The organism is Micromonospora sp. NPDC049559 (assembly GCF_040676675.1).
Lineage (GTDB): Bacteria > Actinomycetota > Actinomycetes > Mycobacteriales > Micromonosporaceae > JBFAPK01.
The window spans coordinates 400,533-457,623 of the sequence record NZ_JBFAPK010000002.1 but is presented as its reverse complement, the minus strand read 5'-3'; the positions used below and the strand labels follow the sequence as shown (position 1 = coordinate 457,623).

At 71.2% G+C, this 57,091-nt stretch carries 54 protein-coding genes (2 of these 54 only partly in view); 29 read left to right on the top strand and 25 right to left on the bottom strand.

Features of this window, described 5'->3' with window-relative positions:
• Positions 1–54 carry the end of a YafY family protein gene (locus AB0J86_RS04985; RefSeq protein WP_363852699.1) on the top strand. It extends 921 nt beyond the left edge of the window, so 54 of the gene's 975 nt are visible here — the last part of the coding sequence; its start codon lies beyond the left edge, outside the window; it ends in the stop codon at positions 52–54.
• Between the two features lie 123 nt (positions 55–177).
• Here the strand turns inward: AB0J86_RS04985 and AB0J86_RS04980 are convergent, their stop codons facing one another.
• The 6 genes from AB0J86_RS04980 to AB0J86_RS04955 are packed head-to-tail and all read right to left on the bottom strand — an operon-like array spanning position 178 to position 3,195.
• On the bottom strand, positions 178–693 hold the full coding sequence (locus AB0J86_RS04980) for an SUKH-4 family immunity protein (RefSeq protein ID WP_363852697.1): 516 nt from the start codon (positions 691–693) through the stop codon (positions 178–180).
• 48 nt (positions 694–741) lie between these two features.
• Positions 742–1,371 (bottom strand): hypothetical protein, encoded by a 630-nt coding sequence (locus tag AB0J86_RS04975; protein WP_363852694.1) that lies wholly within the window; start codon positions 1,369–1,371, stop codon positions 742–744.
• Positions 1,368–1,949, bottom strand: coding sequence for a hypothetical protein (locus AB0J86_RS04970; RefSeq protein WP_363852691.1), 582 nt, complete (start codon positions 1,947–1,949; stop codon positions 1,368–1,370). The genes AB0J86_RS04975 and AB0J86_RS04970 overlap by 4 nt, the downstream gene beginning before the upstream one ends.
• Positions 1,942–2,436: a hypothetical protein gene (locus tag AB0J86_RS04965; protein WP_363852689.1), complete on the bottom strand. Its 495-nt coding sequence runs from the start codon at positions 2,434–2,436 to the stop codon at positions 1,942–1,944. Before AB0J86_RS04965 ends, AB0J86_RS04970 begins: the two co-directional genes overlap by 8 nt.
• A 31-nt stretch (positions 2,437–2,467) precedes the next feature.
• Entirely contained in the window at positions 2,468–2,794 is a 327-nt protein-coding gene (locus AB0J86_RS04960) for a hypothetical protein (RefSeq protein ID WP_363852686.1), read from the bottom strand.
• Positions 2,795–2,796: 2 nt separating this feature from the next.
• Entirely contained in the window at positions 2,797–3,195 is a 399-nt protein-coding gene (locus AB0J86_RS04955) for a YbaB/EbfC family nucleoid-associated protein (RefSeq protein WP_363852683.1), read from the bottom strand.
• 560 nt (positions 3,196–3,755) lie between these two features.
• On the opposite strand from AB0J86_RS04955, the gene AB0J86_RS04950 reads away from it, so the two are divergent.
• The 5 genes from AB0J86_RS04950 (at position 3,756) to AB0J86_RS04930 (ending at position 6,999) form a co-directional block, all read left to right on the top strand.
• Complete coding sequence (locus AB0J86_RS04950) at positions 3,756–4,499, top strand: hypothetical protein (RefSeq protein ID WP_363852680.1); 744 nt, start codon at positions 3,756–3,758, stop codon at positions 4,497–4,499.
• A 105-nt stretch (positions 4,500–4,604) separates the two neighbouring features.
• Positions 4,605–4,922 (top strand): hypothetical protein, encoded by a 318-nt coding sequence (locus tag AB0J86_RS04945; RefSeq protein WP_363852678.1) that lies wholly within the window; start codon positions 4,605–4,607, stop codon positions 4,920–4,922.
• A complete protein-coding gene (locus AB0J86_RS04940) occupies positions 4,919–5,656 on the top strand; it encodes a hypothetical protein (protein ID WP_363852675.1) in 738 nt (245 codons plus the stop codon). Before AB0J86_RS04945 ends, AB0J86_RS04940 begins: the two co-directional genes overlap by 4 nt.
• A 145-nt stretch (positions 5,657–5,801) precedes the next feature.
• Complete coding sequence (locus AB0J86_RS04935) at positions 5,802–6,206, top strand: hypothetical protein (RefSeq protein WP_363852672.1); 405 nt, start codon at positions 5,802–5,804, stop codon at positions 6,204–6,206.
• A 106-nt stretch (positions 6,207–6,312) separates the two neighbouring features.
• Positions 6,313–6,999 carry a hypothetical protein gene (locus AB0J86_RS04930; protein WP_363852669.1) on the top strand — a complete coding sequence of 229 codons (687 nt, stop codon included), beginning with the start codon at positions 6,313–6,315 and terminating at the stop codon, positions 6,997–6,999.
• Between the two features lie 309 nt (positions 7,000–7,308).
• Here the strand turns inward: AB0J86_RS04930 and AB0J86_RS04925 are convergent, their stop codons facing one another.
• The gene (locus AB0J86_RS04925; RefSeq protein WP_363852666.1) at positions 7,309–8,598 is read right to left on the bottom strand and encodes an MFS transporter; all 1,290 of its coding nucleotides are present in this window, start codon (positions 8,596–8,598) and stop codon (positions 7,309–7,311) included.
• An 18-nt stretch (positions 8,599–8,616) separates the two neighbouring features.
• On the bottom strand, positions 8,617–9,513 hold the full coding sequence (locus tag AB0J86_RS04920) for an MBL fold metallo-hydrolase (RefSeq protein ID WP_363852663.1): 897 nt from the start codon (positions 9,511–9,513) through the stop codon (positions 8,617–8,619).
• A 130-nt stretch (positions 9,514–9,643) separates the two neighbouring features.
• On the opposite strand from AB0J86_RS04920, the gene AB0J86_RS04915 reads away from it, so the two are divergent.
• Positions 9,644–10,072, top strand: coding sequence for a MarR family transcriptional regulator (locus AB0J86_RS04915; RefSeq protein ID WP_363852660.1), 429 nt, complete (start codon positions 9,644–9,646; stop codon positions 10,070–10,072).
• 52 nt (positions 10,073–10,124) lie between these two features.
• Here AB0J86_RS04915 and AB0J86_RS04910 read toward each other — a convergent pair whose 3' ends face one another.
• The 3 genes from AB0J86_RS04910 to AB0J86_RS04900 form a co-directional block, all read right to left on the bottom strand.
• Complete coding sequence (locus AB0J86_RS04910) at positions 10,125–10,748, bottom strand: copper resistance CopC family protein (protein ID WP_363852657.1); 624 nt, start codon at positions 10,746–10,748, stop codon at positions 10,125–10,127.
• A 94-nt stretch (positions 10,749–10,842) separates the two neighbouring features.
• Positions 10,843–12,144, bottom strand: coding sequence for an MFS transporter (locus AB0J86_RS04905; protein WP_363852654.1), 1,302 nt, complete (start codon positions 12,142–12,144; stop codon positions 10,843–10,845).
• A gap of 14 nt (positions 12,145–12,158) precedes the next feature.
• Positions 12,159–13,208: an aldo/keto reductase gene (locus tag AB0J86_RS04900; protein ID WP_363852651.1), complete on the bottom strand. Its 1,050-nt coding sequence runs from the start codon at positions 13,206–13,208 to the stop codon at positions 12,159–12,161.
• 110 nt (positions 13,209–13,318) lie between these two features.
• Between AB0J86_RS04900 and AB0J86_RS04895 the strand changes: the two genes are divergently transcribed.
• The 5 genes from AB0J86_RS04895 to AB0J86_RS04875 all read left to right on the top strand — a co-directional run bounded on the left by AB0J86_RS04895 (position 13,319) and on the right by AB0J86_RS04875 (position 18,137).
• On the top strand, positions 13,319–13,777 hold the full coding sequence (locus tag AB0J86_RS04895) for a MerR family transcriptional regulator (protein WP_363852649.1): 459 nt from the start codon (positions 13,319–13,321) through the stop codon (positions 13,775–13,777).
• Positions 13,778–13,932: 155 nt separating this feature from the next.
• Positions 13,933–15,183, top strand: a complete 1,251-nt coding sequence (locus tag AB0J86_RS04890) for an MFS transporter (RefSeq protein WP_363852648.1) — start codon at positions 13,933–13,935, stop codon at positions 15,181–15,183.
• A 328-nt stretch (positions 15,184–15,511) separates the two neighbouring features.
• Entirely contained in the window at positions 15,512–16,276 is a 765-nt protein-coding gene (locus AB0J86_RS04885; protein WP_363852646.1) for a type II CAAX endopeptidase family protein, read from the top strand.
• A complete protein-coding gene (locus AB0J86_RS04880; protein ID WP_363852643.1) occupies positions 16,273–17,544 on the top strand; it encodes a sensor domain-containing protein in 1,272 nt (423 codons plus the stop codon). The genes AB0J86_RS04885 and AB0J86_RS04880 overlap by 4 nt, the downstream gene beginning before the upstream one ends.
• Positions 17,496–18,137, top strand: coding sequence for a response regulator transcription factor (locus tag AB0J86_RS04875; protein WP_363852640.1), 642 nt, complete (start codon positions 17,496–17,498; stop codon positions 18,135–18,137). The genes AB0J86_RS04880 and AB0J86_RS04875 overlap by 49 nt, the downstream gene beginning before the upstream one ends.
• 91 nt (positions 18,138–18,228) lie before the next feature.
• On the opposite strand, the gene AB0J86_RS04870 is transcribed toward AB0J86_RS04875, so the two are convergent.
• Positions 18,229–19,239, bottom strand: a complete 1,011-nt coding sequence (locus AB0J86_RS04870; protein WP_363852638.1) for a zinc-binding alcohol dehydrogenase family protein — start codon at positions 19,237–19,239, stop codon at positions 18,229–18,231.
• A 358-nt stretch (positions 19,240–19,597) separates the two neighbouring features.
• Here AB0J86_RS04870 and AB0J86_RS04865 point away from each other — a divergent pair, with 358 nt between their 5' ends.
• Positions 19,598–20,896, top strand: a complete 1,299-nt coding sequence (locus AB0J86_RS04865) for a PHB depolymerase family esterase (protein WP_363852635.1) — start codon at positions 19,598–19,600, stop codon at positions 20,894–20,896.
• Between the two features lie 136 nt (positions 20,897–21,032).
• On the opposite strand, the gene AB0J86_RS04860 is transcribed toward AB0J86_RS04865, so the two are convergent.
• From AB0J86_RS04860 to AB0J86_RS04815, 10 genes are all read right to left on the bottom strand, one after another.
• Positions 21,033–21,815: a MaoC/PaaZ C-terminal domain-containing protein gene (locus AB0J86_RS04860; protein WP_363852633.1), complete on the bottom strand. Its 783-nt coding sequence runs from the start codon at positions 21,813–21,815 to the stop codon at positions 21,033–21,035.
• The gene (locus AB0J86_RS04855; protein WP_363852630.1) at positions 21,815–22,993 is read right to left on the bottom strand and encodes a thiolase family protein; all 1,179 of its coding nucleotides are present in this window, start codon (positions 22,991–22,993) and stop codon (positions 21,815–21,817) included. The genes AB0J86_RS04860 and AB0J86_RS04855 overlap by 1 nt, the downstream gene beginning before the upstream one ends.
• The gene (locus AB0J86_RS04850; protein ID WP_363852627.1) at positions 22,990–23,475 is read right to left on the bottom strand and encodes a maleylpyruvate isomerase N-terminal domain-containing protein; all 486 of its coding nucleotides are present in this window, start codon (positions 23,473–23,475) and stop codon (positions 22,990–22,992) included. Before AB0J86_RS04850 ends, AB0J86_RS04855 begins: the two co-directional genes overlap by 4 nt.
• Positions 23,476–23,490: 15 nt before the next feature.
• Positions 23,491–24,321, bottom strand: coding sequence for an SDR family NAD(P)-dependent oxidoreductase (locus AB0J86_RS04845; RefSeq protein WP_363852624.1), 831 nt, complete (start codon positions 24,319–24,321; stop codon positions 23,491–23,493).
• A complete protein-coding gene (locus AB0J86_RS04840) occupies positions 24,318–25,928 on the bottom strand; it encodes a long-chain-fatty-acid--CoA ligase (RefSeq protein ID WP_363852622.1) in 1,611 nt (536 codons plus the stop codon). Before AB0J86_RS04840 ends, AB0J86_RS04845 begins: the two co-directional genes overlap by 4 nt.
• Positions 25,929–25,952: 24 nt before the next feature.
• Positions 25,953–26,363 (bottom strand): thioesterase family protein, encoded by a 411-nt coding sequence (locus tag AB0J86_RS04835; RefSeq protein WP_363852620.1) that lies wholly within the window; start codon positions 26,361–26,363, stop codon positions 25,953–25,955.
• Between the two features lie 9 nt (positions 26,364–26,372).
• Positions 26,373–27,596: an FAD-dependent oxidoreductase gene (locus AB0J86_RS04830; protein ID WP_363852618.1), complete on the bottom strand. Its 1,224-nt coding sequence runs from the start codon at positions 27,594–27,596 to the stop codon at positions 26,373–26,375.
• Positions 27,593–28,540, bottom strand: coding sequence for a fumarylacetoacetate hydrolase family protein (locus tag AB0J86_RS04825; protein ID WP_363852615.1), 948 nt, complete (start codon positions 28,538–28,540; stop codon positions 27,593–27,595). The genes AB0J86_RS04830 and AB0J86_RS04825 overlap by 4 nt, the downstream gene beginning before the upstream one ends.
• Positions 28,537–29,559 carry a cupin domain-containing protein gene (locus AB0J86_RS04820; protein WP_363852612.1) on the bottom strand — a complete coding sequence of 341 codons (1,023 nt, stop codon included), beginning with the start codon at positions 29,557–29,559 and terminating at the stop codon, positions 28,537–28,539. Before AB0J86_RS04820 ends, AB0J86_RS04825 begins: the two co-directional genes overlap by 4 nt.
• Before the next feature lie 226 nt (positions 29,560–29,785).
• Positions 29,786–30,700, bottom strand: a complete 915-nt coding sequence (locus AB0J86_RS04815; RefSeq protein WP_363852609.1) for a PaaX family transcriptional regulator C-terminal domain-containing protein — start codon at positions 30,698–30,700, stop codon at positions 29,786–29,788.
• Positions 30,701–30,898: 198 nt separating this feature from the next.
• Between AB0J86_RS04815 and AB0J86_RS04810 the strand changes: the two genes are divergently transcribed.
• From AB0J86_RS04810 to AB0J86_RS04770, 9 genes are all read left to right on the top strand, one after another.
• Complete coding sequence (locus tag AB0J86_RS04810; protein ID WP_363852607.1) at positions 30,899–32,086, top strand: ABC transporter substrate-binding protein; 1,188 nt, start codon at positions 30,899–30,901, stop codon at positions 32,084–32,086.
• Positions 32,083–32,859: an ABC transporter ATP-binding protein gene (locus tag AB0J86_RS04805; protein WP_363852604.1), complete on the top strand. Its 777-nt coding sequence runs from the start codon at positions 32,083–32,085 to the stop codon at positions 32,857–32,859. Before AB0J86_RS04810 ends, AB0J86_RS04805 begins: the two co-directional genes overlap by 4 nt.
• Positions 32,853–33,509: an ABC transporter ATP-binding protein gene (locus AB0J86_RS04800; RefSeq protein WP_363852601.1), complete on the top strand. Its 657-nt coding sequence runs from the start codon at positions 32,853–32,855 to the stop codon at positions 33,507–33,509. Before AB0J86_RS04805 ends, AB0J86_RS04800 begins: the two co-directional genes overlap by 7 nt.
• Positions 33,506–34,366 (top strand): branched-chain amino acid ABC transporter permease, encoded by an 861-nt coding sequence (locus AB0J86_RS04795; protein ID WP_363852598.1) that lies wholly within the window; start codon positions 33,506–33,508, stop codon positions 34,364–34,366. Before AB0J86_RS04800 ends, AB0J86_RS04795 begins: the two co-directional genes overlap by 4 nt.
• Positions 34,363–35,388: a branched-chain amino acid ABC transporter permease gene (locus AB0J86_RS04790; RefSeq protein WP_363852596.1), complete on the top strand. Its 1,026-nt coding sequence runs from the start codon at positions 34,363–34,365 to the stop codon at positions 35,386–35,388. Before AB0J86_RS04795 ends, AB0J86_RS04790 begins: the two co-directional genes overlap by 4 nt.
• A 49-nt stretch (positions 35,389–35,437) precedes the next feature.
• On the top strand, positions 35,438–37,615 hold the full coding sequence (locus tag AB0J86_RS04785) for an alpha/beta hydrolase-fold protein (RefSeq protein WP_363852593.1): 2,178 nt from the start codon (positions 35,438–35,440) through the stop codon (positions 37,613–37,615).
• Positions 37,616–37,713: 98 nt separating this feature from the next.
• On the top strand, positions 37,714–39,057 hold the full coding sequence (locus AB0J86_RS04780) for an extracellular solute-binding protein (protein WP_363852590.1): 1,344 nt from the start codon (positions 37,714–37,716) through the stop codon (positions 39,055–39,057).
• Positions 39,058–39,121: 64 nt separating this feature from the next.
• The gene (locus AB0J86_RS04775; protein WP_363852587.1) at positions 39,122–40,063 is read left to right on the top strand and encodes a sugar ABC transporter permease; all 942 of its coding nucleotides are present in this window, start codon (positions 39,122–39,124) and stop codon (positions 40,061–40,063) included.
• A complete protein-coding gene (locus AB0J86_RS04770; RefSeq protein ID WP_363852585.1) occupies positions 40,063–40,944 on the top strand; it encodes a carbohydrate ABC transporter permease in 882 nt (293 codons plus the stop codon). Before AB0J86_RS04775 ends, AB0J86_RS04770 begins: the two co-directional genes overlap by 1 nt.
• 6 nt (positions 40,945–40,950) lie before the next feature.
• Here the strand turns inward: AB0J86_RS04770 and AB0J86_RS04765 are convergent, their stop codons facing one another.
• Complete coding sequence (locus AB0J86_RS04765) at positions 40,951–42,594, bottom strand: ricin-type beta-trefoil lectin domain protein (protein ID WP_363852582.1); 1,644 nt, start codon at positions 42,592–42,594, stop codon at positions 40,951–40,953.
• 65 nt (positions 42,595–42,659) lie between these two features.
• The gene (locus tag AB0J86_RS04760) at positions 42,660–45,401 is read right to left on the bottom strand and encodes a beta-L-arabinofuranosidase domain-containing protein (protein WP_363852579.1); all 2,742 of its coding nucleotides are present in this window, start codon (positions 45,399–45,401) and stop codon (positions 42,660–42,662) included.
• Positions 45,402–46,024: 623 nt separating this feature from the next.
• On the opposite strand from AB0J86_RS04760, the gene AB0J86_RS04755 reads away from it, so the two are divergent.
• The 3 genes from AB0J86_RS04755 (at position 46,025) to AB0J86_RS04745 (ending at position 52,243) form a co-directional block, all read left to right on the top strand.
• Entirely contained in the window at positions 46,025–48,118 is a 2,094-nt protein-coding gene (locus AB0J86_RS04755) for a family 43 glycosylhydrolase (RefSeq protein WP_363852576.1), read from the top strand.
• Between the two features lie 166 nt (positions 48,119–48,284).
• Entirely contained in the window at positions 48,285–50,708 is a 2,424-nt protein-coding gene (locus tag AB0J86_RS04750) for a glycoside hydrolase family 95 protein (protein WP_363852573.1), read from the top strand.
• A gap of 152 nt (positions 50,709–50,860) precedes the next feature.
• On the top strand, positions 50,861–52,243 hold the full coding sequence (locus AB0J86_RS04745; RefSeq protein ID WP_363852570.1) for an RICIN domain-containing protein: 1,383 nt from the start codon (positions 50,861–50,863) through the stop codon (positions 52,241–52,243).
• 90 nt (positions 52,244–52,333) lie between these two features.
• Here AB0J86_RS04745 and AB0J86_RS04740 read toward each other — a convergent pair whose 3' ends face one another.
• A complete protein-coding gene (locus AB0J86_RS04740; protein WP_363852567.1) occupies positions 52,334–53,104 on the bottom strand; it encodes a FadR/GntR family transcriptional regulator in 771 nt (256 codons plus the stop codon).
• Between the two features lie 157 nt (positions 53,105–53,261).
• On the opposite strand from AB0J86_RS04740, the gene AB0J86_RS04735 reads away from it, so the two are divergent.
• The 4 genes in view from AB0J86_RS04735 to AB0J86_RS04720 are tightly spaced (at most 4 nt apart) and all read left to right on the top strand, a layout consistent with a single transcriptional unit that may run on beyond the window.
• Entirely contained in the window at positions 53,262–54,527 is a 1,266-nt protein-coding gene (locus AB0J86_RS04735; protein ID WP_363852564.1) for an extracellular solute-binding protein, read from the top strand.
• A gap of 4 nt (positions 54,528–54,531) precedes the next feature.
• A complete protein-coding gene (locus AB0J86_RS04730) occupies positions 54,532–55,509 on the top strand; it encodes a sugar ABC transporter permease (RefSeq protein WP_363852561.1) in 978 nt (325 codons plus the stop codon).
• Entirely contained in the window at positions 55,509–56,336 is an 828-nt protein-coding gene (locus AB0J86_RS04725) for a carbohydrate ABC transporter permease (RefSeq protein ID WP_363852558.1), read from the top strand. The genes AB0J86_RS04730 and AB0J86_RS04725 overlap by 1 nt, the downstream gene beginning before the upstream one ends.
• A 1-nt stretch (position 56,337) precedes the next feature.
• Positions 56,338–57,091, top strand: partial view of a mandelate racemase/muconate lactonizing enzyme family protein gene (locus AB0J86_RS04720; RefSeq protein WP_363852555.1) — the 5' portion only. Its footprint extends 467 nt past the window's final position; the window shows 754 of its 1,221 coding nt (coding positions 1–754); the start codon lies at positions 56,338–56,340; its stop codon lies off the right edge, out of view.

Sequence of the window (57,091 nt, the reverse complement as noted above, 5' to 3'; positions counted from 1 at the left end):
CGCGTGATCGCGCTCGCCGACCGGCTCGCGGCCTCGGCACGGCACCTGCCGTAGCGGTCCAGGAAGATCGAGTCGCCCGAGAGCCGGTTTACAGGGTTGCTCTTCTCACCACCATCGCGCAGGCCATCCTCGTCCTGCACCGCGTCGAGACCGGCCGCCGCTCAGGATGAGAAGGGCTCACTGCAGTTGTTCGAGTACCAGCGGCCACCAGGCGTCGGGGGCGAAGGCGTCGGGGTCGATGGCGCGTAGGGTGTCGGCCAGTACGGCGGCGCGTTCGGCCCGGCCGGGTTTGCCCTCGTCGGCCTCGACGAACAGGGCGAAGTGGTAGAGGAACTCGACGAAGCAGCGAAAGTTGGAGTTGACCGCCTGTACGTCCTGGACTTCGAGGTCGAACTGGAGGATCTCTCCGGTGTTGGGGTCGAGGACGTAGAGCAGGTTGGGGTTGTCCGCGACCGCGCCGACGACGATCAGGCGGATGTCGAGGGTGCCGTCCTCGGTGCTGAGCTGGATGGTGTCGAAGAGTTCGATCTGGCCTTCGAGGTAGGCGGTGTAGACGACCTCCACCTCGAGGGGGATTTCGTCCCCGTCGGGCAGCGCCGGCGCGGGGAAGCCCGCGTCGAGCCACGCCTGCCGGGGGTAGGGGACCAGTTCGTCCTCGTCCCAGAGGGCGCGGAACCGGGGGTCAACGGCCATGGTGGTGTCCTCGCCCGTCGGTGGTGGTGGGGAGTGTGCCGGTCGGGTTCATGACGCGAGGCCGGCGGTCACGAGCAGCCGCCGCCAGGTGTCGCTGTATTCACCGGCGTCCTCGCCCTTGCGGATCCGGTGGTCGAGCGCCTCGGCGCCGAGGACGGTTTCCACGAGTTCCGGGTAGTCCGCGCCGAGTACCCACTCGTTGAAGAAGGTGGCGACGTTGTCGGCGAGTTCCTGGACCACGACGTCCTCGCCGGAGTGGTAGTAGTCCGCGAGGTCGTCGCCGTCGATGTAGTAGACGTACCCTTCCTCGACGTCGAGGGAGATCTGGCGGCCGGCGGGTCCCTTCTCGGCGAGCAGGTCCGCGGGGATGCCGCGTACGGCATAGCCGATGGCCAGAGCCTCCCCCAGGGGTGCCTCGGGAGGCGCCGGCGGACGACCTTCCCAGGCTGCTCTGCTGCCGATCTGCTCGGGCGGTAGGAACCAGAAGTAGCTGCCCCGCAGGCGACCGACGATGCTGAACACGTCGGTCACGCCGGCGGGCAGCCCCGGAATGGCCTCCAGGGGTGGGGCTTCTTCGATGAGGACGCCGAACCCGTGCTCCGCCTCGACTCGCCTGAGCAGGTCTAGCTTGTTCCGGATCTCGGCGAGCGTGGCCGCGAGGTCGTTGCTGTCGGTCACGGGATGACTCTGATCGTCACGGGGTGGCCTTCCGGAACGTTGCGTAGTGCCGTGCTGATGTCGGAACCCATCATGCGGTTGGCGTACGTGTCTTTCAGTCGCAGGTTATGGTACTCGTCCGGCCCGTCGAGCTGCAGCTCGTGTATGTGGTCGGGGTCCAATCCCTTGCCGGGCCCGACGTTGCCCTTGCCCGCGTACAGGCGCCACAACGTGTCCTTCACGTTGTGGCCCTGACTCTTTTTCCGTTCGAGTTTTCGGATCATCCGCTCGCGATAGATCTGACTCTTCGTACGCATCTCGCCGCTGTTCCGGTCGAGTATCTTCGGGCGCTCCGACTTGGCCTTCTTGAGCTTCCCCTGCTGGCTGAGTCGCTGCAGGTCGCGCGCCTTGCGGTCGAAGTCCTTCCGGTCGAAGTCGGGCGGCCGGCGCAGCACCAGTTTCGCCGGCTCCTTCGGTATCGTCCCGTTGGTCTTGGCCGTGCGGAAGACGTCCGCGTTCTCCAGTACCGCCGACACGATCCGCCCGCCGCCGGCCTTGGTGGCCCGCTTCGACGCGGTACGTGGCCTGCCCTTACCCATTGAGCACCGCGTCGATCGCCATGCCGATGAGCTGGTCGATGATGATCCCGGTGATGATTTTGAAGATGGGGATCTCCGCCAGCGAGGCGCCGAAGGTAGCCACGGCCGTGGCCACCGCCTGGGCGATCTGGATCGCTAGCAGGATCAGCTGCACGATCACCTGGATCTTCAGCGCCAGGACCACGCCGGCGGCGACCATCAACCCGATGCTGACGATGTGCGACGGCGTCACGGTGTCGGCGATGTTGCGGCCGGCGGACTCGTCGTCGGTCCACTCGTCGGCGAACGCCGTGATGCTGGCACCCTTGTTGTTGGCCAGGACCGTGGCCGCCGCGGCGTTGAGTTGTTCGACCGAGCTGCCGATCTGGTCGGCCATCCCGGTCCACTCGCCGGCCAGTTGGAACAGCTTGGTCTCGTCGGACTCCGGCCAGTCGTAGCCGAGCATGGACAGCAGAGACGTCAGTTCCGCGGGGAGCGTCAGACCCACGAGGAGTTCCTTCCTACCTGTCGGCGGTTTGTCAGCCGCCGAGCGAGCCGAGAATCTTCGCGAAGCTCGCCGTCACCGCTTCCTCGGTACGCTGGAAGCTTTCCGCCATTTCCTGCAGGCCCTCGGCATAGCTCTCCAACTCGGTGATGTTGGTGCTGAAGCATTCCTTCGCCGCGTCGAGACAGGCCTGGTGGGCGATGCCCAGCAGCATGCCGATCTCGTCGCCGCCGAAGGCGTCGGCGTAGTTGGCGGCCATGGCCTGGAACGCCTCGAAGGTCGCCCGCACGGACTCCTTCGCCCGTTCCAGCTCGTCAGCGCCCTGGCGCAGCGAGTCGACGTCCACATCGAGCGGATCCACGGTCACCTCCCGTGGAGTTTGCGCATGACGTCACTGACGCCCGCCGTGATCTGCCGCATCTGCCGCAGGCCCTCGTCCTGCAGGCGCTCGATCGTCGCATTGAGCGCCGCGAGGTCCGCGACGGGCTCGTCGGTACGCGCGTCGGCGCCGCGCTCGTCGAGCGCCGCGTTCACCGCGCTCTGCAGCTCCTCGGCCAGATACTGGACGCCCTCACGAAGCACCATCGGGTTGATCTCGATCGCGTTGACCCGTCCGTCCGTCCCGAGCGTGACCACGATCCGCCCGTCGGCGGCCTCGGCCACGATCTCCCTCGGCTCGGGCGCGCGAGACGCTTCGGCAACCTGTCGCAGCGAGGCCCGCGCCTCGCTCAGCTGCCGCTCCAAGCCGACCTCGTCGAACACGCCGCCTCCCAACCGCCTCGGGCCCGCGCCGCAGCCGCGGAGTCAACCCATGGCACACCTGCCACGCCACTGACGTGCCTGATTGGCTACAGGCGGTGACCATGTCTGGTTGTGGTTGATTGTACTGAAGCCCTCCACCCGGCCCGTTCCGATCAGCCACAGTCGACAGCCAGCCGATGCCGGCTCCCCGGGCCCGTGGGCCCAACGGTGTTCCCGGCCCGGCCCGCTGGGCGTCGTGCCTGGTGAGGAGGTCGCCGTGACGACCGCGACACCGAGCAACGTGCCGCCGTCGTCGTCTGGGCCCGGCGCAGGCCGGCAATGGTCGGCAGGACCCGGCCCTAAAACGCGCACGGCCAACGAAGGCGCCACTCCAGTTCTGAGTCCACCTGCCTCTACCGACCCGACGGGTCCGGTTCCGGTCCGGAGCCCGTAAAAACCTGATGCCTCTGGCCATCGATCTTCTTGTTATCGGTGGGTGGTTCTGGCAGGGTCTCTACCCGTGGTCGAGGGGCGGCGACCGGTGTCGCCGTTCGCGCTGTTGACGGACGGGGGAGCCCTCAATGCACGACGACCCGATAGCACGGCTGACAGAAGTCTGGGATGAGGTTGATGTCCTCGCTCAGAAGATGGAGGCGGCGGCCCAACCGGGTCGGAGCTGGGCTGGTGCTGACCGCGCCGGCGCGGTGAACGTGACCGTCAACGGCGAGGGACACGTCGCCGAGGTACGGATCCAGCCGGACTGGCGACGGCGGATCTCCGGCGAGGACCTGGCGAACGCCGTCCGGGAAGCTGCCGAGGCGGCGGCGCTCAGCCGGTTCGAGAGCTGGGGAGAGGCCTTCGCCGAACAGGAGTCCAGGCCCGGGCCGCGGCCCAGGCCGATGCCGGCACTCGGGGACAGCCTCGCCTACCAGCTCGACGAACTGGCGACGGCGAAGATGAGCAGCGACGACGGCCGGGCTGCCGTGCGTGAGTTGCTCGCCCTGTTGGAGTCGGTCGAGCAGCGCGTCGACCAGGCTTCCGCGCAACTCCAGGTGCAGGCCGCCGCCGTGTACACCGGGTATAACACGTCACGGGACGTGTCCGTGACGGTCAACGCCGGCGGGCTCGTCTCCGACGTCAGCTACAACCGCCACTGGCTGTTGAACACCACGCCTTCGAGCATCGGCCGGGAAACGGTGTCCGCGTTCGAGGCCGCTTACCGGGAGGCGAGCCTGGACTCTCCCGAAGCTGGCCTCCGGAGCGAAGTGCAAGGACTCAGCCAGGACCCGTTCGGGTTGGCCAGACGCCTGCACCTGCGCGATTGATCCATTGAGGTCGAGTCGCCTTCGGGTGGTGCCCGGAGGCTTCTTCGCCGCGGATTGAAACGGCCCAGTGGTGTTGCCACCGAGTCAGGACAAAGAGGATCACTAATGACATTGAAAGCTGCCATCGAGGCTCTCTACTATGACGCGGACATCTGGGAGGACATCTCCGGCGTCACCAACGAAGCGTCCAGTGCGGCGGCGGGGTTGACCCTCACCGAGGGGCAGCTGTCCTGGGCGTGTATCCCGACCGGGCTGCTCGACACGTACGAGGCGATCCGGGCCAAGGCGCAGATGCTGCTCACCGAGGGCACCACCAACATGTCCGACATGGCCGCCACCCTGCGGAAGGTGGCCAAGGCGTACGAAATCAGCGACGAGAGCGCCTCCAGGCGCTTTGACGGCGAATGGGAGCCGGTGCGATGACTGCGGTCGGCGCCGCCGAAGAAGCGGCGATAATCGACAAGCTCAACGGACTGGTCGAGCGGATCATGGGTAAGATCGCCGACCTCCAGGACAATATCAACAGCAAGAGCCGCTGGTTGCCGGGTCCGCTCCGCGACAAGGTGATCGCCGGGTGGAACCAGTTCGTCGGCGCGCTGGAGAGGTTCTGGGAGATCCAGCGAGAGTTCTGGGGCAACATGGGCTCCCCGTCCACGCTGTGGAACACGGCGGACCTGTGGAGTGACACCGTCGGCGGTCCGGTCAGCGGACAGGTGCCCTCCGCTAAGGCCGGCAAGTTGCAGGGCGACAACACCAGCAACTGGCAGGGGAACGCCGCCGAGCAGTACCGACAAGGTCTGCCGTTGCACGAGGTCGCGCTGGACAAGATACGGAGTTCGCTCAGCGAGGGCATCAGCAGCGCGCTGTCCGACCTGGCCAAGGGGATCATCGCGTTCTGGGCGGGCCTCGGTGTCGCGCTGGCGGCGTTCGTGGCTGGCATGATCGGTGCGGTGAGTTCCAGTGCCACGATCGTCGGGTTGCCAGCCGCCCCGTTCATCGCCGTGGGCGCCGCCCTGGCGGCCGGTGCGGCGTTCCTGAGCGGCTCCCTGATCCTGAAGTCCGTGGCATCGAGCAACAACAGCACCCTGCGCCAGAAGCTCAACGACAACAGCGGCTTCGACGCTGGACACTGGCCGAAGACGACGACCACCGTGTGACGTCGCTGGCCTGCCAGTTCGGCCAGCGGATCCGAAGAGGGCGAGGGGGAATGCGGTGAGTGTCGCTCCGAGACCAGCCAGTGCCTCGGAAGGTGGGGAGGCGGCCCGGCGGCGCGCGGCCCTGGGGCGTGCCTGGATTGCCGGGGTGCTCATGCTCTTGGAACTCGGCACAGGCGCACTGATGGTGGCGGCCTACCGGTGGTCGGGTGAGGCGTCGGCCGGGCTGGGGTCCGCGCCGTTCGTCGTCACCGCGGTCTCCGCCGCCGTCGGTATCGGCGTGCTGCTGGTGATCCTCGCGGCGAATCTGTCCACGGCGCGAGCCGTACGCGCCGGTCGGCCATCGGCGGGGGCGCGCGGTTTGGCGCTGCTCGGCCAGTGGCTGGCCGTCGGCAGGCTGCTCCTTCTCGTCGGCTCGGTGGTCCTCGTCTGGATCGCGCAGGGTGGGGAGGCGGGCGACCTGGCAGACTACGGCCTGCTCTGCTTCGCGGCGATCGCCGCCCTGTTCACGGTGTTCCTCGCGATGGCGACCGGTAGAGGGGCCCGCGCGTAGCGGCTCGGCGGGGGTTGTCCCGACGCGGATGATCGCCCCGACCGTACGACCGGGGCCGATCAGGTGGTCGGGAGACACCCGGCGGGGCGCCGGAGGAGGGAGAGTCGTGGAGGTTCTGCCGTTGCTCCTCGGCGTCGGCTGCCTGGGCGCGACCGCGCTGTTCGTCGTCGTTTGGGTACTGAATTCGGCTCGTGAGCGGCGGCGGCGGGACCGCCTGACGCGGTGGGCGAGCCAGCACGGCTGGACGATCACACCGAACCCGTCGGTGAACTGGGGGTCTCGGCTGCCGGGCGGCAATCCGCGCGGGGTGTCGCTGGCGATCTCGGCGACGGTGCACGGCCGACAGGTGAGCGTGGCCGAATACTCCTACAGCGAGACGCAGACGACCACGACCTCCGACGGTCAGGGTGGCACCAGCGTCGGGCAGACGACCCAGACCCATGCCTTCACCGTGGTCGTCGTACGGCTGGCGCGCAGCTATCCGGCGCTCGCGGTCGAGCCGCGGTCCTCGATGTCCCGGCTCGGTCGCCGTCTCGTCGGCGGCGGCAACGCGACCGGACACGACGAGTTCGACCGGAAGTACCGGGTCGACAGCGCCGACCCCGGCGCGGTCCGTCGCTTCGTCGGCCCGGCGCTGATCGACGAACACCTCGCCGGAGCCGTGCCGCCCTGGAGCGTCTACGGTCCGGAACTGCTCACCTACCGCCCCGGCGCGATCGAGGCGCCGCAACACATTCCCGCGATGGTCGGCCCGCTACTGCGGGTGGCGCACCACCTCGACAGCCGGCCGTGAGAGTGGCGCCGGGGTCCTCGAACAGCCTGCCCGCTGCTCCACCGCTCTCCGCGCTACTCCCCGGAGGCGTCCGGCTGCGCGTGCACGGCACGAACAGGCTGCCGCACGACATCCTGCGGTCGTCCCGGGGCTTGCGGCCGGGGTACCGGTGCCGGCCTGGCGGGCGGGGCGGCGGCACGTGCCATCTCGGCCCGCACCTCGTCCGAGACGATCCACGGCTGCCGCTCACCCCTGCTCACCTCCCGCCCGGGAACGACCAGCGTCTGCTGGCAGGAGTTCTCGTGGCGGTGTCTCAGCCGGCGCGGCTGGTCATCCCGAGCGTCGCAGCAGCAGCGCCCCCGAGGCCATCGCCGCCGCCGCGGCGACGGCGGCGACGGCGGCGACGAGGGCGGTAGCCGGGAACCCGAAGGTGCTGGAGAGGGCACCGAAGGCGAACGGTGCGATGGTCGCGCCCGCGTAGACGCCGACCTGCACGGTGTGCCCGGCGTCCTCGGTCCGGCCGGGTACCAGGCGCAGCGTGGTGGCGAGCAGGAGCCCCGTCCAGCCCCAGCCCGCGGAGAAGGCCAGGATCGCACCGAGCACGAAGGTCGTCGACGTCCCGATCGCGATCAGTGCCAGCCCGAGGCCGCCGGTGAGCATCATCGTGACGATGACAGCCGGGTTGCGGCGGGGAGCCCGGTCGGTGAGCGCCCCGGCGGTGATCCGTACGGCGATGGCGAACAGGGCGCTGAGCGACAGCAGGTTCCCCGTTAGGGCGGTGCCCAGCCCGGCGTGGGTGCCCAGTTCGACGAAGTACGTGGCTACCGCGTTGTTACCGGTCGCGGAGAGCGCCGCCGCCAGCGCCCAGAGCGCGAGTACCCGCCCGAGAGTCCGTTGTCCGTCGCCGGCCGGACCGGACTGACCCGTCCGACCGGCCTCGCCGCCGGCCCCGCCGGACCCACGGGCCGCACTGGCGCGACCGGCGCCGCCGGCCTCGCTGGTCTCCCTCTGCCTCGTCGGCCGCGGGCGGTCGGGTGCCCGGGTCAGCGGGGCGAACGCGGCCGGTACGAGCGCGACGATACCGGCGGCGAGCAGGGCGGCCCGCCAGCCGTACGCCGGCAGGACCAGGGCGACCAGCAGGCCGGGGACGACCGTGCCGGCTCCCAGCGCCGCGCCGATCGCGCCCGCGGCGAGCGAACGCCGGTGTTCCGGGACACGTGCCGCGATCAGCCGGCCCGCCACCGGCTGGACGAGTGCGTTGCTCAACCCGCCCACCAGCAGTGCCGCCGTCAGCATCCCCGGCCCGGTCGCCCGCGAGGCCACCAGCATGACCGCCGACGCGACCAGCGCCGCGACGGCGAGGACCGTGGAAATCGGCAACCGCACGACCACCCGTTTGGCGACGGGCGAGCCGAAGGCGGTCGCGGCGTAGAAGACGCTCATCGCCAGTCCGACGGCGTTACGGGAGATCTGCAGGTCTGCCTCGATCGACGGGGCGAGCGCCCCGATGGTGAAACCGGGCATCACCGTCACGGTCGCGGTCAGCGCGGCTGCGACGACTCCCGGCCAGTGCCGTACGGTCGAGTGGACGGGCAGGCTGCGGTTGATCGTCATTGTCATGATCAGTCCCGGAGTGGGTCAGCTGCCCAGCGGGCGCCAGGCGGGGCCGGCGCCATCGCGACGTACCTGACCGAACACCGCGTCGGCGAAGTGGATGCCGAAGCCGATCGTGTCGGGCTCGGCCAGTTCGGCGACGAGTTGACGGCGGTGGTCGGCGGACCGGACCCGGTCATGGTCGTAGACGCAGGACCATTCGGGGTGGTCCACCTGGATCGGCGAGTGCAGGGCGTCGCCGAAGGCGATCATCCGCTGGCCGCCCCCGGTGATGACGTACTGCGCGTGCCCGGCCGTGTGACCGCCGGTGATCCGGACCCGTACGCCAGGGAAGACCTCCTGCCCGTCCGTCACCGTACGCACGCGCGGTGCCAGCGCGGTGGCCTCCTCGTCGGTGATGCCCTGGGCAAGCAGGTCGCGGTGGGCCCATTCCGGCTCGGCCACCAGGTACTCGGCATGGGCGAACACGGGCTGGTCACCGCCGAGGGCGGGATGCCACGCCCAGCCGAGGTGATCGATGTGCAGGTGGGTGAAGGCCACCGCCTCGATCTCCTTCGGGCTGCGGCCGAGCTTGGCCAGACTGTCCAGCAGCGCGCCACCGGAAACGGCGCCGTTCGGACTCCCCGGCTCGGCCGGCAGCGACACCGGCCCCCACCCGGCATCGATCAACAGGGCGCGGTCGCCGTTCTCCACCAGCAGCCCACCGATACTCGCCACCAGATGACCGGAGGCATCCAGGTACTCCGGATGAGCGGCCCAGGTCTCGTCGGTGGTGTCCGGCAGCCAGCCGCGCGGCTTTCCCTGGATGGCTCCGTCCGGCACGAAGGACACCGTCGTGTCGCCCAGCCGCACCGAGCGGATTCCCGCCGGTCGCCGCAGCCGCCCGTCCTGGTCGACCGCATCTGCCGCGTAGTTCGCCATGGTCGCGTTCCCTTCCTCGGGTCAGGTCGTCGCCGCATCCCGTGTCGGCGACCACGCCACCATAAGCATCAAGCTAGAAACATTCAAGTTCTAAATATGGTGACTTGATGGACCTGCTAGGATGGCGCGCATGACGACACCCCCGGAATCGCAGGCCGTCGCCGAGCGGGAGCTGTGCGGTCTGGTGAACGGGCTGGCCCAGCAGATCGCCAATCACGTACGCGAACGCGCCGTCACCCTGGGTCTCACCTCGGCCCAGGCGACGGCGCTGCGGGAGATGACCGGGCCGATGACCATGCGCGAGCTCGCCGAGCGCATGAGCTGCGAGCCGTCCAACGCCACCTTCGTCGTCGACAAGCTCGAAAAGCAGGGCCTGATCGAGCGCCGCGCGCACCCCACCGACCGCCGTGCCAAGCAGCTCGTCCTCACCGCGGCGGGCAGCACGCTCCGGGAACGGCTGCTCGAACTCCTCGCCCGGGAGTCACCGCTGGCCGGCCTCAGCACCCAGCAGCAGCGTGCCCTCCAGGACCTGCTCGAGCAGGCCATCATCCACCGATGAGTCGAGGGTGCGTCCCGCCGACGGTGTTTCCGGCGATCTTGGCTAGTGGGTTTCAGCTGCTGGGAAGCGGTCGCTGGCGGCTGCTCATACGGGGCGGTTCCCGGCAACCCGGCCGGCCGGGCCTCGCCGGGGCGCAGCGGTGCGGCCGGAGTGGGGCTCGCTCCGGCCGCACCGCGAGGTCCGCCATCCGGTGGACGATTCGCCGCCGCGGCGGCGCCGTCGCCAGAGGAGATAGTCGCCGGCCAGGACCACGAGCCCGGCGCCGAGGCCCAGGTACGCCCCGGGTGCCGGCGGGCGTACCGTCGGCCCGGCCGGCGCCGGGCGGGGTGACCGCGGCCACGGGCGCCGCCGGGGCGTCCGGCACCGCGAGGGTGAAAGGGTAGGAGCCCTGAACCGGGTGGCCGTCGACCGAGACCACCCGGTACGCGACGGTGTAGGTGCCGTTGCCGGGGAGCCGGCCGAGGGCGACGGTGCCGCGCGTGCCCGTGACCGCGGGTGCGCCGGCCGCAACGGGTCGCCGGGCCGGGTCGGTGACCACGATGGTGCACCTGACCGGTACGACGGGTAGGGCGCTCTCGGTGTGAGCGGCGCGTGCGGTCGCGGTGGCCGGAAGGTCGCCACCCTGGTCTGCCGCGCCCCACCGGCATCGCCTGCCCGACCACGATGTCGTGCTCATGTCCGACGGCTGCCCAGCCGATCGCCCGACATCCAGCCGGGCACGCGGCGTGGCCGAGGTCTTCGCTGGGGCGGTACGGTCAGCGGCGCCTGGCTCATCGTGCCGCGGCAGCGGCCTCTTCGAGGAGCCGCTCGGGCCGGGGCGGGGCGGGGAGGTCGCGCAGGCCCCGGAACGGGCCGAACGGCATGGTGAGCGCGCCGGCGACGTAGACGCCGAGCATGATCGCCAGAGCGGTGCGGACGCCGAGTTGCTGGCCGAGCCAGCCGGAGACGAGCCCGGATGCGGGCATCGCGGCGAAGGCGAGCATCTGGATCGTGGTGCTGACCCGGGCCTGGAGGTGGTCAGGGACGTAGGTGAGGCGCCAGGTGGTGCGGATGACGTTGTCCGCGACGATCGCGAACTCGCACAGCAGCAACCCGGCCGCCATCCAGGCGACCCCGGCGCCGGGGCCGGCCAGTAGCACCAGCAGGCAGCCGCAACTGGTGAGCTGTAACGCGATCGGGCCGCGCGCGGTGCCGAGCCGGCGGGCGACGTGCGGGCCGAGCAGCCCGCCGATGACGCCACCGACGCCGCCGGTGGCGAGCACGAGTCCCGTCACGGCCTGTGGTGCGGCGAGCTCGTCGACCAGGAAGAGGACCTGGAGGGAGAGCAGGCCGGTGAGACCGAAGTTCTGGACCGCGGCCAGGCCGGCGAAGTACCGCAGGTAACGATCGTGGGCGACGACGTTGACGCCGGCCCGGATGCGCCGGGGCAGGGACTCTTCCGGTACGGCCACGGCGTGATCGGGTGTGCGGGCCGCGAGGCGGGTTCGGGCGAGGCAGGCCGCCGATACGAGGTAGCTGACCGCGTCGAGGAGCATGCCGACCGCGGCGGACACGGCCTGGGCGATCAGGCCGGCCAGCCCCGGTCCGACGACGGTGCTGGCCGACTCCGTGGCGTACAGCATGGAGTTCGCGGTTCCGAGCTGCTCCGGGTCGACCACGCGGGTGACGAGTCGGGGCAGCGCGGCCCGGAAGACCACGGCGCACGAACCGATCACGAACGCGACCGTGACCAGCGCCGGAAGCGACAGCATGTCGGTCAGCCACAGGACCGGTACCGCCGCGGCGGCGGTGGCCGCGATCAGATCGCTCACGATCATCGTGGTGCGGGGCGGCCAGCGGTCGACGAGCGCGCCGGCTGGCAGACCGAGGATCAGCCAGGGCGACCAGCTCGCGGCCGCGAGGAAACCCATCCAGCCCGGACCGGCATCCAGCTGCGTGGCCGCGAGCAGCGACAGCAGCGTCGCCGTGGTCGCGGTCCCGAACAGGCTGACGGTTTCCCCGAACCAGAAGACTCGGAAGGCGCGAGGGAGACGGGGGGACGTCGGTCTCCCCCGGTTCGGCAACTGACGCACCGCGACCAGCCCGCTCAGGCCGCGGCGCGGTCGGCGAGCGGGCGGCGACGCCGTGCGGTGTCGGTCAGTGAACGCGGGGGGAAGGGGGCGTTGGGGTGGTACAGGTCGGTTCCGGGCGGCACGATCTCGTCGATCCGGTCGAGGGTCGCGTCGTCCAGGGTGAGGGCGGCGCCCTTGAGGAGGTCCTCCAGCTGCGGCATGGTCCGCGGTCCGATGATCGCGGAGGTGACGGCCGGGTGGGCCACCGTGAACGCCACGGCCAGCTGCGGGAGGGTGCAGCCGATGCTCGCCGCCAGTTCGACGAGCTGCTCGACGGCGTCGAGCTTGGCGGCGTTCTCCGCGATCGCGGGGTCGAATCGTTCCGGCCGGATGGTGGGACGGCCGGTCGACAGGTCGACGGGCTGGTTCTTGCGGTACTTGCCGGTCAGGAACCCGAAGGCCAGCGGGCTCCAGACCAGCACCCCCATGCCGTAGCGCGCGCAGACGGGCAGGAGCGAGGTTTCGATCCCGCGGGCCAGGATCGAGTACGGCGGCTGCTCGGTACGGAACCGTCCGAGGCCACGACGTTCGGAGACGTGGTGCGCCTCGACGATCTCCTCGGGCGGGAACGTCGAGCAGCCGAAGGCGCGGATCTTGCCCTGTCGCACGAGGTCGCTGAGCACCGAGAGGGTCTCCTCGATGTCGGTCGAGGGGTCGGGGCGGTGGACCTGGTAGAGGTCGATCCAGTCGGTGTCCAGGCGCCGGAGGCTGTCCTCGACCGCCGTGAGGATCCAGCGCCGTGAATTGCCACCGCGGTTGCGCCCCTCACCCATCTGGAAATGCACCTTGGTAGCCAGTACGACGTCGTCGCGGCGTCCGCGCAGCGCCTTTCCCACAATCTCCTCGGACTCGCCAACTCCGTACATGTCGGCGGTGTCGACGAAATTGATGCCCTGGTCGAGGGCGGCGTGGATGATGCGTACGCAATCGTCGTGGTCGGGGTTGCCGACAGCCTGGAACATCATGGTCCCGAGGCAGTAGGCGCTGACTTCGATGCCGGTTCCGCCGAGGATGCGATAGCGCATGGTGGGGTCTTCCTTACTGATTCGACCGGTTGCGGGGAGCGACGGAGGCGTCGATCACGGGGACCCTAGGAGCTAGAGTCGGCTCTAGGTCAAGCGCTACCGTGAGCCGTATGGCTGAGGTCACCGCGAGTCTGAGCATCGGGCAGGTCGCCGAACGCACCGGTCTGAGCGTGCACGCGCTGCGCTTCTACGAGCACGAGGGTCTCTTCGTCAACCCCGTGCGGCGCGGACCGGGCGGGCGCCGCGTCTACGGCGAGGATGACGTGGACTGGCTCACCGTCTGCATCATCCTGCGCGCCTCCGGCATGCCCCTGCCCGCGCTGCGCCGGTACGCCGACCTCGTCAGGCAGGGGGTCGGCAACGAGGAAGAACGGCTCACGCTGCTGCGGGAGCACCAGGCGTACGTCACCACCCAGATCGGCAAACTCACCGAATGCCTGGACCTGATCAGGTTCAAGGTCGGGGTGTACGAGGACATCCTCGACCCGGACGGTGTCGGCGAGCACCAATGTCACGCTCCGGTCGCTCCGGCAGGCGAAGAGCGGTCGTCGATGGCATCTGCCGGCTGATACAGATCGGCGACCGCGACTATGTGTGGCGGGTAGCCGAGGGGTAGCGCGACGATTCCTCGTTTCGCGGTGGGGAGACCCGTACCACGGCGGGTCGCGGCGGCCCGGCCGCTGGACTTGACTTGGAGTCGACTTCAACTTTCAAGCTCCCCTCCATGATCCTTACGACCGCGGCGGAGGCGCCCACCGAGAGACCCTCCCGGGCCGCTCACGCCGGATACCTCGCCGGAATGTTCGTGGACGCGTTGGGGTCCGGCCTGTACCTGCCCTTCACCCTGGTCTTCATCCGGGCGGTCACCGATCTTCCGGTGCAGACCGTCGGACTCGGACTCACGGTCGCCGCGCTCGCCGGGCTGGCCGCCAACCCGCTCGCCGGGGTCGCCGCGGACCGGTTCGGCGCCCGCCAGGTTCTCATCGCCTCGTACCTGTTGCGGGTCATCGGGTTCGCCTGTTACCCGCTGGTGCACGGTTTCGCGATGTTCGTCGTGGTCGCGGCCGTGGTCTCGGCGGGCGACCGCAGCTTCTACCCCGCCAACAGCGCGTACGTCGCGGACCACGCCCGGGGCGCCGCCCGGGACCGGCTGTACGCCCTGGTCGGCACCGGACGTAACGTCGGTCTCGGCATCGGCGGGCTGCTCGCCGCCGGGGCCGTGCAGTTCGCCGGCGACTCGGGGTACCGCCTGATCGCGGTGCTGAACGCCGCGAGCTTCCTGGTCGCGGCGGTGCTGCTCGCCGCGACCGGCCGGTCGGGTCACGCCAACCGCGCCCTGGTGCGGCAGCGACCGCGGGACCTGTTCGCGGGGTACGGGCGGGTGTTCCGGGACCCGGCGTTCCGGCGGCTGACCCTCGCCGAGTTGGCCTTCACCGGCGCGCACAGCGTGATCCCGATCGCCATCCCGCTCTACGCCACGGTGGTGCTGCACGCTCCCGCCGGGCTGCTCGGCCTGCTCTTCACGCTCAACACCATTCTCGTGGCCGCCGGCCAACTTCCGGTGCTGCGCTGGCAACGGAGGGCCCGGCGTACGCACGCCATGGCCCTGGCCGGCCTGGTCTTCGTCGTGTCGTTCGGTGCCTTCGCCCTCGCGGCGGCGCTGCCGGCCGGCCCCGCCCGGGCGGTCGGGCTCGCGCTCGCGGTCGTGCTCTGCACCCTCGGTGAACTGCTGCACGCCCGGCCCTCGGCCTCGCTGGCCGCCGCGTTGGCGCCCGAGGCGTACCGGGGCCGGTACCTGGCCGTGTACCAGCTCACCTGGGCGGTGTCGGCGGTCGCCACGCCGGGCGCGTTCGCCGGGCTCGTCGCGTTCGACGCGCGGCTGCTGTGGCTGATCGTGGCGGTGGTGACCGCGGTGGCGAGCGTGGCCCTGCTCCGGCTCGCCCGGAGGATGCCGCCCGCCGTGCAGCACGCCTGACGGTCCCGGGCCGGGTCGATCGGGATCGGCGCACCCCGACGGCGCGATGGGGGAGAGGGAACCGGGCGGGGGTGGAGCTAGGTACAGGATGGTTCGGTTGCCAGGTGCAATGGCAGCGGCCTCGTTCAGCGGCATCGTGGTGGCGTTCCCACCGAGATCACGAGAGCGAGGCGAAATGTACGAATCTGGTGAGGCGACCGCGACGCGCCGGCACGTCGGGGCACGGCAGCCGACCCGGGCCGGAGAGCCGGTCGGGACCGATCGACCGGCCCCGCCGTCCCGTACCGCGCCACCGGCGCCGGCCGCCCCGCGGCGCCGGGTGTGGCCGATGGCCAGCGTGTTCTTCCTGGTCGCGTTCCTGGCGGCCGGCCTGTTCGGCGCGGCGCAACCGGCGACCGGAATCCCGACCGAGATCATCCAGCTGACCCAGTTCGGGCCGGCGCTGGGCGTGGCCGTGCTCGCCCTGTGCTGGCCGAGGCGGACCCGGGACCTGCTCGCCGGCGCATTCCGCGTCCGGGTCGGCGCGGGTCGTGGCCCGGGCGGCGCGGGTCGTGGCCTGCTGATGGTCGCCACCGCGCCGTTGATCATCGGGCTCTGCGTGGCGGTGTACGCCGCCGTGACCGGTGACGCGCGGTTCACCCGGCCGAGCGCGCTGGACAATCCGTTCCTGGTGATCGTCGTGGCCCAACTGGTCGGCGCGTGCGCCGAGGAGATCGGCTGGCGTTGCCTGTTGCAGCCGCTGCTGCGGACCCGGTTCGGCCCGCTCGCGTCCTCGGTCGTGGTCGGCGTGCTGTGGGGCGTCTGGCACCTCCCGGTCTTCGCCGAAGGCCCCGGGTACGCGGGCGGGTTCGTGCTGGCGGCGGTCTCCATGTCGGTGGTGATGGGGCTGGCCCTGGAACGGGTGCGCGCCAACCGGCTGCTGCTGGCCGGCGGCTTCCACACCCTGATCAACCTCGGCATGCTCCTGTTCATGGACGAGGAGTCGGGCGCGGTCGTGCCGATGGTGATGCTCGGCGCGTCGTGCCTGGCGGCGGCTTTGGTGTGGGCCCTGGCGACGGCTAGCATCCACCGGATGTCGGGTCATGCGCGATGAGAAACCCCGGAACCCGGACCTGGCTCGCGCTCGGGCGGTGCCATCTGCTGAGCTGGCTCGCCGTTGCCGAGACGGCCGTCTGGTCCGTCGCGGCGCTGGCGGTGCTGGGGCTGCCCGTCGGCCTCGGGTTCGTCCTGCTCGCGCCCGCCGCGACCGGGCTGCGCGCGCTGTCGAACCGGTCCCGTCGCTGGCTTGGCACCTGGTCGGGACGGCCCGTCGGCGGACCTGACGCCCTGCCGGCCCGTACCCTCGGCCGGTCCCGGCGGGTCTTCGCGATCCTCTCCGACGAGGGATTCTGGCGCGACCTTGTGTGGGCGACGGTGGATCCGGTCGTCGGGGGTCTGCTGGTCGCCGTTCCGGTCTGCCTCGTCTGGTTCGGGGCGTTCGGCGCGCTGGTGCAACCGTTCGTGTGGCAGCACCTCGGCCCGGACAACTGGTACGCGTTCGTGCCGGTGGGCAGCACCCCGACCGCGCTGGTCGCCGCGGCGCTCGGGCTCGTCTTCGTCCTCGTCGGCGTGCTCCTCGCGCCGCCGATCCTGCGGCTGCACGAGCGGTGGAGCCGGCTGGTGCTGTCCCCGCCGCGGCACGCGGAACTCGCCCGCCGGGTCGCCCGGCTCACCGACACCCGCGCCGACGCCGTCGACGCCCAGGCCGCCGAGCTGCGGCGCATCGAGCGTGACCTGCACGACGGCGCCCAGGCCCGGCTCGTCGCGATGGGCATGACCCTGGACAACGCGACCCGGCTGCTGGACCGCGATCCCGAGGCCGCCCGGCAGCTGCTGCTCGACGCGCGGGACACCTCCACACGCGCCCTGGACGACCTGCGCGACCTGGTCCGCGGCATCCATCCGCCGGTGCTGGCCGACCGCGGCCTCGGCGACGCCGTACGGTCGCTGGCGCTCGACAGTTTCCTCGACGTCGACGTCGAGGTCCACCTGGGCGGTCGGCCTCCGACGCCGGTCGAGTCGGCCGCGTACTTCGCGATCAACGAGCTGCTGACCAACGCGGCGAAGCACGCCGGTGCCCGTACCGTCCGGGTGATTCTGGACCACGACGGCCGTACCCTCCGGGCGACCGTCAGCGACGACGGCCACGGCGGCGCGGATCCCGCGCGCGGCACCGGCCTGCGCGGCATCCGACGCCGCTTGGGTACGTTCGACGGCACGCTCGCCGTGCACAGCCCGCCGGGCGGGCCGACCACCGTGACGATGGAGATTCCGTGCGCGTTGTCCTCGCCGAAGACCTCTTCCTCCTCCGGGACGGACTGAACCGCACCCTGCGCGAGCACGGCTTCGACGTCGTCGCGGTGGACAACGGCCCGGCGCTGCTGCGCGCGCTCCTCGACGAGCGGCCGGACGTCGCGGTGGTCGACATCCGGCTACCGCCCACCTTCACCGACGAGGGCCTGCAGGCCGCGCTGCAGGCCCGCCGCCAGCGGCCCGGCCTGCCCATACTGGTGCTGTCCCAGTACGTCGAGCAGCTCTACGCCAACGAGTTGCTGGCCGGTGGGGACGGCGCCGTCGGCTACCTGCTCAAGGACCGGGTCACCAACACCGAACAGTTCGTCGATGCGGTGCGCCGGGTCGCCGCCGGCGGCACCGTCATGGACCCCCATGTCATCGTCAAGCTGCTGTCCCGCAGCGAGGCGCGCGGCACGATCAGTAGCCTCACCCCGCGCGAACGGGACGTGCTCGAACTTATGGCCGAGGGCCGGTCCAACGCCGCCATCGCGTCGACGCTGCACGTCAGCGAGAGCGCGGTCGCCAAGCACACGGCCAGCATCTTCGCGAAACTCCGGATTGCCCCGTCCGACGACGCCAACCGCCGGGTGCTGGCCGTACTGGCGTACCTGAAGCGCTGACCGATCGGGACCCGGACGGATCAGCGGCGCGGCACCGGCCGGTGGCTATGGTCGCCGGATGGTCAATTCCCACCTCCGGCGCCGGATCGCCTCACCGGTCGAAGCCGGCGACCACCACCTTGCCGATGTTCGCGGAGCTCTCCACCAGCTCGTGCGCGCGGCGCAGGTTCGCCGCGTCGATCGGACCGAGCCGGGTCGTCAGGGTCGTCCGGATCCGGCCCTCGTCGACCATCCGCGCGGTCTGCTCCAGCAGCTCGTGCTGGGTCGGGTCCGCCGGTAGGAACAGCGGCCGGGTGAACATGAACTCCCAGTGCCAGCTGATGCTCTTGGCCTTGAGCGGCAGCAGTTCCAGCCCCTCCGGCTCGTCGAGGGCGACGATGTGCCCCCGGGGACGGACGATCTCGGCGTACCGCTCGATGTTGCCGGCGGTGTACGGGCTGATCAGGTAGTCGACCCCGGCCGGGGCGACGGCCCGTACCGAGGCGACCAGGTCCCGGTGGTCGACCACGTGGTGGGCGCCGAGCTCCTCCGCCCACCGGCGGGACTCCGGCCGGGAGGCGGTGGCGACGACGGTGAGGTCGGTGCGGGTCCGGGCGAGCTGGATCGCCATCGAGCCGACGCCGCCGGCCGCCCCGAGCACCAGCAGCGTGCCGCTGCTCTCCCTGGTCAGGGCGAACGAGTCGAAGAGGGCCTCCCACGCGGTGATGGTGGTCAGCGGCAGGGCCGCCGCCTCGGCGAAGGTGAGGCTCTCCGGCTTGTGTCCGACCACGTGCTCGTCGACGGCGTGGAAGCGGGCGTTGGTGCCCGGCCGGCCGATCGAGCCGGCGTAGTAGACCTCGTCCCCGATCGCGAACCGGGTCACCTCGGCGCCGACCGCGACGACCACGCCCGCCGCGTCGTAGCCGAGCACCTTCAACCCGTCACCCGGGTCGACGTTCACCCGGACCTTGGTGTCGACCGGATTCACCGACACCGCCTCGACCCGGACCAGCAGGTCGTGCGGTCCCGGTACGGGTACCGGAATCTCGGCGTCGACAAGGCTCTCCGGATCGCTGATCGGCAGCTTCCGGCGGTATCCCACTGCGGGCATCAGATCGTTCATGCAACGCACGTTATGTGCTGGTTGGCGGTATCCGCCACGTTACCGAAGGTATCCATCGGCGGTTTGCGCTGCCTGCGCGCGCGACGTGTCGGCGCGAACGGCACCGACGAGGACGAGTGGGCCGCCGCGACGACGAGCAGGGTTGTGGGAGCTGGCGACCGCCTGGGTAACCGAAAGGGAGCTGCGTCCCGACCGGCTGTGCCGGTCGGGAGTTTCGCGTTCCGGCCCGGCGGCCGTCCCCGCGGGTCGGGGCACGGCCCAGGACCGGTGCCACAGTGCGGTCGGATGTTAGGCGATAGATTGACGGTCGTCACAGAGATGCCTAGTGTTTGAATTGACGACAGTCAATGGAGGTGCCATGACACGAACCAGAGCGGCGCTGGCCGGGCTCGCCAGCGCCCTGCTCGTCGCGGTGGGCGTTGTCGCCCTGTCGCCGCCGGCGTCCGGCGCGTCACTGGTCGAGGTGACCAACTTCGGCAACAACCCGGGCGGCATGCGGATGCACATCTACGTGCCGGACAACCGTCCCGCCAATCCGGCGATCGTGGTCGCCATGCACGGCTGCGGCGGGTCGGGCCCCGGCTTCTACTCGGGCAGCGAGTTCGCCTCGCTGTCGAACCAGTACGGTTTCATCGTCATCTACCCGAGCGCCATGCAGGAGGCCGGGTTCGGCAAGTGCTTCGACACCTGGTCGGACGCGGCCAAACGCCGCGGCGGTGGCAGCGACCCGGTCTCCATCGAGTCGATGGTGAACTACGCCCGGCAGCAGTACGGCGGCGACATCAACCGGGTCTACGCCACCGGCAGCTCGTCCGGCGGCATGATGACCCAGCACCTGCTCGCGGTCTATCCCGACCTGTTCAAGGCGGGCGCGTCCTTCATGGGCGTACCGTTCAACTGCTTCGCCAGCGCGGCCGACTACCCGCCCGGCGGCTCGTGCACCAACGGCAGCATGAACCGTACCCCGCAGCAGTGGGGCGACCTGGTCCGTGCGGCGTACCCCGGCTATTCCGGCCCGCGCCCGCCGATCCAGCTCTGGCACGGCACCAGCGACACCCTCGTGCCGTACTCGTTGTTGCAGGAGTCGATCGAGCAGTGGACCAACGTGCACGGGCTGAGCCAGACGCCGACGTCCACGGACACCCCGCAGCCCAACTGGAACCGCCGCCGCTACGGCAGCCAGGTCGAGGCGTACAGCATCCAGGGAGCCGGCCACAGCCTGCCGTCGAGCGGCATGGCGCGAGTCGCGATCCAGTTCTTCGGCCTGGACCGCCCGACGCCGACCACCCCGCCGTCGGGTAACCCGACCACGCCTCCGGTCGTCCCCACCACGCCTCCGGTCGTCCCGACCACGCCGGCGGGTGGCGCCGGCTGCACCGCCACGGTGTCGCTCAACCAGTGGACCGGCGGGTTCGTGGCCACCGTCCGGGTCACCGCCGGCTCGGCGGGCACCAACGGCTGGAGCGTGGGCGTGACCCTGCCCGGCGGGACCAGCGTCACCAGCGCCTGGAACGCCAACCGCAGCGGCAGCACCGGGGCGGTGCGGTTCACCAACGTCAGCTACAACGGCCGGCTCGGCCCCGGTCAGGCCACCGAGTTCGGCTTCCAGGGCACCGGCACCGGCTCCGGCATGACCCCCACCTGCACCGCCAGCTGACCCCACCCAGCGGGTCGTCGCCGCGTCGGGGGCGAGGCGTCCGGGGGCGGAACTGGTGGGAACCGCCCCCGGACCTTTCCCGGCACCGACCCTACGGGCGACGGCCGGGCACCGCCCGACCCGCCCCGGAAGCGACTCACGCCTCGGCCAGGCCGGCGCCGAGCACCGTGGCGCCGGCGCTGTCGTGACACTCGAACCGGTACCCGCGTTCGTTCGCCCAGACGCGCGTGGTCAGTGTGTCGCCGGGGGCGATCGGCCGGGTGAAGCGACAACTCAGCCGCGAGACGTCGGCCGCGTCGGGCAGCACGGCGCGGCCGGCGATGGCGAGGCTGGCCAGGCCATGCACGATGACACCGGGCAGGCCGGCCGCCCGGGCGGCCCCGTCGTCCAGGTGGATCGGGTTGTGGTCGCCGGACGCGTCGGCGTACCGGCGGGGCAGGTCGGCGGGGAGCGGATGGGTCGCGGTGCGTACCGGCTCGCCGGCCGGCGGCTCCGCCGGCAGCGCCGGGGCGGGCGTGCCCACGCTCAGGCCGGTCGGCACGCCCCGGTAGAACTCGGTGACGTACTGCTCGTTGAGCAGCTCGCCGCGCGCGTCCCGGGTCTGCACCCGGATGGTGGCGACCGTGCCGCTGCGCTTGCCGTGCAGGCCGACGACGGCCGCGCGTACCGCCACCCGGTCGCCCACCCGCAGCGGACGGTGGAAGAACAGGTCCTGCTGGCCGTGCACCACCCGGGCCCGTAGGTCGGCCGGCGCCGCGGTCCCGGCGACCGCGAACACCAGCTCCATCGTCGGGACGACCGCGTAGACGGGAGAGGGACTGCCGACCGCGTCGGCGTACGCGGCGAGGCCCTCGGCCGTGACGTCGAACCGGCGTTCGTCGCTCCACCGGCCCACCACGGACTCGTCGAAGGAGGCCATCAGTCGGTCACCTCCACCACGACCGCGCCCGCGGTGTCCCCGGCCGCACAACCGGTGAAGAGCCCTCGCCCGCCGCCGCGGGCGCGTAGCGCCTCGACCAGCTCGGCGACCGCGCGCATGCCGGTCGGACCCTGCGGGTGGCCGTAGACGAGGCTGCAGCCGTACGGGTTCATCCGGTCGAGCGGAAACCCGGTCTGCCGGGAGAAGTAGATGTCGTTGACCGCGAACGGGTTGTGCGTGGTGACCACGTCGATGCCGGTGATGCCGAGGCCGGCGTCGGCGAGCGCGGCGCGGGCCGCGGGTACCGGCGCCTCGGGCATCCGGGCCCGCCCGACGCGGGCGAACGCCACCGCGAGGACGCGGGCCACGCCTGAGCCACCGCTCAGCCTCCGGGCCCGTTTGACGGTGCTGAGCACGAGCCCGGCGGTACCGTCGCCGGGGTGGGTCTGTGATCCGTAGGTGACCACGCCGTCGGCCCTGACCGGGGAGAGCTTGGCCAGCCCCTCGGCGGTCGTGTCGTGCACGCCGGTGTCGTCGGCCACCACGAGCTCGCCGTGCCGCCCGGGCAGGTGCACCGTGACAAGGTAGTCCCGGCGACCCGACCGGGCCGAGCGGTACTGTTCGTAGCGGAGCAGCGTCACCTCGTCGATCTCCGTCCGGGTGTAGCCCTCGCCGGCCGCGACGTTCTCCGCCGTGTCCAACATGGACGCGCCGGTGTTCGGGTCGCGCTTCATCGGATCGAGCACCCAGTGCTCGGTGCGCGGTGCCGCGCCGGGTGTGCCCTGCGCCGACCACACCATGAGGGGCCCGTTGCTCGTACGGTCGGTGGTCAGCGCCAGCACCGTGCGGTGGGCGCCCAGCTCGACCTGTACGGCCGCGGCCTGCACGACCGCCGCGGACGTGGCGCACGCCTGCGCGATCGTCGGGCCGGTCACCGCGTCCATCCCGAGCCGGGGGGTGATCGTGGTGACGCCGTAGAACGAGGTGGGTTGCGGAACGGTGGTGCCGAAGGCCACGTGGCTGACCTCGGCGACGTCGAAACCGCGCGTGGCGAGCGCCCGGTTGGTCACGTCGACGGCCAGATCCACGCTCGACATCTCGGCGAGCGCGCCCTGCCACCGGCAGAACGGGGACGACCAGGCCAGGCCGAGCGGGATCGCCACGTCGGACAGCTTCACGGGGTCTCCTTCCCGAACGGGACGAGCTGGTCGGCGTGCTCCCGCTTGTGGTCGATGACGTACCGGTCGAGGAAGACGGCGAGCGGCTCCGGGCCGTACCTGCGGTTGTTGGTCGGCAGCGCCAGATGGTGGTCGTCCAGCTCGCGCAGCACGGCGGCCAGCTCGGCGGCGGCCGAGGTCACGCCGGCGCGCAGCTGTTCGTACGACCGGCCGCTGGCGGCGGCCACGGCGGCGAGCCGCTCCGGGTGCTCGTGCGTGCGTCCGACCGGTGCCGCCGGGTCGGCCAGGAACCGGCGCAGCTCGCCGGCGAAGAACCGGGGAAACTCGCCCAGGTGGGCGAGGACCATGGCGGCGCTCCACGCCTCCTGCCCGGCCGGCTTGCGCTCCAGCTCGTGCAGCCGGGCCGGGTCGACCCGGTCCACGACCGTGGCGATCAGTACGTCCAGCTCCTCGTTCCGGGCCCGGACCCACGCGGCGTTCACGGCTTCTCCCGCATCTCAGCAGCTCATTCCCTCGGCCTGGCCGCCGGCGACGGTGATCACCTGGCCGTGGACGAAGTTGGACCACGGCGTGCAGAGCAGGAAGATGCCCCCGGCCGCCTCGGCGGGCGTGGCGGCGCGCCCGAGCGGGATCCGGGCGGCGGCCTGTGCCCGTACCTGGGCCGGGATCCCGAGCTGGATCTTGCGACCGCCACGGTCGAGGGTGCCCGCCGCGCTGGTCTCCGCCGTCAACCGGGTCTCCACGAAGCCGAACGCCGCCGCGTTGACGTTGATCTTGAGTGGCCCCCACTCCTTGGCCAGGGTCTTGGTGAGGCCGACGAGCGCGGACTTGGCGGCCGAGTAGTTCGCCTGACCGACGTTGCCCATGGTGCCGGAGATGGAGACCACGTTGACCACCTTGCGGAAGACCTCGCGCCCCTCGGCGGCGTCGCGCTTGGCGGCCTCGCGCAGCACCGGCGCGGCGGCGCGCAGCAGCCGGAACGGCGCCACCAGGTGGATGTCGAGCATGGCGGTGAGCTGCTCGTCGCTCATCTTGTGGAAGATGCCGTCCCAGGTGTAGCCGGCGTTGTTCACGACGATGTCGAGCTGGCCGTACTCCTCGACCGCCCGCGCCACGATCCGCGGCGGCGCGTCCGCGTCGGTCAGGTCGGCGGCGACGGTCGTACCGCGCCCGTCGAGCAGGTCGCGCGTCTGGTCGAGCGCGCCGGCGTCGAGGTCGCTCGCCACGACCCGGGCGCCGTGCTCGGCCAGCAGTACCGCGGTCGCCTGCCCGATCCCTCGCGCGGCGCCGGTGACGACCGCCACCCGACCGTCCAACACTCCGGTCACGACTCTCCTCCACTCGGTGTGCCGACTGCCAACCTGTCCCGCCAGAGCGCGCGGGCGCGCTTCTTGTCGAACTTTCCGGTTGCCGTGGTGGGCAGCTCGGCCACGAACTCGACCACGTCCGGGACCCACCAGCTCGGCACCCGGGGGAGCAGGTGCGCCCGGAGGGCGTTGGCGTCGACCGGGGCGCAGGCGACGACGAGGGCCGCCGGCCGCTCGCCCCACACCGGGTGCGGCACCGCGATGACCATGGCCTGCGCCACCGCCTCGTGGTCCATCAGGTGGTTCTCCAGCTCGATCGAGCTGATCCACTCGCCGCCGGACTTGACGAGGTCCTTGTCCCGGTCGATCAGGTGCAGGTAGCCGTCCGGGTCTACCGTGCCGACGTCGCCGGTACGCAGCCAGCCGTCCCGGAACCGGGTGTCGTTGGCGTCGTCGTCCGGGCGGTAGTACGAGGCCGTGACCCAGGGCCCGCGCACCTCGATCTCGCCGGCGGCGACGCCGTCGTGCGGCAGCACCTCACCGGTCGGCGCGACGACGCGCAGCTCCACCCCGGCCGTGGTGACGCCCTGCGTCGCGTGCAGCGCCAGTCGCTCGGCCTCGGGCCGACCCTCGAGGTGGCCACGGACGATCGTGAGGTTGCCCGACGGCGACATCTCGGTCATGCCCCAGCCCTGCTGCATGCTGACGCCGCGCCGGTGGTACCGCTGGATCAGCTCCAGCGGGATCGCCGCCCCTCCGCAGAGGACCCGCTGGAGCGTGGCGAAGTCCTCGGCGGTGGGTGCCAGTTGGTCGACGGCCAGCCAGAACGTCGGCACCCCGGCCGCCACGGTCACCCCCTCCTGGCGGATCAGCCGGACCACCGCCTGCGGGCTGGTGTCCTGCCCGGCCAGCACGAGGCCGGCGCCGGCGAGCGCGGCCGAGTACGGCATGCCCCACGCCGTGGCGTGGAAGAGCGGGGTCAGCGGCAGCAGCACGTCGCGTTCCCGGATCGCGAAGGAGTCGGCGAAGAGGCCGCTCATCGCGTGCAGGGCCAGCGAGCGGTGCGAGTACGCCACGCCCTTGGGCCGGCCGGTGGTGCCGCCGGTGTAGCACAGACACGCCGCCGCCCACTCGTCGACCTCGGCCGGCTCGTCGTCCGCCACGCCGGCGATCAACTCCTCGTAGTCGACGGCGTCGGCGAAGTCGGGATGCGGCTCCGTGCCGTCGGGCAGTACGACGTACCGCCGTACGCCGGTCAGCTTGGGGCGGATCTCGGCCAGCCGCGCGGTGAGCGAGGCCGCCACGAAGACGACCCGGTCCTCGGCGTGCGCGGCGATCGCCGCGACCTGGTCGGGGAAGAGTCGGACGTTCAGCGGCTGCAGGACCGCGCCGGCTATCGGCACCCCGTAGCACAGTTCGAGGTGGCACAGGCTGTTCCAGGCGAAGGTGCCCACCCGGTCGCCCGGTGCCACGCCCAGCGCGGGCAGGGCGGCGGCCACCTGACGGGCCCGGCGGGCCAGCTCGGGCCAGGTCCGCGTGGACCGTCCGGCGGCGGTCACCCCGACGAGCCGGGCGTGCGGTCCGGTCGCGGCGGCGCGGCGCAGCATCATCCCGACGGAGAGCGGCATCGACCCCATCGTGCCCTGCATGAGTCACCCTTCCTGCGGTCCCGCTGCGGTGAAGAGTTCACGGATGTGCTCCGGCCACGGCGCGGTGCGTCCGGTGCCGGGGTCGAACCAGGCGATCGTCAGGGTGCCTCGGGCCAGGTCGACGCGGTCGCGGGCGATCGTGAAGGCGTACCGTAGCGAGCCGCGCCCGACGTGCTCGACCGCCAGGGCGGTCCGCGCCACCTCCGCGTAGTGCAGGGGGCCGAGGAAGTCGACGGTCAGGTTGAGCCGCGGCATCCGGCTGAACGCCTCCGACCCGATCCCCAGCCGTTCGTGCAGCGACGTCTCGGCGTGCTCGACGAAACGTAGCGCCGCGGAGTAGTGCCACCGGCCCATCGGGTCGGTCTCGGACCACTCCAGTCGCCGGCTGGTCACGATCGACGCGGGCTCACCCATGGCACCCGCTCAGTACTTGTAGATCGTGTTGCCGGGCGGGATGTCGCGCGGGCCGTACGGCGCGGTGTCCAGCCAGTGGCCGAGCCGGTCGTCGTCCGCCGCGCCCCGGGCCGCCTCCTCCAGCCGGGTCCGCTGCGCCGCGTCGGGTCGCAGGTGTGCCAGTGCGGTGCCGGCGGCGTCGCGGTTGAACAGCGCGGCCCGGCGCCGTGAGATCGAGAAGTCCTCGACGGCGGCACGCGCCCGGGCCGGTACGCCGGTGGAGAGCGCGACGTGTACCGCCGTCGCGGCCGCGTCCGCGTCGGGCACGCCGGAGTTCATCCCCCGCGCGCCGAACGGGGCGAAGAGGTGTGCGGCCTCGCCGGTGAACAGCGCCCGCCGGTGCCGGTCGGCGAAGTCGTCGGCGACCACCTGGAGGAACTGGTACGTGGACGCCCAGGCGACCCGGTCGGCGTACCCGGGCGGCAGGACGGCGCGTAACCACCGTCGGAGGTCGGCGCCCTCGCTCAGCCGCACCGGATCGTCGCCGTCGTGCAGCTGCAGGTCGACGCGCCAGCCGCCGGCGAACGGCACGAGCAGCACGTTGCGTCCGCCGACCGCGGGGTGGGCGTAGTGGAAGACCCGCTCGGCGGGGAGCGGCTCGGTCGGGTTCTCCTCGACGTCGACTACGACGTACCAGCCGTCGGAGCGGCTGCCCGACATGGTGACGCCGAGCGCCTTGCGTACCGCGGAATGGGAGCCGTCCGCCGCGATGACGTACTCGGCCGTCCAGCGGTCGCCCGCCCCGGTGGTCAGCTCGACGCCGTCCACGCCGGAGCTGACGTGCGTGACCTCGGCGTTCCAGGCGAACTCGACGCCGGCCGCCTTGCACGCCTGCAGCAGGTACCGCTCGGTCTCCACCTGGGGCAGGCTGGTGAAGTGGGGCAGCGCGGTGGGCTCGGGCGGCGGGTAGGTACGGGCGAAGACCTGACGCCCGGCGTAGAAGGTGCGCTTGGTCTGCCACACCAGCCCGTGCGCGGCCAGGTCGCCGGCGAGGCCGGGGCTGGACCGCTCGAACACCTCCAGGGTGGCGCGGTGCACGAAGATCGCCCGGCTGCCCGGGCGGAGCCGGTCCTGCTCCCCGGCCTCCAGGACGGTCGCCGGGCGGTCCAGGGCACGCAGCGACAGCGCCGCCGACATGCCGACCGGGCCGGCGCCGACCACGATGACCGGACGGTGGTGGGGCGGCCGGGTCACGCGCTCACCGCCTCCGTCCGCCCGGCTCCCGCCGACAGGTCCCGCCCGGCTCCTGTGGAGGAGCCCGCGGAAGCGGCCGCCGGTCCGGGGCGCGACGCGTAGGGGCGGGCGCGCGCGGCGGTCACGGTGACCTCCAGCCGGCCGACCCGCTCGATCTCCACGGCGATCCGCTCGCCGTGCCGGAGCGGCCCGACGCCCGCCGGTGTCCCGGTCGCGATCACGTCGCCGGGCCACAGCGTCATGACCGAGCTGGCGTACGCGATGAGCTGGGGGACGCCGAAGATGAGCTCCGCCGTGCCGGCGGACTGGCGCAGCGCACCGTCGACCCAGCACCGCAGGCCGAGCGTGCCCGGGTCGCCCACCTCGTCCGGCGTGGTGATCCAGGGACCGAGCGGCGTGAAGGTGTCGAACGACTTCCGCGTGGAGCGGTCCTCGGTCGAGCGTACGGAGATGTCGAGCAGGCAGGTGTAGCCGGCCACGTACTCCAGCGCCCGCGCGGCCGGCACGTCGCGGGCCTCGTGGCCGATGACGACCGCCAGCTCCGCCTCCTGGTCGGTGCGCAGGTCGGTGTAGGGCAGCGCCACCGCGCCGCCGTGGCCGACGACCGAGGACGGTGCCTTGAGGAAGAGGCCGAGGTCGGCGACGGTGTGCGGGGCGGCCATCTCGGCCTGGTGGTCGCGGTAGTTGACCGGCGCTGCGATGATCTTGCCGGGGCGGGGGAGAGGCGGCTCGAACCGTACCCCGGCCAGCGGGACGCGCGGGCGGCCGGACAGCGCGCCGGCCGCGAGCCGGCGTGGGTCGGTGCCCCGTTCCAGCAGCGCGTGCAGCGGCCCGGCCGGTCCGGACGTCGGCGCGGGGACCAGTTCGGTGATGTCGACGAGCTGGTCGCCGTCGACCACGCCGAGGCGGCTGCCCTGCTCGGAGCGGAACACCGCCAACCTCACCGGACCTCCTCGCGGTACAGGCCCAGCGCGGTCAGGGCCGGCGCGTCGGTGTACGAGAAGAGGATCGCGTCGTCGCCGCGCGCGGCGTTCACGTGCTCGTACGTGGCCCAGCCCGGCACGGCGAACACGTCCTTCGGCCCCCACTCCAGTCGCCGACCGTCGACCGTGGTCACGCCCTCGCCGCGTACCACGTGGTAGATGGTGCTCGGGGTCTGCCGGCGGGGTACGCCCCGGAATCCGGGCCGCAGCCGCGCCACCCGGCAGCCGATGGTCGGCATGACCGGGCCGCCGGTCCACGGGTTGGTGTACTCCAGCAGCACGCCGTCGGAGTCGCTGCCGACCGCGTCGTCGGCGATCGCGTCGAACGCCCGCGCGGTCTCCGACCAGGGATAGTTGCCGATCGGCGAGTTCGGGCTCGGCCGCGGACTCCACGCGGGGGTCAGCCGGCCGTGGATGAACTGGCGGGAGGAGATGTCGTCCGGCACGTCGGCCTTCTGCGTGCGCTCGCCGTACAGCTCGAAGAAGCCGGCCTCCAGGGCGTTGACGAGCGGGAAGTCCAGGCCGTCGAGCCACAGCATCGGCCCCTCGCCCTCGTGGGCGTGGTCGTGCCAGTGCCAGCCGGGGGTCAGCAGCAGGTCGCCGGGGTGCATGTGCACCCGCTCGCCGTTCACGGTCGTGTACGCGCCGCTGCCCTCGATGACGAACCGGAAGGCGCCGGAGGTGTGCCGGTGGGCCTGCGCGGTCTCGCCGGGCAGGATCACCTGGATGCCCGCGTACAGCGTGGTGGTCGTGGCCGGCGGGTCGGCAAGCCCCGGGTTGACCAGCATCAGCACCCGCCGCTCCGCCTCCCGCAGCGACAGCACGTCGGCGAAGTGCAGCAGGTAGGGCCGGAGCGCGGCGTAGGACCACAGGAACGGCTCGGCCCGGCTCTTCGGCTGGGCGGCGAACAGGTCGCCGAAGTACCGCCACAGCGGAGCGGTGCCGAGCTTGGCGATCGCGTCGTACGCGTCGTCACCCATGGGGCCCTCCTTCGCCGTGCTCTTAGGCTTGCTTGTCCTCCTGCTGTCGTCAAGACATGTGTCTCACATTGCGTCGGGTGGCGGCGACGTCGCCGGGCCGACGGGGACGCGGCACCGGCGGGCCGGACGGCGGCAACGACCGGCCTGACCTCGGGTGCGGGGGATCGATCGACACCGCGCCATGTCCGGTGCATGCCGGTCGACGAGTCCGGCGTGACGATCGGTGTCAGATGTCGTGGCTGCGGCTCGTGTGGCTGCGCACGAGCGCGGCCAGGTCCGCGTCGTACTCGGCGACGACCTGGACCACCCGCTGCTCGGCCAGGCCGGCGAGGCCGTCGTAGAGCTCCACGAAGAGCTCGCGGGCGTGCGCCCGGGGCCAGCGCGCCGGCAGCAGCTCGACGGGCAGCTCCGGGTCGAGGCTCGGCATGATGCGCCAGTCGTCCATCAGCGTGCTGCGCGCGACCAGGGCCTCGGCCGTGCCGATCTGCCCGCTGCGCCAGCGTCGCCGCACCGGCTCGTACGCGGCCAGGATCCGCTCGTACCGGGTCCGCAGCGCGTCCAGGTCCCATGCCTTGATGGGGTGCCCGCCGGTCGGTCCGCCCTCGGCCAGTTCGGCGGTGAAGACCGTCGCCCGGTCGATGCCGAGTTCGGAGAGGATCGCGGTCACCTGCGCGACCCGCTCGTGCGGGGAGACCCACAGCCCGTCGTACAGCGGGGCGAAGCCGTACCAGCCGAGGCGGGTGCGCAGGGCGTGCCGCCGGGACCGGTCGTCCTCGGGCACCGAGAACGCGGCCGCCGTCCAGCGCCCGGTCCACGCCGCCCGTTCGGTCCCGAACGACAGGATGTGCCCGCGCCCCTCGGTGAGCACCTCGGCGGCGCGCGCGCTCAGGGCGTACGAGGTGCGCCGCCCGGCCTTGGAGAGTTCGAGCAGCCCCCGTCGGGCCAGCCGGCTCAGCGCCGCCCGCGCGCTGACCTCGGTGATGCCGAACTCGCCGAGCAGGGCCACGAGGGCCGCGGACGGCAGCGGGGCGCGTTGCCCGTACCAGTAGTCGCCGAGCAGGGTCAGCAGCAGGTGCTGCGGGCTGCCCCCGGCCTGCATGCGCGGCAGGTCGGCGGCGGGCGACGAGGGCTGGGCGGACATGCCGATCACTATACAGATTCTGGGTCGACCGCCATTCGTTCAGCCTCGTCAGGGCCGCCGACCCGCGCGCGGCGGCGGTGCGCACGCCGCCCCCGGCGGGCCGATCCGGCTGATCAAACATTAGGCATCAATATTGACCAGCGTGCAATACGTGTCTAGCGTCCAGGTAACAAACCGCCCTCGCTGTGGGAGGCGCCCGTGCGACGTACCGCCGTATCCGCCGCCGTGCTCGCCGTGCTCCTCACCGCGGCGGCCTGCGGCGACGACTCCGGCAGCGACGGCGAGGAACCCATCAGGGTGGGCCAGATCGTCTCCCTGACCGGCAACTACGCGCCGCTCGGCACCGAGAACGAGAAGTCCGTGAAGCTCGCGGTCGAGCAGGTCAACGCGGCCGGCGGGGTGCTCGGCCGCAGGGTCGAGCTGTTCGTCCGCGACGACAAGAGCCAGCCCGACCAGTCGGTGCTGGCGTTCAACGACCTCAAGGGCAGGGACCTCGCCGCGGTGATCGGGTCGCCGTTCTCCAACTCGGCGCTGGCCACGATCCCGCTCGTGGACCGGGAGAGGATCCCGTACCTCTCGCTGACCCCGGCCGACGAGCAGGTCGACCCGGTCCACCCGTACGTCTTCGTGGTGCCGGCCACCTCCGCCACGTACGCCGACCGGATCCTGGCGTACCTCAGGTCCCAGAACATCGGCCGGGTCGCCGTCGCCTACGACGGCAAGAGCTCCTACGCCCGCGCCGGCTTCACCAGCAGCAGGGCCAAGGCCGCCGAACACGGGATCACGCTCACCGCGACCCCCGAGTTCCAGACCACGACGACCGAGTTCTCCGCGGTCTTCAACCAGGTGCGCTCCTCCGGCGCGCAGGCGCTGGTGGTCTGGGCCACCGGGGCGCCCGGCGTGGCGCTGGCCAAGCAGTACCCGACCGCCGGCCTCCGGCTGCCGGTCGTCTTCACCGGGGCACAGGCCAGCAAGCTGTGGCTGGACCCGGTCGGCGCGGCCGCCGAGGGCGCGATCGTGGCCAGCTCCATCGGGGTGGTGGGCGGCAGCCTGCCGGACGGGGCGCAGAAGCGGGCCGTCCAGGAACTCGCCGAACCGTTCCAGCGGACGTACGGGTACCCCCCGCCACAGTTCGCGCAGGATGGCTACACCGGGGTGAAGCTGCTGGTCGCCGCGATCGAGAAGGCGGGCAGCGCCGAGCCGGAGAAGATCCGGACCGCCCTGGAGGGGCTCACCGCCACCACCCCCAACGGCACGTACGCCTACAGCGCCACCGACCACGCCGGGCTGAAGGCCGACTACATCTCCATCAACACCGTCAGGGGCGGCGCGTTGGTGCCCACTGAGTGGGCGAGCCAGCAGCTGGCCACGGTGGTGGGCAAGTGACCGAGCCGCTCCTGCGGGTGGCGCGCGTGTCCCGTGCGTTCGGGGGCGTGTACGCCGTGCGCGACGTCGACCTCGACGTCGCGGACGGCGAGCTGCGCGGCATCATCGGGCCGAACGGCGCCGGCAAGTCGACGCTGTTCAACCTCATCGGGGGCCAGCTCGCCGTCGGGGCCGGCACGGTCACCTTCGCCGGCGGTCGCGTCGACCGGCTGCCGCCGCACCGGCGGGCCCGGCTCGGCATCGCGGTCGTCTTCCAGGGCGCGCGCGTCTTCCGTGGCATGACCGCCCTGGAGAACGTGATGGTCGGGGCGCACGCCACCAGCCGTGGCGGTTTCGCCGCCGCGGTGCTGCGGCTGCCCCGCCACCGCCGGGAGGAGCGGGAGATCCGGCACCGGGCGCGGGAGGCGCTCGACCGGGTCGGGCTCGCCGCCTGGGCGGACCGGCCGGCGGAGGCCCTGCCCCTCGGCCAGCAGCGGGCGCTCCAGGTGGCCCGCGCGCTCTGCGGCCGGCCGCGCCTGCTGCTGCTCGACGAACCCGCGGCGGGGCTGCGCGCCGCCGAGCGGGAGTCGCTCGCCCAGCTCATCGAGGAGCTGAAGGCCGGCGGGCTGACGATGATCAAAATCGAGCACGATGTCGCGTTCGTGACCCGGCTCGCCGACCGCGTCACCGTCCTCGACCTCGGCCGCGTGATCGCCGAGGGCACACCGGCCGAGATCCGGGCCCACCCGGCCGCCGTCGCCGCGTACCTCGGTGCGGAGGTGACGACGTGCTAGAGGTGTCGGAACTCACCGTGCGGTACGGGCTCGCGACCGCGCTCGACCGGGTCAGCCTCACCGTCGGCGCCGGCGAGATGGTCGCGCTCATCGGGCCGAACGGCGCGGGCAAGTCCACGCTGGTCAACACGCTCTCCGGCATCCTGTCCCCGGCCGGCGGGACCGTCACCGTCCGGGGCCGCCTCGCGCACGTCCCCGAGGGGCGGCAGCTGTTTCCCGACCTGACCGTCGACGACAACCTGCGGCTGGGCGGGTGGCGCGTCCGCAACCGGGACACCGGCCCGATCTACGACGTCCTGCCCGCGCTCGCCCCGTTGCGTCGCCGCCGCGCCGGCCAGCTCTCCGGTGGCCAGCAGCAGATGGTGGCCGTGGGCCGGGCGCTGATGGCCCGCCCGGACGTGCTCGCGGTGGACGAGCTCTCCCTCGGCCTGGCGCCGCTCGTCGTCGCCGACCTCGTCCGCCACCTGCGCACGCTCAACGCCGAGCGCGGCCTCGCCGTACTACTCATCGAGCAGAACGCGCGCCTCGCCCTGGACCTGTGCGGCCGCGGGTACGTGCTGGAGGCCGGCCGAGTCGTCGCCGCCGGCACCGCCGCCGACCTGGCCGCCGACCCGCGGGTCGCCGCCGCCTACCTGGGAGCCGCGGCGTGACCGAGTTGCTCCAGTACCTCGTCACCGGGCTGGGCGGCGGCTGCGCGTTCGCGCTCGTCGGCAGCGGGCTCGTGGTCGTCTACCGGGTCACCCGGGTGGTCAACTTCGCCCAGGGCTCGTTCGCCGTGATCGCCGCGATGACCGCCTCGACGCTGCTGGCCAGCGGGCTGCCGCACGGGCTCGCCGAGGCGCTCGCCGTGGCGGTCGGCGCCGTCACCGGCGCGGCGGTCGGGCTGGTCGCGATCGGCAAGCCGGGCACCCCGCCCGACGCGTCCCTCATCGTCACGCTCGGGCTCGGCGTCTTCGCGTACGCCGTCGAGATCCTCGTCTGGGGCGACCAACCACGCTCGTTCCGGGGCGTGCCCGGCGCGGTCGACCTCTTCGGCGCCCGCTTCCAGGCGCACTACCTGCTCATCATCGGCGCCACGCTGGCCGTCTTCGCCGGACTCGGGCTGCTGTTTGCGCGTACCGACATCGGGCGCGCGCTGTCGGCATGCGCGTCCAACCCGTACGCCGCCCGGGTGGTCGGCATCGACGTCACCCGGATGGGCCTGCTCTCCTTCGGCGTCGCCGGCGCGCTGGGCGGGCTGGCCGGGATACTCGTCACCCCGATCCAACTGGTCACCTTCGACTACGACGTCACCCTCGTCGTCGGCGGCTTCGCCGCCGCCATCCTCGGCGGCCTGATGCGGCCCGCGCTCACCCTGGTCGGCGGGCTGCTGCTCGGCGTAGCGCAGGCGCTCGTCGCCGGGTACGGCAACGGCGCGTACCAGCTGGAGGTCGCCCTGGTGCTCCTGCTCACCGTGATGATCTGGCGGGCGGCGCGGCAGCCGATCGCGCAGCAGGAGGCGGCGTGAACGCGGCGCGGGGCCGGACGGCCCGATGGCTTCCGGCGGCGGCGACCGCCGCGGTGACGCTCGCCCTGCCACCGCTGCTCTCCAGCAGCCACCTGTCCATCTACATCCTGCTCGGCCTCGCCGCGATCGTCACGGTCGGGCTGTCCATGTCGATGGGCTACGCCGGGCAGGTGTCGCTGGGCCAGGCGGCCTTCTACGCCATCGGCGGCTACACGGCCGGCCTGCTCGCCGTGCACGGCGTACCGCCGCTCGCGGGCCTGCTCGCCGCGCCGCTGGCGGCCGCCGCGTTCGCCCTCGTGGTGGGCGTTCCGCTGCTGCGCCTGCGCGGCCACCACCTCGCCTTCGCCACGCTCGCCATGCAGCTCATCCTGCTGTCCCTGGTCAGCCAGGCCGACTGGACCGGCGGCGCGATCGGCCTGCAGGGCGTACCCCGGTTCTCCGTCGGCGGCGTCGAGTTCGCCGACGACATCGCCTACGCCTACCTGGTCTGGGCCGCGGCGGCCGGCACCCTGCTGGTGGCCCGCAACATCGTGACGTCCCGCCCCGGACGCGGCCTGCGGGCGCTGGCCACCAGCGAGACGGCGGCCGCCGCCAGCGGGGTACCGGTCGGGCGGTACCGGCTCACCGTCTTCGCCACCGCCGCCGCGTTCGCCGGGCTCGCGGGCGGGATCTACGCCTTCTACCTGGGCTACCTCTCGCCCGGCTCGTTCCCGGTCCTGCTCTCCGTCGAGTACGTGGTGATGGCCGTGGTCGGCGGGCTCGGCACGCTGTGGGGCGCGCTCGTCGGGGCGACCGCCATCGTCCTGCTGGTCCAGGTGTTGAACACGATCGGCACCCAGCCGGGCATGCCCGCCCACGCGCCGAGCGTGCTGTCGTACGCCGTGTACGCGCTCCTGCTGGTGCTCGTGGTGCTCTTCCTGCCGCGCGGGATCGTACCGGCCGTCCGTGCCCGGCTGGACCGCGTGCACACCGCCGACCGGGCCGGGCGCGCAACCACGGGTCAGCATCCATCGACGAGTTGAGCCGGCGAGCCGGATCGCATCCACCGCCGGCGCAGGAGAGGAGTGGCGCGTGACGACAACACCGGACCACGGGCGCCTACGCCGTACGGGCGTACGCCGGCTCTCGGCGGCCTGCACCGCCGGGGTCGTCGCGGTCGCGGCGGCGTTACTCGCGCCGCAACCCGCGGCGGCGGGAACCCCCTGGCTGGAGGTTTCCGAGGACCGCTACGCGTCGTTCAGTGTCCCGGCCGACTACGTCCAGGAGCACGCGGGCGAGGTGTCGCAGCTCGTCGTCGAGGGCAACTTCGGCCCGTCCGCCGCCTGGGCGGAGTTCGGCCTGACCCGTCGCGGCGAGGTGTGGTCGGGGGTCCTCGGCCCGCTGCGGCCGGGCCTGTACTACTACCAGGTCACGGGCGACGACACCAAGGGCCTCAAGGATCCGACGAACAGCTCCGGCGTGGCGTCGAAGCCCCTCTGGAGCACCTTCCTCGTGCCGGGCGAGTCGGCGCGCCTGCTGGCGGACGCACCTCAGGGGACGGGCGGCAGCGTCGCGACGCTGACCTACCGGACCGGGACGGGGCAGCGGTCGGCCCGGGTGTGGACGCCACCGGGGTATCCGGCCGACAACACCAGGCGGTATCCGGTGCTGTTGCTGCGGTCGGGCAGCGGCGGAGCCAGCACCGACTGGCTCGACCTCGGCCGGGCCAAGCAGATCCTCGACAACCTGTCGGCCCGGCGTGCCATGGAGCCGATGGTGGTCGTGCTCGGCGACGGACCGGACGGCGACCGGGAGCTGGCGGATCTCCGTAGGGCGGTCGCCGACCGCTACCGCGTCCTCCGCGACCCGGCGCACCAGGCGATCGCCGGTGTCGCCGAGGGGGGAACCCAGGCGTTGCGGGCCGCGCTCACCGGCCGGAACGAGTTCGCCTACGTCGGCTCGTTCTCGGGCCTGCCGACGGGCGACGTCAGCCGCGAGGCGGCCACGACGGCCGACCGCAACCTCAGGCTGCTGCGGCTGTACAGCGGGAACGTGACCGATCCCGGCTACAACGCCACCTACCGGCTGACGAGGTCGTTGGGCCGGGCCGGCATCAGGTTCGAGTTCGACGGGGTCAACCCGGACGGCGGCGCGAACTGGACCACCTGGCAGGAGAATCTCGTCGACTTCGTGCCGCGGCTGTTCCGCCGGGTGTCGGACCACGGCCCGAGCGCCGGTCACCGGCCGCTGACGGGGGAGTTCAGGCCGCCGCCGGCGGGCACCACTCCGACGCCGTTCGTGACCGAGGACGGGTTCGTCACCTTCGAGACGACGACGGAGTTCACGGCCGCCCGGCACGTCACGGTGTGGGCGAACGTGGCACCCGGCGGGAGCTGGCTGCGCGTGCCGATGATCCGGGACGGTGACCGGTGGCGGGCGACCGTGGGCCCGCTGGACCCCTGGTTCTACTACTACCGGTTCATCGTCGACCGGGTCGCGGCCAAGGACACGTCGAACCCGACGAGGGTGACCTCCGAGCCGACGTGGAGCACCTTCCTCGTCCCGGGGCAGCGGGCTCGCCTGCTCTCGGACGTGCCGGCCGGCCGGGGCGGAACGATCACGAGCCTGTCCTACCGGAGCAGCGTGGCCGACCAGGACCGGACCGCGCTGGTGTGGACCCCGCCCGGGTACGACCCGGACCGCCGGCATCCGTACCCCGTCCTCTACCTGCAGCACGGCGCCGGTCAGAGCTACCCGGACTGGGTGGAGATGGGGCGCGCCCGGCAGATCCTCGATCATCAGTTCCTCGACGGAGACCTGGTCCCGATGGTGGTCGTCATGGGCAACGGCAACGTCTCCGACTTCAACCGGGAACTGCTGGAGAACATCGTTCCGGCGGCCCGTGCCCGCTACAACATCTCCGCGGACCCGTCGGAGCAGGCCCTCGCCGGCCTGTCGATGGGTGGTGGCCAGGCGTTCGGGGTGCTCAAGGCGTACCCGGGAGAGTTCGCCTACGTCGCGGCGTTCTCGGCCGGGTTCGGCAGCGGTACCGGCGTCGACGTGGCGGCGGTCAACGCCGGCACCAGGATGTTGCGCCTGTACGTCGGGGACCGGACCGACTTCGTGTACCCGTCCGTCATGGCGTCCCTGACCACCCTCGACAACCTCGGTATCCGCTACGAGTTCGCCGGGATCACCCCCGGGCCGCACGGTTGGGACGTGTGGCAGAAGAACCTCGTCGACCTGGCGCCACGCCTGTTCAGGCGCTAGGTCGACCTCCGCAGGAGGCGGCGTCACGGACCGGGCCGCGCGTGCCCCCGGTGACGGCGCCGGACCCCCGAGCCGCGATCCCGAAGGGAACCATGCCAGTGACGAGAAGACGAACGGTCGCTGCGGCAGTCATGCTCGCGGCGGTGGGCGGCCTGGTCGCCTGCTCCTCCGGCGACAGCGGCGGAAGCGACGCGAGCAACTGTACGAACACCATCACCAAGCCGGAGCTGCCGGTCGTGACGATGTGGGGCTGGTACCCCAACATGCGGCTCGTCGTCGACAACTTCAACAAGCAGAGCAGCGAGGTGCAGGTCTGCTGGACCAACGTCGGGCAGGGCAGCGACGAGTACGACAAGTTCCAGACGGCCATCTCGGCGGGTACCGGCGCACCCGACGTGATCATGCTTGAGATGGATCGGATCCCGAACTTCCAGATCCAGAACGCGATCGTGGACATCAAGAAGTACGGCTTCGACGCCGTCAAGGGCAACTACGGCCCGGGCGCGTGGAAGGACGTCTCGGTCGGTGACGCGGTCTACGGCGTCCCGGTCGACGGCGGTCCGCTGGCGATGATCTACCGGAAGGACATCTTCGACAGGTACGGCATCACGCCGCCGAAGACGTGGACCGAGTACGAGCAGGCGGCGCAGAAGGTGAAGGACGCCGGCGGTCCGCAGTTCGGCGACCTCGGCGCGAACGTCTCGGCGCTCACCATGGCGCTGCAGATCCAGCGGGGCGCCGTTCCGTTCACCTACGACCCGGCCCGGCCGAAGTCGATCGGCGTGCGCCTGAACGACCAGGCCTCGAAGGACGTGCTCGACTACTGGGGCGGCCTCGCCCGCAAGGGCCTGGTCGGAACGCAGGACCAGTTCACTCCGGAGTACATCTCCGGCGTGATCAACGGGAAGTACGCGACGTACGTCTCGGCGGCCTGGGCGCCGGGCTACCTCACGGGCGCCGGCGTCGGCAAGGGGCAGGACACCGGCAAGTTCGCGGTGGCCCCGCTGCCGCAGTGGGATCCGACCAACCCGGTGCAGGTGAACTGGGGCGGATCGGCCTTCTCGGTGACGAGCCAGGCGAAGAAGCCGGAACTCGCGGCGAAGGCCGCCTACGGCCTCTACGCCGACAAGGAGTCGCTCACCGACGGCTGGACCAACCAGATCATCTTCCCGCTGAACCTCACGGCGCTCAACGACCCCGAGTTCGTGAACCTGAAGGTGGCGTTCTTCGGCGGCCAGCAGGCGAACAAGGAGGTCTACGTCCCCGCGGCGAACGCCTACCGGGGCGTCGCCTACAGCCCGTTCGGCCAGTACTACTTCGAGGCCATGACGAAGCAGGTCAGTGCGATTATTTCGGGTTCGGTCGATGGTTCGCGGGCCGCCGACCGGCTTCAGGAGGACGTGACGAAGTACGCCAAGGAGCAAGGATTCACCGTTCAGTGATCGGGGGGCGGGTCGCCCTCGACCGGTCGGCCCGCCCTCCGACCCCCAGGTTCCGGAGCCCAAGATGACCCTCCTGATCGGGGAGCGCGCACCCCGCGCTCAGCAGCAGACGCACAGGATCCGCGGCAAGGTGCACCTCCGTGAGCACCTGATGGGATGGGCCTTCGTCGGGCCGTTCGCGATCGTCTTCCTCGCGTTCCTCATCGCGCCGCTGGCGTACGCGTTGTACCTCAGCCTCTTCCAGAAGAGGCTGATCGGTGGCACCAGCTTCGTCTTCCTGGACAACTACGCGAAGGCGTTCACCGACCCGAGCTTCCTGTCCGGGTCGTGGTTCGTCATCCGCTTCTCGCTCGTCGCCATTCCGCTGCAGATCGTCGTCGCGCTCGCGATGGCCCTCGTCCTGGACGCGGTGACGTCTCTCTTCACCCGCTTCTCCCGACTGATGATCTTTCTCCCGTACGCGATTCCCACGGTCATCGGAGCGGTGATGTGGGGGTTTCTGTACAGCAGGAGTTTCGGGCCGCTCTCCGACGTCTTCGGGTTGTTCGGCGCGACCGCACCCGACTTCCTCGGCGGCAATCTGGTCTTCTACGGCCTGCTCAACATCGTCACGTGGCAGTGGGCCGGCTACTACATGATCATCCTGTACGCGGCGCTGCAGGGCATCGACTCGACGCTCTACGAGGCCGCCCGGATGGACGGCGCCGGGAAATGGCAGATCGCGGTCCGGATCAAAATCCCGCTGATCACCCCGGCGCTGGTCCTGATCCTGGTCTTCTCGCTCATCGGGACCCTGCAGTTCTTCAACGAACCGCAGATCCTGCGCTACCTCGCGGCCGGGACGATCGACTCGGACTTCACCCCCAACATGTACGCGTACCAGCAGGCGTTCGCGCTCGCCAACTTCAACTACGGATCGGCGATCTCCTTCGCCCTCGGCGGGGTCGTCTTCGTCTGCGTGTACGCCTTCCTGTTCTTCACCCGCAAGCGGAGGAGCTTCCTCTGATGGCCGACCGCACCGGCGCCCGGGCGCGCCGCCGCCCGCAACGCCACCTTCCGCTGCAGCTTCTGCTCGGATTCCTGGTCGTGTACTTCCTCGTACCGTTCTGGTGGGTCGTCGTCAACAGCGCCAAGGACGCCCCAGGGCTGTTCGGCGGCGGCAACACCCTGTGGTTCTCGGGTCGGATCGACTACCTCGGCAACCTCGAACAACTGTTCACCTACGACGGCGGCATCTACGGCAGGTGGATCCTCAACTCGACCCTGTACGCGTTCGCCGGTGGGATCGGCGCCACGGTCCTGGCCGTGCTGGCCGGTTACGGGTTCGCCAAGTACCGGTTCGCCGCCAGGCGCTTCAGCTTCGCGGTGGTGCTGGGCGCGCTGATGGTGCCCGCCACCGCGTTGGTCATTCCGACCTTCATCATGTTCTCCCGGCTCGGCCTGACCAACACGGTCTGGGCGGTGATCCTCCCCTCGCTGCTCAACCCGTTCGGGGTCTATCTGATGCACGTGTACGCACGCGACGCGGTCCCCGACGAGATCCTGGACGCGGCGCGGGTCGACGGCGCGGGAGAGGTGCGCACCTTCCTCCGGATCGCGTTGCCGCTGATGCGACCCGCGGTGGTCACCGTGCTGCTCCTGTCCGCCGTGGCGTCGTGGAACAACTACTTCCTGCCCCTCGCCATGCTCTCCGACAACCGCCTCTTCCCCGTCACCGTCGGACTCGGCCTCTGGCAGGGGGTCGCCTCCGCGAACAACGCGGGCAGCACCTCCCTCTGGAGCCTGATCATCATGGGCGCGCTCGTGTCGGTGATCCCACTGGTCATCGCGTTCTTCAGCCTCCAGCGGTACTGGCGCGGCGGACTTTCCGTCGGCGGCCTCAGGTAGCCCGCGTCAGGCCCGGGCCCACCGCTGGTTGGCGGCGGTGTGGCAGGTCCAGACGATCACCGGGGTGCCGTTGGCCGTGCCGTTGTCGTCGACGTCCAGGCAGAGACCGGGAAGTCGCACGTTGCTGACGGTGCCGTTGCCGTTGAAGGTCCACTGCTGGTTGGTACCGCCGTTGCAGTCCCACAGCTGCGCCCGGGTGCCGGCGGCGGCGTTCGTCGGGATGTCCAGGCACTTGCCGAGCACCTGCAGGGCCTGCCCGGACTGGGTGAACTGCTGGTTGGCGCCGGTGTGGCAGTCCCAGACCAGCATCGCCGTGCCGTTGGCCGTGCCGTTGTTCTCCACGTCCAGGCATCGGCCGCTGGATTCGCTGCGGAGCCGGAAGGTGGCCGGCGGGTTGGTGGTGCCACCGCCGCTGACCCGGTACACGACCGTGCCGTGCGCCGGCACGCTGGCGGAGATCGCGCCGGTGGTGGTCGAGGTGGCGTTGGTCCAGGCGTCCCGGAGGGTGAACGAGCTGCCGGACTTGCCGATCGCCGCCGCGGTCGTGGCCACCGTGGTGGTGGAACCGCCCTGGTTGAACAGGGCCACGGCGACGTCGCCGTTGGCCAGCCGCTTGGCCAGCACCCGCCGCGTGCCGTCGTTGGAGACCTGGACCGCCTGCAGGGCCAACGCGTCCTGGTTGATGGCGACGAGGTTCTGGTTGCGCAGGATGGCCAGGGTCGCCGCGTCGGCGTTGCGTGGGTCGTTGCCGGCGATCAGCGGGGCCGCCATGATCGCCCAGAGGGCGAAGTGGCTGCGCATCTCGGTGTCGTTCATCCCGCCCCGGCCGACCTCCATCATGTCGGGGTCGTTGAACGCGCCGGGACCGGCGTAGTGGGCCAGCGGCACGGTGACGTTGACGATGTTCTGGATGCCCATCGGGTACCCGTTGGTCTGACCGGTGTCCCACGCGTTGGTGATGTCCTCGGTGGTCCGCCACATGTTGGCCACGTCGCCCCAGTTGCGCTGCGGTCCGGTCTTCTCGTGGATGCTGTTCGGGTTGATGCTGTAGACGATCGGCCGGCCGGTGGCCGCCAGCGCGTCGCGCATCTTCGCGAACGTCGCCACCTGGTCGTTGATGGTGCCGGTGGGCGAGCACCAGTCGTACTTGAGATAGTCCACGCCCCACGCGGCGAACTGCCGCGCGTCCTGGGCCTCGTGTCCCTGGGCGCCGGTCGCCCCGGGATACGATCCGAAGTACTGTGCGCAGGTCCGGTCCAGCGGCGCCTGGTAGATGCCGAAGAGCAGCCCCCGGGCGTGCAGGTAGTCGCCCAACGCCTTCATGCCGCTCGGGAACCGGCTCGGGTTGGCCTGCAGGTTGCCCTGGGCGTCCCGGGTCGAGTTCATCCAGCAGTCGTCGACCACGACGTACTTGTAACCGAGGTCCCGCATGCCGTTGGCGACCATCGCGTCGGCCACCTGCCGGATCAGTGTCTCGTTGATGTTGCAGCCGAACGTGTTCCAGCTGTTCCAACCCATCGGCGGCGTACGGGCCACCCCGTTGTTCAACGCCTGCGCCGGCCGCGGCGAGTGACCCGGCTCCGTGACGGCCACCACCGCCGTCACCAACGCCACGGTCAGGGCGGCCAACCATCGGGTACGTGCGCGCATCTGCTCCTCCAAGGCTGCTGGTCGATTGATGTCGATGGAATCTCCCTCGGGGCCTCGAACTGCCCCTAGAGGAACCGCCAGAGATGGTCGTTGGTGCCGTTGTCGTCCCAGATGACGACCTGGGCGCCCTGGGCGGTGGAGGCGCCGTCGACCCCGAGGACCCGGCCGCCGTTCGCGCACTGGATGCGGAAGCAGCCGTTGCCGCCGTACCGCAGCCGCCACCGGTGGTCGTTGGCGCCGTCGTCGGTCCACTGAACCACCCGCGCGCCGTTGCCGGTGCCGGCGTTCTCCACCCCGAGCACCCTGCCGCTGTGGGAGTTGCGTAGCCGCAGGTAGCCGCCGGTGTCGACGACAGCGGTCCAGAGATGGTCGGCGGTGCCGGTGTCACCCCACTGGATCACCGGTCCGCCGTCGGCCGTGGACATGTCCCGGACCCCGAGCACGAGGCCGCTGGCGAGGTTCTGAATCCGCCGCGCCCCGTTGGGGACGAACCGCCACTGGTTGTCCAGCGTCCCGTTGTCCGGGTCCTGCACCGCCTGGGCGCCCTGCGCCGTCGAGCCGCCGAGGATCGCCAACAGCTTGCCGCTGTTCACGTTGCGGATCTTGTGCGAGCCGTCGCCGACGTCGACGACGCTCCACCGGTGGTCGGCGGTGCCGTTGTCGGCCCACTGCAGCACCGGCGCGTTGTCGGCGGTCGACATGTCCCGCACCCCGAGCACCTTGCCGCTGTTCACGTTCCGGAACCGCAGGGCGGTGCCGTCGACGATCGTCTCCCAGTCGTGGTCCGGCGTGCCGGTGTCGCCCCACTGCAGCGCCAGGCCACCGTCGGCGGTCGACATGTTCTGGATGCCCAGCACCAGCCCGCTGGCCGCGTTGACCAGGCGGTAGCTGGCGGTCGAGCCGCCCGCCTGGCCGTTGGCGCTCCAGTAGACGGTGTAGTTGTGCCCGTGCGCGTCGTGGAACGGGCCGAGGTTGACGGTGGCGCCGTTGGCCGTCGCGGTGAAGGCCAGCGAGCTGCTGCTGGTACGGGTGACGGAGCCGGTGCTCAACGCGGGGAGCGCGGTGAGCGCCGTGTTGCCGTAGTTGCCCGACAACACGACCGGGCCGTAGGTGAGGGCCACCACGTTCGGGTTGTCGTTGGCCGGTTGCACCGTGACCCGCATCGGCAGGCGTACGGTGACGGTGTCGCCCGAGGCCCAGGAGCGGGTGAGGCTGGCGTAGCTGCCCGGCGTGGTCGCGATACTCTGCGCGACGCCGTTGACGCTGACCGTTGCCCCGTTCGTCCAACCGGGGATGCGGATGCGCATCGTCCACGTCCCGCTGGCGGTTCCGGTGACGGTGAGCGTCGTGGTGTCGCTGACCGGGTAGCCGGTGGTCTGGGTGACGGTGATCCCGCGCTGCGACCAGGTGAGCACCGACGGCATGAAGAGGTTCACGGTCAGCGTGGTGCCGTTGTAGAAGTAGATCGAGTCCGTCAACGACGTGTTGGCCTCCAGGCCCGTGCCCTGGCAGCACCAGAACGAGTTGTAGTCGGTGCTCCAGGTGCCGCCGCCCCACGCCGGACCCACCCCGCGGCGACCGCCCGGGTTCAGGGGGGTGAAGTAGGTGATGTGCCCGTGGCTGTCGGCCGGGTTCTGCGCCCCGACGATGTGGTTGAGCAGGGCCCGCTCGTAGAAGTCGACGTACGCGACCCGGTTCGGGTCCAGCGCCCACAGCTCGCGGGTCAGCTTCAGCATGTTGTACGTGTTGCAGGCCTCGCAGGTGTCGGTGCGCAGGTATCCGGCGATGGCGTTCGGGGCCCGGAAGTGCTCGGCCTGGCTGTTGCCGCCGATCACGTAGGTGTGCGCGTCGACGGTGATGTTCCAGGCGTTGGTGGCGATGTCCCGGTAGCGGGTCGTGCCGGTGGCCTTGTACTCCCGGGCCGCGCCGATCCACTTGGGCACCTGGGTGTTGGCGTGCAGCCCGTTGAGCTGGTCCTGGTTGCTCGCCAGGGGATTGAACACGGCGGCGTGGTCGAACCGCTGGGCCGCGGTCAGCCAGCGGGCGTCGCCGGTCTGTTGGTACAGGTCGGTCAGGACGGCGTTCATGCCGCCGAACTCGGTACCCAACATGGCCTGCATCTGGCTGGAGGTCAGCCTGCCGGTGCGCCAGTCGACCCAGCCGGCGAGGGCCAGGAGCACGTCGCGGGCCTGGGTGTTGCCGAGCAGGCGCCAGACGTCGAGCAGGCCGGCGAGGGTCTTGTGAACGCAGTAGTACGGCACGTTGCCGTTGCTCAGCGTGCGCGCTTCGAGGGCGCTGAAGTCGGACTCGGGAAAGCCGGACAGGTACCCGGTGTTGAAGCCGGCCGCGGCGTTGTTGGCCTGGCACCTGGCGAGTTCGGCCACCATCTGGTTCGCCTTGTCGCGGCAGGTGGTGTCGCCGAGTACGGCGTACGCCTGGGCCCAGGCGGAGAGGAAGTGCCCCTGCACGTGCGTGCGGAACGGGAACGTCGGGGCGTCCCAGCCGCCGTTCGACGCGGCACCGTTCGTGGCGAGGCGGTGGTTGGCCCGGAAGTTGTAGAGCAGGCGGTTCACGTCGACGAACCGCAGGTAGTTCAGCGTGCGGTTCTGGTTGTCGAGCCAGCGGCTGGCCGTCAGCCGTACCTGGCCGAGGTCGAACGGATACGCGGAGACTCCGATGTCCGGTCGGGCCGGGGCGAGCCCGGCCGCCGCCGGGGAATCCCCGACTCCGGGACCGATGGCCGAGGCGACGGTGGCGGCGCCGGCGGCCTGCAACAGGTGGCGGCGGCTCATGGCGGGGATCGGCATGGGGGCCTCCGTTGGGTGCGCGGCTGGGCACGTCTCCCTGATGCGCGGTGAGCGGTGCCGCTGCCGGGACGGATGGGTGGACCGATGTCTGACGTCATACGCCCGTGTCTATGTGAGCGCTAACATAGCCTGCCGTTAACACATGTGCAAGCATCGTTTCCTGGCTGACACGGCGCCGAAACGTCGCGGGCCGGGCGGCGGTGGCCGCCGGCATTCGACCATCGACGCGCCGGCGCCGCGAACGCGCAGGCGGCGGGGCGGGGGAGGCCCGGGAGGACGAGCGCGCGGGCGGGGCCGACGCCGGCCGGAACGGGAGCAAACTCGCCAACCGGGCCTCGCCGGGGGCGGGCGGAGAGTTCCGCCGCGGTTCGGCACGACTTGACGAACCGCGTGTTGTCGCTCACAGTCGATGAGCGAGGGGCGATGGGAGCTTTGGCCGACCGGGCAGGCCCACCTCGTCGAACCCCTGCTCAATCCGTCCATTCGCGCCCGCTGCTGCAGCTGCGGCGTCGGTGGGCGCCCTGTTAGCGCTCTCATTCATCGGCGCCCGGGGCGCCGGCTCTGGTGCATCGCGGCGTCGTTCGTTGCGGGCCGCCCGCTCGACTCGGCCGTTGAGGAGGATCATGACCGTCTTTGGGGAGATTCCGTGGGCCGCGCCGCCCTCGCGGCGGCGTGGGTGGTGGTCGCGGCTCGGCGCCGCGACCGCGGCGGTGGTGTTGGGCGGCTCGTTGGCGGCGGTGCATCCCGCGCCGGCCGCGGCGGCGACGGTGGACACGAACGCCTGGTACGTGCTGCTGAACCGCAACAGCGGCAAGGCGTTGGACGTGTACAACCTGGCCACGAGCGACGGTGCGCGGATCACGCAGTGGAGCCGTAACGACGGTGCCCAGCAGCAGTGGCAGTTCGTCGACTCGGGTAACGGGCTCTACCGGTTGCGCTCGCGGCACTCCGGCAAGGTGCTGGACGTGTCCAACCGCTCGACCGCGGACGGCGCCGCGATCGTCCAGTGGACGGACAACAACTCGACGAACCAGCAGTTCCGGCTCGCGGACTCGGCCGGCGGCTACGTGCGGTTGCTCGCCGGTCACAGCGGCAAGGCCGTGGAGGTGCAGAACGCCTCGACCGTGGACGGCGCCAACGTGGTGCAGTACACCGACTGGGGCGGGAACAACCAGCAGTGGCAACTCGTCCGCGTCGGCGGCGATGGCAACCCCGGTACGTCGTACTCGAATCCGGTGGTGTGGCAGGACTTCGCGGACGTCGACATCATCCGGGTCGACAACGCCTACTACCTGTCCGCCTCCACCATGCACTACTCGCCGGGTGCGCCGATCCTGCGCTCGTACGACCTGGTGAACTGGGAATTCGCCGGTCACTCCGTACCGAACCTGGACTTCGACAACAACGCCTACAACATGAGCGGCGGGCGGGCCTACGTCAAGGGCATCTGGGCGTCCGCGTTCAACTACCGCCGCAGCAACGGCACGTACTACTGGATCGGCTGCACCGAGTTCAACCGGACGTACGTGTACACGGCGACGTCGGTGGAGGGGCCCTGGCAGAAGCGCTCGCGGATCAACAACTGCTACTACGACGCCGGGCTGCTGATCGACGACAACGACACCATGTACGTCGCCTACGGCAACACGACGATCAGCGTCGCCCAGCTCACCGCCGACGGACTCGGCCAGGTCCGTACGCAGCAGGTGTTCCAGACCCCGTCGAGCGTCGGCACCCTGGAGGGCGCCCGGTTCTACAAGCGCAACGGCAGCTACTACATCTGGCTCACCCGCCCCGCCAACGGCCAGTACGTGCTCAAGTCGAGCAGCCCCTTCGGCCCGTACGAGATGCGGCAGGTGCTGCTGAACATGCCCGGTCCGATCTCCGGCGGCGGGGTACCGCACCAGGGCGGGCTGGTGCAGACCCAGAACGGCGACTGGTACTACATGGCCTTCGTCGACGCCTACCCCGGCGGTCGGGTCCCCGCCCTCGCGCCGATCACCTGGACCTCGGACGGGTGGCCGGTGGTACAGACCGTCAACGGGGCCTGGGGCGCGTCGTACCCCGCGCCGAACCTGCCCCCGCCGCCGCGCGCGGTGAAGCCCCTCACCGGCGTCGACACGTTCGCCGGCACCACCCTCGGGCCGCAGTGGGAGTGGAACCACAATCCGGACAACAGCCGGTGGTCGGTGAACAACGGGCTGCGCCTCGACGCCGCCACCGTCACCAACGACCTCTACAACGCCCGCAACACCCTCACCCACCGGATCCAGGGACCGAGTTCGACGGCGACCATCGAACTCGACTACTCGACGATGCGCGACGGCGACCGCAGCGGGCTCGCCATGCTGCGGGACCAGTCCGCCTGGATCGGCGTGAAGCGCGACAACGGCGCCACCCGGGTGGTGATGACCAACGGCCTGACCATGGACGGCAGCTGGAACACCACCGGCACCGGCGCCGAACAGGCCAGCGCCACCGTCTCCGGCGGCCGGATCTGGCTGCGCGTCAACGCCGACATCAGACCCGGCTCCGGACGCCAGGCCCGCTTCTCGTACAGCACCAACGGCAGCACCTTCACCTCGCTCGGGCCGGCGTTCACGTTGAACAACGCCTGGCAGTTCTTCATGGGCTACCGGTTCGGCATCTTCAACTACGCCACCCAGGCGCTCGGCGGCTCGGTGGCCGTACGGCGATTCGAGCTGACCACCCCATGACCGCATCCGGCGACGGCACCACCGGGCCGGCCGTCCTGGGGCGACCGCCCCGGGGTGGCCGCCCCGGGGTGGCCGTCCTGGGGTGGCCGCCCCGGGGTGGCCGCTCTCGGCGCCGCCGCCGACGTGCCGCTGACCGTAGTCATTTCCGCTGGTTGGAGAAATCACGATGTCTGAAGTGACGCGAAGGAGACTTCTCACCGCCGGAGCGGCCGGGGCCGGCGCCCTGCTGCTGCCAGCGGCGTGGACGGCCACCGCCCGGGCCCATCCGGCGGTACCGCCACAGGTGCTGGCCGCCAACGACCTGGCGCTCTGGTACGACGAGCCCGCCGGCACCGACTGGCTGCGGGCGCTGCCGGTCGGCAACGGCCGCCTCGGCGCCATGGTGTTCGGCAACGTCGACGCGGAGCGACTGCAGCTCAACGAGGACACCGTCTGGGCCGGTGGCCCGTACGACTCCGCCAACACCCGCGGCGCGGCCTCGCTGGCGGAGATCCGGCGGCTGGTCTTCGCGGACCAGTGGAGCCAGGCGCAGACACTGGTCGACCAGGCGATGCTCGGCAGACCCGCCGGGCAGCTGGCGTACCAGCCGGTCGGCAACCTCCGGCTCGCCTTCGCCTCCGGCACGGCGTCGCAGTACCACCGGACGCTCGACCTCACCACCGCCACCGCCTCCGTGACCTACGTGCTGAACGGGGTGCGGTACCAGCGTGAGGTGTTCGCGAGCGCGCCGGACCAGGTGATCGTGGTCCGGCTGACCGCCGACCGGGCCAACTCGATCACCTTCAGCGCCTCGTTCGACAGCCCGCAACGGACGACGGTGGCCAGCCCGGACGGTGCGACGATCGCGCTCGACGGGATCTCCGGCAGCATGGAGGGGATCAACGGCTCGGTCCGCTTCCTCGCCCTGGCCCACGCCACCGCCACCGGCGGGACGGTCAGCAGCTCCGGCGGAACGCTGCGGGTCTCCGGCGCCACCAGCGTGACGCTGCTGGTCTCGATCGCCTCCAGCTACGTCAACTACCGCACCGTCAACGGGGACTACCAGGGCACCGCGCGGGCCCGCCTCACCGCCGCCCGCACCGTCGGTTACGACCAGCTGCGCAGCCGCCACGTGGCCGACTACCAGGCGCTGTTCAACCGGGTCACGATCGACCTGGGTCGCACCGCCGCCGCCGACCAGCCGACCGACGTGCGGATCGCCCAACACGCCAGCGTCGACGACCCGCAGTTCTCCGCGCTGCTGTTCCAGTTCGGCCGATACCTGCTGATCTCCTCCTCGCGGCCGGGCACCCAGCCGGCCAACCTCCAGGGCATCTGGAACGACTCGATGGCCCCACCCTGGGACTCGAAATACACCATCAACGCCAATCTGCCCATGAACTACTGGCCCGCCGACACGACCAACCTCGCCGAGTGTTTCCTCCCGGTCTTCGACATGATCAGGGACCTGGCGGTCACCGGGGCGCGCACCGCGCAGGCCCAGTACGGCGCCGGCGGCTGGGTGACCCACCACAACACCGACGGCTGGCGGGGATCCTCGGTCGTCGACGGCGCGCTGTGGGGGATGTGGCAGACCGGTGGGGCCTGGCTGGCGACCCTGATCTGGGACCACTACCTGTTCACCGGCGACGTCGCGTTCCTGCGCGCCAACTACCCGGCCATGAAGGGCGCCGCGCAGTTCTTCCTCGACACCCTGGTCACCCATCCGACGCTCGGCTACCTCGTCACCAACCCGTCGAACTCCCCGGAACTCGCCCACCACGCGAACGTCAGCGTCTGTGCCGGCCCCACCATGGACAACCAGATCCTCCGCGACCTGTTCGAGGGCGTCGCCCGGGCCAGCGAGGTGCTCGGCGTGGACACCACCTTCCGGGCCCAGGTCCGCACCGCCCGGGACCGCCTACCGCCGATGCGCGTGGGCTCGCGCGGCAACATCCAGGAGTGGCTCGCCGACTGGATCGAGCCCGAGCGGACCCACCGCCACATCTCCCACCTGTACGGCCTGCACCCCAGCAACCAGATCACCCGGCGCGGCACGCCCCAGCTGTACGAGGCCGCTCGCCGGACGCTCGAACTGCGCGGCGACGACGGGACCGGCTGGTCCCTCGCCTGGAAAATCAACTACTGGGCGCGGATGGAGGACGGTACGCGCGCGCACAAGCTCGTCCGCGACCTGGTGCGGACCGACCGCCTCGCGCCGAACATGTTCGACCTGCATCCGCCGTTCCAGATCGACGGCAACTTCGGCGCCACCTCCGGCATCGCCGAGATGCTGCTGCAGAGCCACAACGGCGAACTGCACCTGCTGCCCGCGCTGCCGACGGCCTGGCCCGCGGGCCGGGTGGCGGGCCTGCGCGGCCGGGGCGGCTACACCGTCACCATGACGTGGACCGGCGGCCAGGCCGACGAGTTCCTGGTCAGGGCCGACCGCGACGGCAACGTCAGACTGCGCGCCCGGCTCTTCACCGGGAGCTACACGCTCGTCGACGTCGCCGACGGTACCGTGCCCGCCACCACGCGGCCCGAGGGCGACGTCGTCCAGGTCGCCGTCCGGGCCGGCCACACCTACCGGGCGGCACGGCGGACGTGACACCCGTGCGCGACGCGCGTGACATTCACGCGCGGCGGGCGTGACACCCCCGAACCACGCAGCGTGCCGACGCCACCACCGGACGCGGCACACCCCCTGGGCGCACGCGCCCGCTCTGCTCGCGTGCGACCCCCGAGAAGAAGGAGCGGATCATGAAGGCCACCGGTGCGGCTCGTCCCGCCTCTCCACGGCGACGTCGCTGGCGGTCGGCGCTGGCCGGCGCGGCGGCGGCGGTCGTCGCGGCCGGCACGCTCGTCGCGACGAACGTCGCGCCCGCGGCCGCGGCGACGGTGGACACCAGCGCCTGGTACGTGCTGGTGAACCGGAACAGCGGCAAGGCGCTGGACCTGTACGGCTCGGCCACGGGCGACGGCGCGCGGATCACCCAGTGGGCCCGCAACAACGGTGCGAACCAGCAGTGGCAGTTCGTGGACTCGGGCGGCGGCTTCTACCGGCTGAAGTCCCGACACTCCGGCAAGGTCCTCGACGTGTACAACTGGTCGACCGCCGACGGCGGCGCGATCGTGCAGTGGTCCGACCTCAACGCGACGAACCAGCAGTTCCGGCTGGCCGACTCCGACGGCGGGCACGTCCGGTTGATCAGCCGGCACAGCGGCAAGGCCGTCGAGGTGCAGGGCGCGTCCACGGCGGACGGAGGAAACATCGTGCAGTACGCCGACTGGGGCGGCGCCAACCAGCAGTGGCAACTCGTCCGCGTCGACGGCGGCGACCCGCCGTCGGGCGGCACCGGGTGCGGCCGGGCCCCGACGCTGTCGAGCGGCACGTACACGATCCAGAGCAACGGCAAGAGCCGCTCGTTCATCCTGCGGATGCCGAGCAACTACAACAACACCAACCCGTACCGGCTGATCTTCGCCTTCCACTGGCGCGGCGGGACCATGCAGGACGTCTCCTCGGGCGGCACCAGCGGGGCCGCCTGGTCCTACTACGGCCAGCAGGAGCAGTCGAACAACAGCGCGATCCTGGTCGCGCCGCAGGGGCTGGGCAACGGCTGGGGCAACGCCGGCGGCGAGGACGTGACCTTCGTCGACGACATGATCCAGCGGATCGAGAGCGACCTCTGCGTCAACCCGAGGCAGCGCTTCGCCCTCGGCTTCAGTTGGGGCGGCGGCATGAGCTACGCGCTCGCCTGCGCCCGGGCGAACGTGTTCCGGGCCGTCGCGGTCATCTCCGGTGCGCAGATCAGCGGCTGCAGCGGCGGTACCCAGCCGATCGCGTACTTCGGGCTGCACGGCATCACGGACAACGTCCTCAACATCTCGCAGGGGCGGGCGCTGCGGGACACCTTCGTCCGGAACAACGGTTGCGCCGCCCAGAACCCGCCGGAGCCGGCGGCGGGCAGCCGCACGCACGTCACCACCGCCTACTCGGGATGCCGTTCCGGCTACCCGGTGCAGTGGGCCGCGTTCGACAACGGTCACATGCCCGGCCCGGTGGACGGGACCTACGCCGAGAGCGGCGTCACCACCTGGACCAAGGGTGAGATCTGGAGGTTCTTCGCGCAGTTCTCCTGAGACCGGTCCGAGGACCCGGCGGGCGGGCTCGTGGTGGGCGGGGTACCGGCACCCGCAGCGGACCGCGAGCCCGTCCGCCCGGTCGACATGTCACCGTTCGAGCCGGCTGGGACTGCCCGTTCCGTTGCGGCGGACGAGCCACGCCTCGGTGATGTGCGTGAACATCGCCTCGGCGGCGCCGTCCGGGTCGTGTGCGGCGATGCGCTCGTAGATGCGCCGGTGCCCGCGGTTGGACGCCACGCACAGGGATCGCTCGGTCCGGCCCATGTACCGGGCGGTGTTGACGACCTGGCTCTCCAGCGCGCGTACGACCCCGCGGGCGATGCGGTTGCCGGACGCCTGCATGACCGTGTCGTGGAAGGCGCGGTCGTGCTCGTGGTAGGTGACGGTGTCGTCGACCAGCTCGTCCATCCGCTCGACCAGGGCGCCCAGCCGGTCGACGGTTTCCGGGTCCGCCAGGCGGGCGGCGACGTTGGCCATGTCGGACTCCAACACCCGCCGGGTGACGACGAGATCGTCGAGGATGGCGAGGCTGTCGTCCTCGGCGATGGTGGCCGCGAGGACGAGTTCGTCGAGCATGTCCCAGGACGACGGCGGGGTCACCATGGTGCCGGCGCCCTGGCGGACCTGCACCAGCCCCTTCTCCTGAAGGATCTTGACCGCTTCCCGGACGACGGTCCGGCTGACGGAGAAGGTCTCGCAGAGCACCGGCTCGGGCGGAAGTGACGTACCGGAGGGGTGCGTTCCGCGAACGATGCGCTCCACCAACTCGGCGGTGACGGCCCGGGCGAGGTTGGTCGGTCGGCGGGTCCAGGCCGGGGGCGCTGAAGCATTCAAGGCGGTCTCCTGCGATGGCGTCATGTCCCCTCCGGACGGCTCACCGCGCTGGTAGCCCGGTGCCCGTTGGTCAGTGTACGGCGGACCGTTGACGGCACACATCATACGAGTTACGTTTCGGCGCAATGGTGACGCCCGACGGTCGGTTCGCCGGCCACCCCACGTTCAAAGGGTGACAACGATGAAACAGCGAGCAATGTGGCCGGCCGTCCTCGTTGTGGGACTGGCGTTGGCCGGCTGTGGAAGCGCCACAGGGCCCGGCTCGTCCCCGGGCGGGTCGGAGGGCAAACTCGTGGTGTGGGACTGGAAGTCCGGCGAGGCTTCCGCCGCACCGTACATCGAAAAGGCGAAGGCGGACTTCGCCAAGAAGCACCCGGGCGTGACGGTCGAGTTCGTCGCGCAGCCCTTCGACCAGTACTACACGCTGCTCGGCGCGGCTATCCAGTCGGGCAAGGGTCCGGACGTCGTGTTGTTCAACGGGGGCGGTCAGATCCGTGACCGGGTGGACGCACTGGTTCCGTTGGACGGGTACGTGGCCGAGGACAGGCAGCGCCTCGCCGGCTGGGGCGCGTTCACCAAGGACGGCAAGGTCTACGCCAGCCCGGTGACGCTGCAGGGCCACCCGATCTACTACAACAAGGCGATCTACGAAAAGGCCGGGCTCGACCCGGCGAGCCCGGCCACGACGTGGAGCAAGTTCGTCGCCGACTGCGCCGCCATCGCCAAGGCCGGCGCCAAGTGCCTCGCCCTCGGCAACAAGGAGGGCTTCGGTATCCAGTTCTGGCTCTCGGGCCTGGCGTCGGGCGTCCTCACCGCGCAGGAGTACGACAACTGGATCGCCGGAAAGCGCGACTGGACCTCACCCGACGTCAAGCGGGTCTTCCAGCTCTGGAAGGAGGCCGGCGACGCGGGCCTGAACAACGACGGGGCCAACTCGACCGCGATGTTCAACGACTCCTTCGCGCTCTTCCAGTCCGGCAAGGCCGCCCACGTCATCGGGCTGATGTCGGACGTGGGGCACTGGAAGGACTTCAACGAGTTCCTGACGGCCGACAAGCTCGGCGTCATGAAGGCCCCGGTCGTCACCACCGGGACCACCCCGAGCCTGCCCTACGACGGCGGTATCGGCTACGGGGTCGCCAAGTGGACGAAGGACCCGAAGGTCGCCGCCGACCTGGTGCGATCGCTGACCTCGACCGACGCGCTGCGGGCCTTCTACGCCGACGCCGGCGCGGTCGCCGCCGACACCACGATCGACGTGTCGCGGGGCGGCCCGGCCGTCGCCACGATCGTCTCCGAGATCAAGGGCGGCAAGCCGGCCCTGCACGTGGCGCTCTCCTCGAAGACCCTGGACCTGATGGGTCGGCTCTCCCAGCAACTGCTCAGCGGCTCGATCACCGTTGACGAGGTGGTGAAGCAGCTGGCCGCTTCCGACCAGGCGGGCTGAACCGGTGCCGGTCGGAAACGTACCGCCGTCGGTTCGTCCGGTCGAGGCCGGACGTACCGACGGGGCGGCGCCCGGGTCCGCCACCCACCGCGACGGCACCCGTCCCCGGCGCGCCGGTGGCCCGCGGGCCGAACGCCTCGCTCCCTACGTCCTGGTGGCTCCGGCCGTCCTGGTCATCGTGGTGCTACGGCTCTACCCGCTGCTCCTCGGGGTCAACTTCTCCTTCACCGGCGACGGTGAGCGGAACGGAACCGCGGTCGGCGTCGACAACTACCTGGAGCTGTTCCAGGACCCGCTGTGGCGGACCGCGCTGGCCAACGTGGGACGGCTGGTGCTGCTGCTGCCGGTGGCGGTGGCGATTCCCGGGCTGCTCGCGACCTTCATCTACCTCCGGGTGCCCGGCCACCGGCTCTACCGCGGCGTCTACTTCTTCCCCGCCGTGCTCTCCCCGGTGATCGTCGGCGCGATCTTCAACCTCCTGCTCGCCTTCGACGGCCCGCTCAACGCCGTCCTCTCCTCGGTCGGCATCGGTCCGGTGGACTGGCTCGGGGACCCGGACGTGGCGATGTACGTCGTGGTCGGGGTGTACGTCTGGGCGACGTTCGGCATGGCCCTGGTGGTGTTCCTCGCCGGCTTCGCGACCCTGGACGCCGCGCTGCTGGACGCGGCCCGGGTCGACGGGGCGTCACTGCCCCAGGTCGTCTGGCACGTGATCGTCCCGGGCCTGTCGCGCACCATCCAGTTCGTCTTCGTGACCACGATGATCGGGATGCTGACCTCCATGTTCGGCCTGCTCTACGTGATGACCAGCGGCGGTCCGGAGGGGTCGACGTACCTGCCGGAGTACTACATCTGGATCCAGCAGGGACGGATGAACCGCCCCGCCCTCGCGTCGGCCGCGTCGACGGTCCTCTTCATGATCATGCTCGTCGTGGGGCTGCTGCAGATCAAGCTGCTCCAGCGGGCGGGAAGGGAGGACTGATGTCTCGCAACCGTCCGGGCCGGTGGGTGGTCGCCATCCCGATGGCGCTGCTCGCGCTGGCGACGATCTATCCTCTGCTGTTCACCGCCAACGTCGCGATGAAGACCCGGCGCGACTACATCCTCGACCGGTTCTCCCTGACCGACGCCCTGCGCTGGGAGAACATCAGCACGGCGTGGAACAGCGTCGGCATGGCCCGGTACTTCGTCAACTCCCTGCTGGTGGTGACGTCGTCGGTGGCCCTGTTGTTGCTGTTCGGGTCGATGGCCGGCTTCGCCCTGAGCCAGCTGCGGTTCCGCGGTTCGGCGGCGCTGTTCCTGGGCTGCCTCGCGGGACTCTTCGTGCCGTTCCAGGTGATCATGGTGCCGCTCGCCCGGACCATGGCCGACGGCGGCCTCATCGACACGTACCCCGGGCTGGTCCTCGTCTACGTGGCCCAGTTCCTGCCGTTCACCGTCTTCCTGATGACGAGCTACTACCGGACCATCCCACCGGAGATCGTCGACGCGGCCAGGATCGACGGCAACAGCGTGTACGGCGTGTACCGCCGGATCATGCTGCCCCTGGGTACCCCGGCGCTGCTGTCGGTCGGCATCCTCAACGCCCTGTTCTGCTGGAACGACGTCCTCATGGCGCTGGTGATGATGCCCTCGGCGGACCACCGGACCCTCATGGTCGGCGTGACCTCGCTGCGGGGGCAGTACTCGGACGACATCCCCACCTTCGCCTCCGGAGTCCTGATCGCCGCTCTTCCCGTCCTGGTGGTCTACCTGTTCCTCCAGCGCCAGATCGCCGACGGCGTCGCCGCCGGTTCCACGAAGGGCTGACATGCGCATCACCGGATATCGGACACTCACCACGGTCCAGGAGTGGGGACGACCCGTCGGCGACGCCAACGGCGTCTTCGCCGACGGGGTGGTCCCGGTGTCGGTCGTCGTCGTCGAGACCGACGAGGGCATCTCGGGGGTCGGCCTCGGACCGCACGTGGAGATCGAGCGGATCTTCGCGGCCATCGACGGCGAAGATCCCCGGGCCGTGACCAGCCTCTACGACCGCATGCTGCGGCACACCTTCAAGGCGGGGCACGCGGGGCCGGTCTTCGGCACCATCGGCGCGCTCGACACCGCCCTGTGGGACATCAAGGCGCAGGTGGCCGGCGAGCCACTGTGGCGGCTGCTGGGCGGGCGGGACCGGCTGGTTCCCGCCTACGCGTCCGGCCTGGACATCGGGCTGACCGACGACGAACTCGTCGCGACGTACGAGGTCTACGCCCGGTACGGGCTGCGGGCCGCCAAGCTCAAGGGCGGCCTCGACATCGAGCGCGACCGGCAGCGCCTCTGTCTGGTCCGGGACGTGCTGACCGAGGCGGGGCACGGCCAGCGGCCGGGTCTGATGCTCGACGTCAACGAGGCCTGGACCCGCAAGCAGGCCGTCCGACACGTCTGCGAACTGGAACGGGCCCTCGACCTCATCTGGATCGAGGAGCCCGTCCGGCGGTGGGACGCCGAGGGCCTCGCCGCCGTCGGCCGGGGAATCCGCGCCTCGGTCGCCACCGGGGAGAACCTCACCGGGCTGGAGCAGT

Excerpts from the sequence above, each read along its gene's own strand:
- AB0J86_RS04870 (WP_363852638.1), bottom strand. The coding sequence starts at position 19,239 with ATGAACGATCTGATGCCCGCAGTGGGATACCGCCGGAAGCTGCCGATC.
- AB0J86_RS04775 (WP_363852587.1), top strand. The coding sequence starts at position 39,122 with ATGACCCTCCTGATCGGGGAGCGCGCACCCCGCGCTCAGCAGCAGACG.
- AB0J86_RS04895 (WP_363852649.1), top strand. The coding sequence starts at position 13,319 with ATGGCTGAGGTCACCGCGAGTCTGAGCATCGGGCAGGTCGCCGAACGC.
- AB0J86_RS04755 (WP_363852576.1), top strand. The coding sequence starts at position 46,025 with ATGACCGTCTTTGGGGAGATTCCGTGGGCCGCGCCGCCCTCGCGGCGG.
- AB0J86_RS04725 (WP_363852558.1), top strand. The coding sequence starts at position 55,509 with ATGTCTCGCAACCGTCCGGGCCGGTGGGTGGTCGCCATCCCGATGGCG.
- AB0J86_RS04735 (WP_363852564.1), top strand. The coding sequence starts at position 53,262 with ATGAAACAGCGAGCAATGTGGCCGGCCGTCCTCGTTGTGGGACTGGCG.
- AB0J86_RS04945 (WP_363852678.1), top strand. The coding sequence starts at position 4,605 with ATGACATTGAAAGCTGCCATCGAGGCTCTCTACTATGACGCGGACATC.
- AB0J86_RS04760 (WP_363852579.1), bottom strand. The coding sequence starts at position 45,401 with ATGCCGATCCCCGCCATGAGCCGCCGCCACCTGTTGCAGGCCGCCGGC.
- AB0J86_RS04740 (WP_363852567.1), bottom strand. The coding sequence starts at position 53,104 with ATGACGCCATCGCAGGAGACCGCCTTGAATGCTTCAGCGCCCCCGGCC.
- AB0J86_RS04925 (WP_363852666.1), bottom strand. The coding sequence starts at position 8,598 with ATGACAATGACGATCAACCGCAGCCTGCCCGTCCACTCGACCGTACGG.
- AB0J86_RS04835 (WP_363852620.1), bottom strand. The coding sequence starts at position 26,363 with ATGGGTGAGCCCGCGTCGATCGTGACCAGCCGGCGACTGGAGTGGTCC.
- AB0J86_RS04765 (WP_363852582.1), bottom strand. The coding sequence starts at position 42,594 with ATGCGCGCACGTACCCGATGGTTGGCCGCCCTGACCGTGGCGTTGGTG.
- AB0J86_RS04880 (WP_363852643.1), top strand. The coding sequence starts at position 16,273 with ATGAGAAACCCCGGAACCCGGACCTGGCTCGCGCTCGGGCGGTGCCAT.
- AB0J86_RS04750 (WP_363852573.1), top strand. The coding sequence starts at position 48,285 with ATGTCTGAAGTGACGCGAAGGAGACTTCTCACCGCCGGAGCGGCCGGG.
- AB0J86_RS04950 (WP_363852680.1), top strand. The coding sequence starts at position 3,756 with ATGCACGACGACCCGATAGCACGGCTGACAGAAGTCTGGGATGAGGTT.
- AB0J86_RS04865 (WP_363852635.1), top strand. The coding sequence starts at position 19,598 with ATGACACGAACCAGAGCGGCGCTGGCCGGGCTCGCCAGCGCCCTGCTC.
- AB0J86_RS04820 (WP_363852612.1), bottom strand. The coding sequence starts at position 29,559 with ATGGGTGACGACGCGTACGACGCGATCGCCAAGCTCGGCACCGCTCCG.
- AB0J86_RS04940 (WP_363852675.1), top strand. The coding sequence starts at position 4,919 with ATGACTGCGGTCGGCGCCGCCGAAGAAGCGGCGATAATCGACAAGCTC.
- AB0J86_RS04890 (WP_363852648.1), top strand. The coding sequence starts at position 13,933 with ATGATCCTTACGACCGCGGCGGAGGCGCCCACCGAGAGACCCTCCCGG.
- AB0J86_RS04885 (WP_363852646.1), top strand. The coding sequence starts at position 15,512 with ATGGCCAGCGTGTTCTTCCTGGTCGCGTTCCTGGCGGCCGGCCTGTTC.
- AB0J86_RS04920 (WP_363852663.1), bottom strand. The coding sequence starts at position 9,513 with ATGGCGAACTACGCGGCAGATGCGGTCGACCAGGACGGGCGGCTGCGG.
- AB0J86_RS04980 (WP_363852697.1), bottom strand. The coding sequence starts at position 693 with ATGGCCGTTGACCCCCGGTTCCGCGCCCTCTGGGACGAGGACGAACTG.
- AB0J86_RS04970 (WP_363852691.1), bottom strand. The coding sequence starts at position 1,949 with ATGGGTAAGGGCAGGCCACGTACCGCGTCGAAGCGGGCCACCAAGGCC.
- AB0J86_RS04770 (WP_363852585.1), top strand. The coding sequence starts at position 40,063 with ATGGCCGACCGCACCGGCGCCCGGGCGCGCCGCCGCCCGCAACGCCAC.
- AB0J86_RS04815 (WP_363852609.1), bottom strand. The coding sequence starts at position 30,700 with ATGTCCGCCCAGCCCTCGTCGCCCGCCGCCGACCTGCCGCGCATGCAG.
- AB0J86_RS04860 (WP_363852633.1), bottom strand. The coding sequence starts at position 21,815 with ATGGCCTCCTTCGACGAGTCCGTGGTGGGCCGGTGGAGCGACGAACGC.
- AB0J86_RS04915 (WP_363852660.1), top strand. The coding sequence starts at position 9,644 with ATGACGACACCCCCGGAATCGCAGGCCGTCGCCGAGCGGGAGCTGTGC.
- AB0J86_RS04840 (WP_363852622.1), bottom strand. The coding sequence starts at position 25,928 with ATGCCGCTCTCCGTCGGGATGATGCTGCGCCGCGCCGCCGCGACCGGA.
- AB0J86_RS04745 (WP_363852570.1), top strand. The coding sequence starts at position 50,861 with ATGAAGGCCACCGGTGCGGCTCGTCCCGCCTCTCCACGGCGACGTCGC.
- AB0J86_RS04910 (WP_363852657.1), bottom strand. The coding sequence starts at position 10,748 with ATGAGCACGACATCGTGGTCGGGCAGGCGATGCCGGTGGGGCGCGGCA.
- AB0J86_RS04900 (WP_363852651.1), bottom strand. The coding sequence starts at position 13,208 with ATGCGCTATCGCATCCTCGGCGGAACCGGCATCGAAGTCAGCGCCTAC.